We start from the raw sequence: 57,671 nt of genomic DNA on the forward strand, positions 1-57,671 counted from the left end.
GGTTCCCGACTGAACCGGCATCTGCTCGAGCATATACATGTATCCGTTCGCGCTCGTAGCATTAAATACCCGCCCGCCAGCTGTAGATGCCCCGTAGCAAATTCCCGCAGAACTATGCTCACCATCCGAAGGGATTAGCTTGATGTCATGCTGGCCGTTCGCCTTCATCAAATCGAGAAATTGAGCAACCTCCGTGGACGGAGATATCGGGAAATATCCCATAATATGATAATTGATTTGATGGGCAGCATATGCCGCCATTTCATTACCTGACTCATATACTACGCGTTGCTCCACTTTAGCTGTGCCTTGCTCTTTTGCAATATCCATCGCCATAACGCATCCGCCTTTCTCTTCTATATTTAGGGGGTGTTGAACTCGCATTATTATGACTTCAACTATAACTTTATTGCCGACATTCCCGCTTATTGCAGGGCTAAATCAAACAGATGCGGAACGCGATTGGCTTCCGCGTAACCGTCTTCCTCCCGCTCCCCAGACAGTGCGTCCGTTGGGCAAGCATGAATACACTTCAAACAGCCCTTGCAATATTGATAATCAATTCCCTGCAAGAACATCTGTAAGCGGCCTTTTTTGTCAGGGAGTTCCTTCCATACGAAGCAATTATCAGGACAGACATTATCACATTGGGCACAATGAATGCAGGTATCTATATTAAAATGCGGCATCATCCCCGAACGCGATATGCTCAAATCCTTCAAAATACTGTTCCCCGGATTCGTCACAATCCCGCCAATCGGCTGAGTTTCATATCCAAGAACTGGTGTATCTGCACGTGTGAACGCAGGCATACTCATTCCTGCGGGCAGCGAAAAAGACTCAATGGTCACCTCTTGGTAGCCCCGCTCGAACGTAGCCAACGCCGGAGCAACCGATTGAGGATATTTTTTTTCTAGTGATTTACGGATAACGTCCTTCATGATCTGGGGATCCAGGAAAGGACATAAACGGAACATTGCTCCGAGCATGGCCATATTGACTCTGTTCTTCTCCTCAAGAGCAATACCGGTAGCATCAATAACAGCGATCGTTCCGCCAAGCAGCTTTAATTGCTCTTTCAGCTCCGCTGGTGTTTTACGAGAGTTAACAAGCACGGTGCTGTCTTCATAGATACCACTGATGACATTTACGGTCTTAGCAAGCGCTTCCTGAAATATCCCTACGATATGCGGCCGTTCCACGGGCGATGTATCCCGAATCGGCGTCTTGAGATCGCAAAAGCGAATATGCGCCTTCACGGGCGACCCCTTCTTCTCCGAACCGTACGAAGAAAAACTAACACCGTTCAGTCCGGCACCTTCGACTCCTGCTTCAGCCAGCATCTTTCCAGCTAGGTTCGCGCCGAGACCGCCAATCGATTCCAGCCGAATTTCAAAAAATCCTAACTCGTTCAACTTTGGTAATTGGACCATGCGTCTGGACTCCCTTCTTTCGCTTATGCGAGTTCATTAAAATGATTTTATAAACGGTTAAAACCTATAAAAAATGCCCTTCAACTCCGTCACATTAAACCGAGTCAAAAAACCCTCGATTAATTTTTCAATTTACCATATGTGAGGTGTGACGGATGTAACAAATGTCATATGGACAATTTTGGAGCTGATGTCGAATGAAGCAAGCAGTGACGCTAAATATAGCATTTTTTGCGCTTTCCCGAGAAATAAAAAAGACCGTTCCTACAGCTTTGGCTGAGAAACAGTCTTAAAATATACATATTGCATTAATCTTCTTGGTGACCTAAATAATCCTCGATCAGCTTTTGCTTCAATTCCCACGCTTCCTGACTCAGATTAACGCGATATTTTTCCGGGTTCAGCTTCCGTAAATATTCCGGCCAGAACATTTGCAGCTGTTCCTTATGATATTTCCGAATAGCATGAAGTGAAGGTAATTTGTAGACTAACTCCCCATTCACGTATATGGGCTGCAGCATCTCTATAGCCCTATAATTTTTCACAGACTTTTTAAGGTAAGGATGAACCGGATCAAATAAACGCAATTTACCTCCAGCTCTTGCCTGCTGCTCATGTGGGAAGCAAATGTAATCGGCAATCGCTTTGCCGCTCTCTATATCAACGATTCGCAATATATCTTTCTTGCCCGGAGTCGTTACTTTCTCTGGGTTGCCGGATATTTTGATCGTCGGCTCCATTTTTCCGTTGTATTCCCGTTCAACCAACTTGTACACGCCGCCTAAGGCCGGCTGATCAGCAGCCGTAATTAACTGAGTCCCGACTCCCCAAATATCGATCTTGGCCCCTTGAGCCTTGAGGTTAAATATCGTATTCTCATCAAGATCATTCGACGCCACGATTTTGACATAAGGAAGGCCGGCTTCATCCAGCATCTTGCGTGCTTGAATCGATAAATAAGCCAGATCACCGCTATCTAGGCGGATACTGCTTAACCTTTTTCCTTTACTCTCCAGCAGCCTCGCTGTTTTAATCGCATTCGGTACACCACTGTTGAGCGTATCAAACGTATCTACGAGCAAAGAAACTTGATCGGGCAATGCCTTGGCGAAGCGTTCAAAAGCCTCCATCTCCGAGTTAAAGCTCTGAACCCAAGAATGCGAATGTGTACCCTTCGTTGGTATGCCGAAGATTTCCCCCGCAAGCAAATTCGATGTCGCGTCAAACCCTGATAAATAGGCGGCACGCGCTCCCCATATGGCTGCATCCGCCTCTTGCGCACGGCGCGAGCCGAATTCAAGCAATACTTCATTCTCGGCTACTCTTTTCACACGGGAGGCTTTAGTCGCGATCAAGGTCTGAAAATTCATAAAATTAAGCAGCGCTGTCTCAATGAGTTGAGCTTCCATAATCGTTCCGTCTACCCGAACCAGCGGCTCATTCGGAAACACCAATGTCCCTTCCGGGACGGCTAGAAGATTGCCCTTAAAACGGAAGTTACGCAGCAACTCCAAAAAAGCAGGATCATACTTCTCTTCCTGTCTGCCTAAAAATTCGATTTCGCTATCCGTAAACCGCAAATGGGATATGTATTGCACGATTCGCTCCAAACCTGCAAACACAGCATAGCCATTGCCAAAGGGCAGCTTGCGAAAATAAGCCTCGAACACAGCCTTGCGCTCATGTGTACCGTTTACCCAATGGGCATAGATCATATTGATCTGATATTTATCCGTATGTAGCGCCAAACTCTCGCTTTGCATTTATCTTTCATCCTCTCTGGTGTCACAACAACTGTACAAATGCACAGCTTCGCTGAAGTTTATCGGCTATTTGTAACATTTGCCCCCAAAGTAGCCCGGAAATGTCCGAGTGCCCATGCATGGCCTTCCGGATTGAAGCTGGCAACGCCATCCTCGTAAATGGTAATGCTATAACCTTTATTATAGGCATCCACGGCCGTATGCAATACACAAATATCCGTACAAACGCCGACAATCGCTATTTCTTGAATTCCACGCTCACGTAATTTCTGCTCAAGATTCGTTCCGCAAAAAGCACTGTATCTCGTCTTGTCCATCCAATAAATCTCTTTATGATGCTGTTCATATACTTCCGCTAATTTACCGTATAATTCCCGGCCTTCCGTGTCGCGAATATTATGTGGTGGAAACAGCTTTGACTCCGGGTGCAGTGTATCTCCCTCTTCATGCAAATCCACCGCCATCACGACAAAGTCGCCGTTCTGCACATATTGCTTCGTAATTTTACAAATGGCCGATTCAAGTAAGATCGCCGGCTCCCCTACAGGCAACTTTCCATCTACAAAATCCTTCGTATAATCAACAACAAGCAATGCCTTCATCTAGCTTCACCCAGCCCTTCCTCTGTAATAATGCGACTATGAACATGGTATGAACAATGAAACAACAGCCTGACTGACAATTAACAACATGAATAACCACTCGAGAAAAACGGGTATTCAATAAAGCTGGATTAAGTATAAATAGATAGTCTCGGGGTGTAATCCGTAAATCGATACAGCTGAGCCGGACGCTGCGAATACTGATTAGACAGCATAGGGTTGCCATTCTCATCATGCACTTCTTCCAATATCCCTTGTCTACTGCGGGTAGACGTTATTTTACGGATAAAATTCAGCTCAGCGAAGTCGGGAACTACGGTTTGGATGACCTGATACAGCTCGCCAAGTGTAAAATGAGGCGGCAAAAACTGCTTTGCGATCGTAGTATGGAGCATTTGCTGCTGAATTCTTTTGTAGGCGTCCTCTAAAATTTCCCGATGATCAAACGCCAGTTGTAAGTCCTCCAGCGCCTCCTTCACCGTAAACAATCCAACTTCCTGAGCATCATCTGCGGACTGGCGCTTCTCTAGCACACATTCCTCTACAAGTGCAAAGAAGGCATGCGAGATAATCCATCCGCGCGGGTCGCGTCCCGGTTTACTATATACACCGAGATATTCCAAATGATGTCCATCTACTCCAGTCTCTTCCTTCAGCTCTCTGCGTGCTGTCTCATATAGGGACTCATCCTCTTGGGAGAATCCCCCCGGGAGTGCCCAAGCGCCGGCAAACGGCCAGCTTCTTCTGCGAATTAGCATCACTTTCAGATCAAACCTGGGAAGTGACTTAGTGGCCGCTTTTCTCTCCTGCTTGGCTAGTGTAAACATGACTATATCTGCAGGAATTCCGTCCGGTGTTCGGTATTTCTTAACATCGTTTTGATGCTGCCCCTGATCCTGTTCTTGTCCCATACTCATCATGAATCACCACATTAATTATATGATAACGTTGCACGATGGATCACTGTACAACATTCCCTTGTAATTCCAAATAACGTACTAGCTTTTCTGCGCAGCAGCATCCGTCTTAGCTTTCGGCAAACGGAATGTTGCTGTCGAGATACATCCCAGTATGCCTTCACTATTGTGAACCTCAGCACGTAAAGTCATCGTACGGAATGTTTCATGCAGCGGATAAGCAGTTACGATCAATTCGCCTTTGGTCATCGGACTGAGAAAATTCACATTCAAATGGGTTGTTACGCCCTCCCGTCCGCCCTTCGTGGCCGTTACGAGCGTTCCCATAGCCTGATCCATCATCGAAGACAATACGCCCCCATGGACAATACCCATGGAATTAAGATGTGATTCCGTAGCGGTGAGGCCGATTTCCACACGTTGACTGTCTGCCGATAACAGGCGGAGGCCAAGCATTCCCCAAAAAGTTTTCTCGCTGCGGGAAATAATATCCGTCCAATCCATTATCGTCCCCCCTATTCTGAACGGGCTCATTTACAGTAACCCTTCTAGATGTAGTATTTCTAAGATGTCATCATTCAAACAATCATACGCGTAATATTCATATTATGAACTAGCTTGAATCTTTGCCTGTTCTATTATATATCGTCAAAAAAAGTGCGAAGGGGAAGCCTCCGCACAGATTAATGATAACTTACTCACCATACCCTGAGGTCGGAGCGGGGTCGCTTCCGGACTCGACGTTTACCTTCTCCGATACCGTATCCCGAATTACCGAGATGACCAGCTGCAGCAAATAGTTAATATCGCTCTGGCTTTGTTGAAACTCGGTAACTACCGGTATCTCATCTAGTTCATCCTGAAGTTCATCAATCTCCCGCTCAATCTTGTCCACCATCGCTTGATTTTTAAAGCTTTCGAAGGCAACGATCTCCTTCTGCTTCTTCTTAATGGCGCTAATTAGCGTCTGTACTCTTTCATGCTTTTGTATCAGACGTTCTGCTTTTTGGAAATGCTGAACCTCATCGCTCGTACCAATCAACTCAGCGAGCTCTTTTGCTTTTTCCATAATATCTTCTCGAATAACGAGATCACGAGAATTGAATTTCGGTATTCCGCAATCCGTCATCTGGTTACGCTCTTGTCCCAAGGCTCTATCCTCCCCACCATAATCAAACCATGTATTATCGGCTGCTAGTGCTAATACCGTTAAATTTAATAATTAAGCTTATGAATTAAGCGGAGCTTACCGCCGTTGCTACAATATTCCCCTTGATATACCACGTCATTGGATCCGTAATTTCCACTTGAACGAAGCTGCCGATCAAATCCTTGCTCCCTTCGAAGTGGACCAGTTTGTTGCTTCGCGTCCGTCCGGACAAAACGTCCGAATTGTTCTTGCTCTCACCTTCCACGAGAACTTCAACAATCTTGCCTTCCATCAGGTCATTGCTCATTCGGCAGTGTTCATTAACGACCTCGTTCAAACGCTGCAAGCGCTCCTTCTTGACCTCCATCGGTACATCGTCTTCCATGACCGCAGCGGGTGTTCCTTCACGTGGTGAATAAATGAATGTGTAGGCGAAATCATAGCCTACTTCACGAACCAGTGACAGCGTATCCTGGAACTGCTCCTCGGTCTCCCCCGGGAACCCAACGATAATGTCTGTAGTCAAAACTACGTGAGGTATGGCTTTCTTAATTTTGCCAACCAGTTCCAAATAATGCTCTCTGGAATATTTACGGCTCATCCGCTTCAATATTTCCGTATTGCCGGATTGTACAGGTAGATGAATATGTTCTACCAAATTACCGCCCTTAGCTAACACTTCAATCAAAGCATCATCAAAATCACGTGGATGCGAAGTCGTAAATCGAACACGCGGAATGTCGATTTGCCGAATATCGTCCATTAAATTGGCAAATGTATAGTCGATGTCCGTAAAGTCTTTGCCATACGCGTTTACATTCTGTCCAAGAAGCGTAATTTCCTTGAATCCCTTGCGCGCTAATTCACGAACCTCTGCAATGACGTCTTCAGGACGGCGGCTCCGCTCCTTCCCTCGAGTAAACGGAACGATACAATAGGTGCAGAATTTATCACAGCCGTACATAATGTTGACCCAGGCCCGCATGCCTTCCCGCTTCTTCGGCAGGTTCTCGATGATGTCGCCTTCCTTGGACCACACCTCGACGACCATCTCTTTGCTGAATAAGGCTTCCTGGATTAAATATGGTAGACGGTGAATATTATGGGTGCCAAAAATCATGTCGACAAACCCGTGCTTCTGTAGAATCCGGTTTACGACACCTTCCTCTTGAGACATACAGCCGCAAACGCCGAGCAGTAAATCGGGATTTTCCGTCTTTAGCCCCTTCAAGTGGCCAAGCTCTCCAAATACTTTATCCTCGGCATTCTCCCGAATAGCGCAAGTGTTCAACAGAATGATGTTTGCTTCCTTACGTTCCTCCGTCGAAGTGTAGCCCATTTCCTCCAGCAGGCCCTTCATCGTCTCGGTATCGTGTTCATTCATCTGACATCCGTACGTATAAATAATGTATTTCTTACCGTTACCAATGCCCTTCAACTCCTCAGGCACAGCGGTATCATACAGCACTTGAATATCCTCTTTCCCGCGCTGCTTCTCTTTGCGGTGATCCGGTTCCGAAAGAATTTGAATATCCCGACCACGAATTCTGATCTTCTTACCACGCTCGTCCTCGGAAATGACTTTAGCGTCCGAGAAGTCAAAATACTTGGCGTAATCCTTCGTTTCCTTAGCCATAATGTTTGGCCCACTCCTTTAATCAATCTATCGCTAAAAACTCAACGTCCTCATTCTCATGAGATTTTAAAAAATGCATTACACTAAATTATAACATGGTTCTAAATTGATATCTAGACGAGATCGGCTACTTCACGAGATTCAGAAAACGGCATTGAAGTATATAAAAAAGCCCGTTCTCAGGAACGGGCTTAACTGATGCTTGTTAGCGAAATACAGCAAAATTAGAATCCTTTGTATTGCGGCTCTTCATTCTCCAATTGTTGGACTCTCGTTTGTACTTGATCAACAATTTGCTGCGTTTGCTGCGCTGCGGTTGTAAATAAGTTTTTTGCATCCTGGTTCTGCGTGCCCAAGGCGAATTGCTCCAGATTGGCTTGAGCGCTTTTTAACGAAGCCAGTGTTGTTTTCACTTGAGCTGCTACGGTCATTTTTAATTCACCACCTTAGCTAATAACTTGCTTTGCGCCATCATAATTTCACCCATCCTGCATAAATCATACCTCTTTCATTCGTTCCAAATTTTGCGGTATTAAAAAAACCTGTTTCTGCGCATAATTGGGTTACCAGAGTTTGTCTAAGAGGTAGTGAAAGGAGCATCGATCATGCCACTATGGTTAGAGATTGTCGTCCGTACCCTAGTATCTGTTGTCGTACTTTTTTTTCTGACTCGGATGCTTGGCAAAAGGCAGGTTTCCCAGTTGTCCTTGTTTGAGTATATTACCGGGATTACGATCGGGAGTATTGCCGCCTATATTTCTCTAGATGTCGATACCGACTGGTACTTAGGTATTATCGCATTAGTCGTATGGGTGCTTGTTTCCTACGGAATTGAAGTACTGCAGTTAAAAAGCAAACGCGCGAGAGCCTGGATTGATAGCAAATCGACCGTGCTCATCAAGGATGGAAAAATCCTAGAGGATAACCTGAAAAAGGAAAAACTAACAAACGAAGAGCTGCTAGAGCAGCTGCGCAAAAAAAATGTGTTTAAGGCGGCTGAAGTGGAATTTGCCGTCATCGAGCCCAGCGGTGAGGTTAATGTGTTGCTCAAGAGTGAATATCAGCCGATAACCCCTTCCCACCTGGGCATCAAAGTAGCTCCTGAGCCGGAGTCCCAAGCCGTGATCCTCGATGGGCGAGTAATGGATGAGCCGCTTTCAACGCTCGGATTAAACCGGGCCTGGCTGGATACTGAGCTGGAAAAATTAGGAGTATCGATCGACAACGTGTTTTTGGGGCAAGTCGATGGCTATGGCCAGTTATACGTCGACCTATATGATGACCAACTGCAGGTGCCTGAGCCTCAGGAAAAGGCATCATTACTCGCTCAACTGAAGAAATGTGAAGCCGACCTGGAAATGTTCGCACTCTCTACAGAAAATACGGAGGCTAAACAGATGTATACTGACTGCTCAAATCAGTTAATCCAGGTTATTCATGATGTAAGGCCGATACTGTCTCAATAGGAGGAACAGAATGAGCAGTCAAAATAAAAAAATGACACCGGTGCAGCAAAAATATCAGAAACTCGCACAAACGAAAGAACCGAAACGCCCTGTATGGAGCAATTGTCTGCGGGCCTTTATCGTAGGCGGGGGAATATGTCTGCTCGGCGAGTGTATACGTCAAGCTTTTATGAAATATGGCGGCTTCGATGAAAAGTCTGCCTCCAACCCGACAGTAGCCATCCTCATCCTGATCGCTGTCATTCTCACCTCATTAGGGGTATATGACAAAATTGCCCAATGGGCTGGCGCAGGCTCCGCCGTTCCCGTTACCGGGTTCGCAAACTCGATGGCATCCTCGGCTATAGAGCATCGAAGTGAAGGTCTCGTGCTAGGGGTAGGTGCAGGAATGTTCCAACTGGCCGGCTCCGTAGTCGTATTTGGAACCGTCGCCGCTTTTGTCATCGGCGTCATCTATGCCTTGTTTGTACCAGGCTATATAGGAGGAGGAGGTTCGTGAAATGCTCAAAGGCCACCAGAGCTGGATATTTGAGAACAAACCGAAAATCATTAGCAAAGCAACCATCGTTGGCCCGTTTGAAGGTCAAGGGCCATTGGCCAAAGACTTTGATATCATTCATGCAGACCTCTATTTGGGACAAGAAAGCTGGGAGAAAGCCGAGAAAACGCTCATTGAAGAGTCATCCAGTTTAGCGATTGAAAAAGCCGGATTAACCAAAGATCAGGTACAATTTTATTTCGGCGGCGACCTAATGAATCAAATCATTAGCAGCAGCTTTGCTGCCAGAACCCTCAGCATTCCTTATCTGGGCTTGTTCGGCGCCTGCTCCACATCCATGGAGAGCCTCGCCCTGGCTGCCTTTATTGTCAATCATGGAGGCGCTAAATACGCGCTTGCTGGAACCTGCAGCCACAATGCCAGTGCAGAGAAGCAGTTCAGGTACCCGACCGAATACGGATCTCAGAAGCCTCCAACCGCCCAATATACGGTAACCGGGTCAGGAGCGGTCATCGTGTCCCCTGAAGGAGACGGCCCTGCTGTCACTTCAGCCACGATTGGGCGAGTCATCGATATGGGCATAAGCGATCCGTTCAACATGGGCGCTGCCATGGCCCCAGCGGCTGTAGACACGATGCAAGCCCACTTTCGCGACATGGGCATTGAACCGTCGTATTATGATCTGATCGTTACCGGCGATCTCTCCAGAGTGGGCTATGAAATTGCCAAGGAATTACTGAGGCAGCACCGCATCCCAATGGAAGGTACGATTTATAAGGATTGCGGGATGATGATCTATGATTACACCAAGCAGCAGGTACAAGCCGGAGCAAGCGGCTGCGGCTGCTCGGCCGTCGTCACCTATGGACATTTACTGAACCAAATGCAGCGTGGCGAGCTCAATAAAATTCTAGTCGTCGCAACAGGAGCCCTTCTTTCCCCTCTGTCCTACCAGCAGGGCGAGACGATTCCTTGCATCGCTCATGCGGTAGCGATCGAGAATGCTTCCGCACCGTAAATAAAGAATCATCTCCACAAACTTACAAATGAAAACGGGCTGCCCCCCGGAATTTGATCGGGGGATAACCCGTTATTTGGTCATATTATGGAACTAGTCAATGATCTCAGCCGTATCGCCATTACTGGCTCCCGCTGCGTTTGCTTCATCCGTATCGATATGCATGTCCAGTGCAAAGGAATCAGAGACTCGTGCGATGACGTTCTCCAGTACTAGACCGCGCTCGCCACTCAGGCGAACCTTCAGCATTTGCTTGTCTTTAATGCCCCATTTCTCAGCATCGGAGGTATGGAAGTGAATATGACGAGCCGCAACGATAACCCCTTCATTCAATTCCACTTCGCCAGCTGGGCCCTTAATCTTAACGCCCGGCGTACCTTCAGTATTTCCAGATTCTCGAACTGGCGCTTTTACACCGATCGCAAAAGAATCCGTACGGGAAATTTCAAGTTGTGAAGCAGGACGTGCAGGTCCTAAAATACGCACTTTGTCAAATTGACCTTTCGGACCGATAACAGCCACAGTTTCATTTGCTGCGAATTGTCCAGGTTGGGACAACGGCTTAAATTCGGTAAGCTGATAGCCTTGTCCAAACAAAGCCTCAATATGTTCTTGGGTCAAATGAATATGACGCGCTGATACGCCGACTGGCACTGTTTTGCTCATTTTGCAAACACTCCTCAGTTTTTTCTCTATGTCGATGAGATTTTTCACATCGTTACCCAATTATACACCTAATTCAAACAAAATGAAAAAGATGTCCTCCCAAAAAGGACATCCTTCACTGTTTTATCTAAATTCTGCTACAAGATTGTCAAACTCAGCCTGGGATAATGCCAACGATTGATGCGCCAGCGGCTCCTGAGAAAAACCGTAAACCAAATTCTCGTAGCTCTTCTTCTCTTTATTCTGGTAGATTAAGCCGGTAATCATACTGCCCGTTTCCATCAGCTTGGTCATTGCAGCCAAACGATTCGTAGAGTCGTAGCCTTCTAGCGTATCCAGATTGATGATGTTTTCTTTGAACCAATCATAGGTGTTCACTTTGTTGAACGTCACGCATGGACTGAATACGTTGATCAATGAGAAGCCTTCATGCTGAATACCTTGTTCGATCAAGGAGGTCAGCTGCTTCAGATCACTGGAGAAGGATTGCGCTACGAAAGTAGCTCCCGCAGCAATGGCCACCTCAAGCGGGGACAATGTCGATTCAATCGATCCTTCAGGCGTACTCTTGGTTTTGAAGCCCTCCCCGCTTCGCGGGGAGGTTTGACCTTTCGTAAGTCCATAGATCTGATTATCCATGACGATGTAGGTAATGTTAATGTTCCGGCGAATCGCATGAACGGTATGCCCCATGCCAATCGCGAATCCATCGCCATCTCCGCCGGAAGCGATGACAGTCAAATCGCGGTTCGCCAGCTTTACACCTTGTGCGATAGGAAGAGCCCGCCCATGAATACCATGCAGTCCATAAGCGTTAATATATCCAGAAATCCGGCCGGAACAACCAATGCCGGATATAACAGCCAAATTCTCCGGCTCCAGTCCTACATTGGCCGCAGCGCGTTGAATGGCAGCTTGCACGGAGAAGTCTCCACATCCAGGGCACCAATTGGGTTTTACTTTATTACGAAAATCCTTGAAAGTTGCCATTTATACCAACTCCTCCTGCGGTTTATTCCCAGCTACATTTTTGCATTCGTTATAAACTTCCGAAGGAAGGAACGGATTACCGTCATATTTAAGCGCATTAACAATTTTATCATGATAACCAATGTTTTGTTTGATTAAGTTGGCCAGTTGGCCCGTTGCGTTGTTTTCCAGAACGAGTACTTTCTTCGCCTTCTTAATTTGCGGAAGCACCTCTTCAACCGGGAACGGATGCAGTAAACGAACGGTCATATGGTTCGTCTTGATCCCTTCACCATCCAGACGACTACGTGCCTGATCAATGGTACCACCAGTTGAACCCATACCAATGAGAAGAATGTCAGGCTCAGCATGCGGAGCTTGCAGATGGATCGGATTCGTCACCTGAAGTTTATTTAGCTTGCGCAGACGCTTATCCATCATTTTCTTCCGGTTGATCGGGCTCTCCGATGGACGTCCAGCCTCGTCATGCTCGACCCCGGTAACGTGGTGGATTCCGTTCTTCTCTCCTGGCAGAACCCGAGGAGAGATGCCATTCTCTGTAAATGCATAGCGATTGAACATACTGCCATCTTCACGATCAGGAATATCCTTGACCACATATCCGCGGTCGATAACAATTTTGTTGTAATCAAGCATTTCACAGGACTGCTTGCCCAATGAAAGCTGAAGATCCGTCGCCAAAATAACAGGCACTTGATATTTGTCAGCTAGATTGAAGGCTTCAATCGTATCGTAGAAGCATTCTTCAATCGAGCTTGGCGCAATCACGATCTTCGGTATCTCGCCGTGGGTACCATAGATCAAAGCGTTAATATCACTTTGCTCCTGCTTCGTTGGAAGACCTGTACTCGGCCCGCCGCGCTGCGTATCTACGATAACCACAGGCGTTTCCGTCATCCCGGCTAGTCCAATTGCTTCCATCATCAGGGATAAACCAGGGCCTGCTGATGCAGTCATCGTCCGAACGCCTGCATAATTCGAGCCAATCGCCATCGTAATCGCCGCAATTTCATCCTCGGTTTGAATAACAGTTCCACCGAATTTCGGTAGCTTCTGAATCAGATATTCCATAATTTCGGAAGCCGGTGTAATTGGGTATGCACTCATGATTCGGCAGCCGGCAGCAACCGCTCCAAGACCGATCGCATCGTTACCAATCATGAACAATTTCTCCTTGCCGTCTGCCGGCCCCAGCTTGAAGCTATCAATCGGCCCACCCGCAAGCTGTAATACGAAATCAGCACCGCGTCTCACCGCTTCTATATTCTTCTCAACAATCGTCGGCCCTTTACGGCCAAACTCTTCTTCCACGGCTTTATTAAACACTTCTAACGGTAGACCCAGCAACGCCCAGGATGCTCCAGAGGCTACCATATTCTTCATCAGCGAAGTACCTAGCTCTTCCGCAATTGCCGTAATCGGTACTGCAAAGAGAGTTGCACCCACTCCTTCAGGAACCGTAGGATCGAATTTAGCATCCGCTATGATGACGCCACCGCTGCGAAGCTCATGTGCATTCAAATCGATACTTTCTTGGTCAAAAGCGACTAAAATGTCCAAATCGTCGGAAATCGCACGAATCGGCATTGTACTGATCCGAATTTTGTTATTCGTATGGCCGCCTTTAATACGGGAGGAAAAGTGTCGATACCCGTATAAATAATACCCAAGTCTGTTTAAGGCCGTCGAAAAAATTCGATCTGTACTTTCAACGCCTTCACCCTGCTGTCCACCGATCTTCCAAGACAATTGACTAATCAAGATCGCCCACCCCTTTAATCGTATCGCTATAACACTATTAAGATATCTATAGTGCAGCCAGAATGTTAACTTGGAAACAGAATTCACCGCCTCCAAATTTGTGAACATTCTGTTTCAGAGTCATGTCAATTTTATGTCGCAAACAAATAAAAAGCAAGCGTTTTCGTGCCTTTTCTTATATAGTTGTTTTCGATCATATCAATCTCACGATTGGATTAATTAAAGCGCTTACTTGTTTTTTGGCAACCACATGCGTAAAAATGCGACCGCGTTATCGTACAGCCACCCTCGCACAAGCTGCTCCGGGTAATGCTTCAGTAGCGTTTCAACCCAATCGGAATAGCGTCCGCAATGATTTAAATCACTAACGTGACTCTCGATTCCATCGAAGTCTGAGCCGAACATAATGATGTTCTCTCCACCCAAAGCACAAATATGCTCGATATGCTTGAGTAGATGGCTGCTTGACACTGCATCGCCCTGATGCACAAACCAGGGGACAAATGTCACACCAATCCGTCCATTCAACCGTATAATAGCTTGAATCTGATCGTCGTGCAAATTTCTAACATGATTACAAATTGCGTACGCATTGGAATGTGAAGCAATAAAAGGACGCCGCGCCTTCTCTGAGAGCTCTACAAGCTCCCAGAAGCCTTTATGCGACAGATGGGACACATCCAGTATCATTTCTAATTGATGGCATAGATCAACGAGCTGGAGGCCTTTAAGTGTAAATCCTCCGTTGCGCGGCTCTAATATACCGTCGGCTGCCCAGTTGGCATGATTCCAGGTGAGCCCGAGACAACGCACGCCCAAATCAAAGCAAATTTGCAAATAATGCAAATTGCCTTCTAAGCCATCCGCCCCCTCCAGCGACAGTAAGCCCCCCATAGCACCGCTTAGCTCCCATTGCTCCAGCTCTTCGACATAGCGAATGGGAGTAAGACCATTCGGAATGACCTTCGTATTGTAAATATCTATTTGATTCAGAATATGCTCAATAGTCGGTGAACCAAGCTGCCCGGATAAAAAAATGGCAAAGCATTGCAGCATTACACTGCCTTGTCTCATTCTCTCTGCGGTTACATCAAGTCTTTTGTCTGTATTGAAATCCATATGAGGATGAAGACGCATTTTGCTCAATGCATCACAATGGAAATCGACAACTTTGTAGTTCAACCTCATCACCCCGTTTTTTATAATCTGATTACATTACATCTTTTATCGTGAAATGAAACGATAAGCCAACAATCTATCCTTCCTTAAACGCAAAAAACCTGTCTACGTTAACATGCTCGTAAACAGGCACTTAATCTTCGAACGATGTTATATTTTATCTAGGCTCAACGATCAGTTTAATGGCTGTACGGTCTTCCCCATCGATGACAATGTCAGTAAACGCCGGAATACAAATCAAGTCGACACCACTGGGTGCGACGAATCCCCGGGCAATCGCTACCGCTTTAATGGCTTGGTTCAGAGCACCGGCTCCAATGGCTTGAAGTTCAGCAGCGCCTCGTTCTCTAAGAACACCTGCAAGCGCACCGGCAACGGAGTTGGGATTGGATTTTGCTGAAACTTTTAATACTTCCATGGTAAGTACCTCCCTGGGAATAATGGTTGATTCCACTACTTAGAAGATATTCGGTAGAAGCGAAAAAATTCCTGCTTTTTCCCCTGTACTCGTCCCCTGTAACCACCATTTCAGCTATTGTCTTCGACTTACTCCATGATCCATTCATCTTCCAGCAGACGAATTTTTTGAATCTGCTTGGCTCGACCTGAAGCCTCATCTATCTCTACAACTACTGCATGAAAATGCCATTTCCCTTCACATACCTGAAAACGTACTGGCAGCTGTGTCGTGAACTTCCGCAGCACCGCTTCCCTTTCCATGCCAAGCACGCCTTCCCGCGAGCCTACCATGCCCACGTCGGTCAAATAGGCCGTTCCTTGAGGCAATATAATATCATCGTTGCTTTGCACATGCGTATGCGTTCCTACAACGAGGGAAGCCCGGCCATCCAGATGCCAGCCCATCGCAATTTTCTCTGAAGTAGCCTCTGCATGAAAATCCACGAGGATGCATTTGTGTTTCTTTGCTAATTTTCCTATGATCTCGTCTGCCGCCCGGAATGGATCGTCAATCGCAGGAAGAAATGTTCTCCCCATTAAATTAACGATCGCCAGTTCCTTCCCGTTCGCTTTAATTACGGTATGACCGAGCCCAGGGGTACCTGGGGGGAAATTAGCTGGCCGAATCATCCGTGGCTCATCATCGATAAATTCAAATATTTCCTTATTGTCCCATGTGTGATTTCCCATTGTAAGACCATGTACGCCAAGCTCGAAAAACTCTTTAGCAATCGCCGCAGTGATCCCTCTTCCCCCCGCAGCATTTTCACCATTGGCAATGATGACCTGCGGGCCAAATTTGGACTTCAATTGCGGCAGCGTTTGCTTCAATGCTTTGCGTCCCGTACTTCCCACAATATCTCCGATAAATAAGACCTTAATAATGGGTTCCTCCCTAAAATCAAAATTATTCTCTCATAAGCATGAGAAAAAGCGGCCCCATAAGGGCCACTTCTCATCATTAACTTTACTTCGCATATTCAACCGCCCGCGTCTCACGAATGACGGTAACTTTGATATGACCCGGATAGTCCAGTTCATTCTCAATCGTCTTCGTAATATCTCTAGCCAGACGGAATGCTTCCGCATCGTCGATTTTATCAGGCTGTACCATGACACGAACTTCACGTCCAGCTTGAATGGCATAGGATTTCTCCACGCCTTCAAACGATTCCGAAATTTCCTCCAACTTCTCAAGGCGTCGGATATACGTCTCCAACGTCTCGCGACGAGCGCCTGGTCTTGCCGCTGATAAAGCATCAGCCGCACCAACCAGCATGGCGATCACCGATGTAGCCTCGCAGTCCCCGTGATGGGATGCAATACTATTAATAACCACCGGATGCTCCTTGTACTTCTTAGCCAGTTCCACGCCGATCTCGACATGAGACCCTTCCACTTCATGATCAAGCGCTTTACCGATATCATGCAGCAGTCCCGCTCGCTTAGCCAGAACGATATCTTCGCCTAATTCGCCAGCCATCAGACCTGCCAAATAAGCAACTTCCATCGAATGCTTCAGCACGTTTTGACCGTAGCTTGTCCGGAATTTAAGACGTCCCAAAATTTTGATCAGATCCGGATGGAGCGCATGAACGCCAACTTCGAAAGTCGCTTGTTCACCGTATTCACGAATCCGTTCATCGACCTCGCGACGTGATTTCTCAACCATTTCTTCAATCCGCGCCGGATGAATCCGTCCATCTGCTACCAGCTTCTCCAGCGCAGTACGGGCAATTTCGCGACGAATCGGATCAAAGCCCGACAAGATGACCGCTTCAGGCGTATCATCAATAATAAGATCAATCCCGGTCAGCGTCTCAAGCGCACGGATATTCCGGCCTTCACGACCGATGATCCGCCCCTTCATCTCTTCGTTCGGCAACGCTACAACAGAAACGGTGGTCTCCGCAACATGATCGGCCGCACATCGTTGAATAGCTAGCGTAATGATTTCGCGCGATTTCTTATCGGCGTCTTCTTTCGCCTGCTGTTCAATATCTTTAATCAGCTGCGCCGTCTCATGGCGTACTTCCTGCTCCACATTATTCAGGATAATAACTCTAGCATCCTCCATCGTTAGGTTAGAGATCCGTTCCAATTCCTGAACTTGGCTTTTGTAGATCTGGTCAATTTGCTGCTGTGTCTCTTCAATTCGCTTCTCTTTGCCTGCCACCTGCTCTTCTTTTCGTTCGAGCGATTCTAATTTTTTATCCAGCGACTCTTCCTTTTGCAACAATCGTCTTTCTTGCCGTTGAACTTCATTCCGACGTTCACGAATGTCTTTATCAGCTTCAGTCCGGATTTTATGGACTTCGTCCTTAGCCTCCAGAACTGTTTCTTTCTTCAGTGCTTCTGCGTCTTTCTTTGCGCTTTCCAAGATTTGACTAGCAGCGTGTTCCGCACTGGAAATTTTAGCTTCTGCAAGAGATTTGCGAATAAAATATCCGATCACGAACCCAAAGAATAAAGCGGCTGCAACGAGAGCGACCCAGACTCCATCGTGCATCTGTTCACCTCCTCGTTGATTCCTCCAAGGCATTCCTTGGGATACTTGCAGTTGTAGTTAACTTCCTCAATTCATCATCATTACTAAGAATCGAATACAGGCCGATTCAGGTAGGCCGCTCATGGTAAAACATGAGCCAATTCGTTATAAGCCTTCATGATTGGCGAATAGAATGTGTACAGAGTCATGATTTTGGAAGGAAAAAAGGACTCTGCGCATATAGACATTTTATTATTTGACGAAAGATATTGTCAAGCAATTGACGGTATCTCTACCACCAGGCCTATCCCTCTTCCCATTCCTCCGTACTTTCCTGGCCTTCCTGGTCGACCAATTCGCGAAGAACTTTGGAAACAAGTCCTCCAGAGTATCCTCTGCGCATTAAAAACGCTCCCGTTTTCCGCCTTTTGTCCATACTTTCGCCTTTTGTAGAATTCCATTTCTTGAGCCCCAACTGGAATGCACTGGCATATTCATCCTCTTCACTAACCTCGCCAAGCGCCTCCTCGATTAAAGGCTTCGCAATGCCCTTCTGGCGTAGTTCATGGCGAATCCATAGTTTTCCCTTTCCACGATTACCAACACGCTGCTTGGCCCATTCCTGAGCGTATGCGGCATCATCCACAAGTCTCTCTTGCGTAAGCCTGCGAATCACGTCACTTACCACAGATTCGCTCCAGCCCTTTTCTCCAAGCCGCTGAGTGATTTCATAAACCGTACGCGGCTTCCGGCTTAAATACACAAGAGCATCGCTGTAGCTTCTCTGGCGCTCATCCGCAGCTATAATTTCCTCTAAGTCAGCCTTAGCAAATGTCGCACCCTTGATCATCCGATATTTAATCATAACATCTTCATGAACTTCCATGGAATAGGAATCGAAATGAATTCGATAACGAAATTTGGGGCGCTTTAGAGCTTCCACCCTTGTAATTTCTAATTCCTGGTCCTCCGGGAAATCCGCAACCCCTGGTCCCTCGTTAAAGAATTCTTCTTTAGTATTTCCCCAAAAACGCTCTTCAGATATATCAACTATTCCCTCGACTTCCTCCAAGTGGCTCTCCCCCTTCTCTGAGGGTTTCAGTTTCCTCCGGTTGCCGTACCGCTCGTGCATCGGACAATCCTCCTTGCTGCGATTCTTCTTGTTTATTCCGTCAGAAGACATGGCTTGGTTTGTACCCATTATCTAAAATAAAAGCGCTCTGTTCTGGACACACCAGATTACAGAGCGCATATCATTATAAATTATTATTCCTCGAAAAGCGCCTGCTCTTCTTTGGCTTCTTTTTCTAATTCGTCCGCCGATGCCACAGGAACCACCGCAGTCAAATTACTGACTTCGCGAATTTTCTGTTCAATCGCGTCAGCGATCTGCGGATTATCCTTTAAGTATTGCTTCGCATTCTCGCGGCCTTGACCAAGCCGCTCGCCAGAATACGAATACCAGGCTCCACTCTTGTCGACGATGTCATGCTCTACGCCGATATCAATAATACTGCCTTCTCTAGAAATACCTTCACCATACATAATATCAATCTCAGCCTGCTTAAAAGGAGGGGCCACTTTATTCTTGACAACCTTGACGCGCGTACGGTTACCAACCATATCATTCCCCATCTTGATCGTCTCTACACGACGCACATCCAAACGGATTGTAGAGTAAAATTTCAGAGCCCGTCCACCGGGCGTTGTCTCTGGATTACCGAACATAATGCCGACTTTCTCACGCAATTGGTTAATGAAGATCGCAATCGTCTTTGATTTACTGATCGCTCCCGACAACTTACGAAGCGCCTGAGACATCAATCTTGCCTGTAAGCCGACGTGCGAATCCCCCATTTCGCCTTCAATTTCCGCTTTCGGAACCAGCGCTGCAACGGAGTCGATAACGATAATGTCGACGGCGCCGCTTCTTACGAGTGCTTCCGCAATTTCAAGCGCCTGCTCCCCAGTATCTGGCTGAGAAAGCAGCAACTCGTCAATATTAACGCCAAGCTTGCTGGCGTAAGAAGGATCCAACGCATGCTCCGCATCGATGAACGCAGCTTGTCCGCCAATTTTCTGAACTTCTGCAATGGCATGCAGGGCTACGGTCGTCTTACCTGAGGATTCCGGCCCGTAAACTTCAATAATTCGGCCACGCGGCAACCCGCCTGTGCCAAGAGCTATATCTAACGCCAACGAGCCACTGGGAACAATTTCCACCTGCATATGAGTGGACTCACCTAGCTTCATAATCGAACCTTTACCGAATTGCTTTTCTATTTGACGAAGCGCCATATCGAGCGCTGCACGACGATCTGACAATTAGCTCACATCCTTATCAAATTGATTAATCATAGGACTTCATATTTGTAATTGTACCTTGTTTTGGAACGTTTGCCAAGCACTTTTTCGAACATACATTCGGGGGGGGGGGGGGGGGGGGGGGGGGGCTCAACCCACCCAAACCCTCCCTTACCGTAAGGGAGGGCCCCCGCAGGGCTTGCAGCCCTCGGGATTCCCGCAAATTGGAGGAACGTGGGAGGAGCAGAGGTGCTCCTGCCGCTGTCCCCTTTGGGGATGCGCTCTAAGTTTGTGCATAGAACGCTTTTCCCCCTTCGGGTACGTCTTACATTAGGTTCACCTGGGTTACCTGAAAACACGCTGCTCAAAGAGACAAGTTAGCGCTACCGAGTTAGTTCGCTGCTACTAGCCGCTTGTCGCCCTTTGGGCACGCTTTAGGTTTGCGCTCCTGCAAGGTGACCCTGGAGTTATGATCGTGCGATTTCCTTCTACTTCCTGCAAGGAGGGCGCTATCCCTGCGGGACTGGCTTGGGTCTGTTCATGAGCTAAACACATGTTAGATAAATAAGGGCTATTTTTGCAAATCTATGACACCAAATGGGTCGTCCCGGGACAACAGAAAAAGAACCGCAGCACAACAAATCAGTTAGGCTACGGTTCTTCCGTGATCTCATTATACATCGAAGCATAGACGCTTGCAAATATGATTACGCCTCGTCAGCTATCTCTTTCAATTGCTTCCACAGGTGGTATAGAATCGTCTTAGCAGAGCGAGTGCGGATTGTTTCTCGGTTCCCCTTCAAGTTCAGTTCCAGAACAAGGGTATCGTGCTCGCGTCGGGAAATACCGATATATACAAGGCCGACTGGCTTACGCTCCGAATACCCGGGGCCGGCAACGCCGGTAATCGACAAGCCGAAATCTGTATCCACGATCATTCGCACCTGCTCAGCAAGTACCTTTGCAGTCTCAGCGCTGACGGCACCAGGAGCATTTTCGCCCTCTAGCAAGTCATGTGGAACGTGAAGGAGCTTCTCTTTCATTTCATTGGAGTAGCAGACGATTCCGCCTTGGAATACCGCACCACTGCCTGGAATAGAAGTCAAGGTCTCCATCAATAAGCCACCGGTGCAGCTTTCGGCGCAGCTCACCGTGAGGTTCAGCTCAGTAAGCATATCTATAATCGTCTTCTCGATTGGAATATCCCCGGTAGCATACAAATGATCTCCGAGCCGAGAGGCTATTTCCTTCTCTAGCGTGTCCAGCTTGGCCATCGCTTCGCTTTCGCTGTCCGCCTTCGTTGTAATGCGCAAGGTAACCTCACTCTCTTTAGCATACGGAGCTACGGTTGGATCGCTTTGTTTCTCGATCAGATCGATAACCCGAGTTTCCAAAGCAGATTCTCCGATTCCCGCGAATTTCAGCATTTTCGAATAAATCGGCTTTTCATGAGTTAGAACTTGCTGCAGTATCCAGGTTTTCGCCTGATTTTGAAACATAGGAATCAACTCTTTCGGCGGCCCGGGCAATACAATATAGAACTTGCCATTATGAGCGATAGCATTCCCTACAGCGAGCCCCGTCTCATTCGGCAACGGCGTACATCCATCTATAGCATGCGCCTGGCGCCGATTATTCTCGGTCATCGGAATATTTCGCCCCCGGAAGAACCGGTCAATGTTATCCATCGCCATGCGATCATAATGGAGGTTTCTTCCTAATACTGACGCTAATGCCTCTTTCGTTAAATCATCTTGCGTTGGACCGATGCCACCTGAGAAAATGAGCACATCCGCTCTGGATTCAGCGGTATGAATCGCTTGGCGCAAGCGATCCATATTGTCACCAACAACAGTTTGGAAATATACGTCAATTCCGAGAGAAGCCAATTCCTGAGACAAAAACTGGGCATTCGTATTCACAATTTGTCCGAGCAAAAGCTCGGTGCCTACCGCGATAATTTCAGCTTTCATATCTCTCCATCGTCTCCTTCTGCCACCAAAATAAAAACAGTCAGTTCTCCAATTTAACTTTTAGAGAATGAAAGCAGCTTTTTGTTCTTCACAAAATAATCGATGCCGGAGTATATCGTAATTAATGTAGCAATCCATATCGCGATTTCATCGAATGGAATATTGAGCCATTCAAAAGGAAAATTGTTCAGAAGCAGCGCTGAAATCGCAATGATTTGAGCAATCGTCTTCGCCTTTCCCCAGTTGCTGGCCGCAATTACCGCCCCTTCCAGCAAGGCGATTTCCCGCAAACCCGTCACCGCAAACTCACGGCTAATGATAATGATTGCAATAATCGCTTCGATTTCGCCCATCGCAACGAGCGCAACCAACACTGCGGCAACCAGCAATTTATCCGCAAGCGGATCCAGCAGCTTGCCAAGATTCGTAACCAAATTATGCTTGCGGGCAATATATCCATCAATGCCATCCGTACTAGCAGCTATTATAAACAGTAAAGCCCCAATCAACTGATTTACCGGCAGTGTAAACGAACCCAATGACAGTTCATAAGACCACCACGGGAAATCCACCAGCAAAAAGACGAGCATAACCGGGATCATAAAAATTCGGGCAATTGTAATGCGATTAGGTAAATTCAAAGGACACCCTCCCCGGACAAATCATATTCATAAGCATGCGTAATCCGCACTTTAGCCATCTCGCCGATGCCGACGGGACAGTTTGTTACATACACTTCACCATCAATTTCGGGCGCATCAAATTGCGAACGCCCAATATAGACGTCGCTACGTCCATCATAACGCTCCACAAGCACGTCCAGGACTTGTCCCACGAATTTACTGGCATTCTCATTAGAGACCTCTCGCTGAATTTCCATCAGCGTCGTGGCACGCCATTCCTTCACCTCATCTGGAATTTGATCCGGCAGCCTTGACGCCGGCGTATCTTCTTCCTTTGAATAGGTAAATACGCCTAAACGGTCAAACTTGATCTCTCTTACGAAATCGCATAGACGAGCAAAATCATCTTCTGTCTCACCCGGAAATCCGACGATAAGGGAAGTTCGGAGCGAAACATTCGGAATACGGGAACGTATTTTGGCAATCAGCTCGCGGATGTCACGATTCCGCCCCGGTCTGCGCATCCGTTTGAGCAGAGCATCCTCACTATGCTGCAGCGGCATGTCAACATATTTACATATCTTTGGATTCGTTGCAATCATCTCAATTAATTCATCCGTGAAGAAGCCCGGGTATGCATAGTGCAGTCGTACCCATTCGATACCGTTAACCTTTGTAACCTGATCCATCAATTCAGCGAGCTTATATTCACCATAAAGATCCGTTCCGTAATTCGTCGAGTCCTGTGCGATCAGACTGATCTCCTTTACCCCTTGCGACGCCATAAGCTTGCCCTCAGCCACAATCGATTCCATCGAACGACTGCGAAACTTCCCGCGCATTATCGGAATGCTGCAAAAAGTACAGTTATTATCGCAGCCCTCCGCGATTTTTACATATGTAGTATACTTAGCTGTCGATACTTTACGAGGGAGAACCTCCTCATAATTAAACACAGGATTCCCGACTTGAATCGGTTTCTTACCTTTCAGGGCTTCGTCCACGATCTGAGCAATATTATAAAAATCCCCGGTTCCGACAATACCGTCGATCTCCGGCATTTCTTCCATTAGGGCCTGCTTGTAGCGCTGAGTCAGACAACCGGATACAATGAGCGCCTTCAGGTTCGCTGTCTCTTTTAAATCAGCTAAATCGAGAATCGTATTCACTGATTCTTCTTTGGCAGCATCAATAAATCCACAGGTGTTAACGATAATAACCGTCGCCTCTCCACGATCCTCCACAAGACGATAGCCTCTCTGATCGATTAGTCCTGACATAATTTCCGAGTCAACCAGGTTTTTCTCACAACCAAGTGTAACGATTTTCACTTTTTCTGTCATATATCAGTATCCCCCAATGAAATTAGCCGATTACCCGTTTTTCCCTACAAGTATAAGCTTTAGGAACATACCGTGTCAAAAACGTGTAAAGGTCTCTCACCACGCGATTAACGCAGCGAAAGACCAACATTTTTAAACGCCTATTTGAAGTTGGTAAATTGTAAATCGAGCGACAGATCCCCTTTGCGGAGCATCTGCATCACCTGCTGCAGATCATCCTTGCTCTTGCCGGTAACCCGGATTTGATCGCCTTGAATTTGGCTTTTGACCTTCAGCTTTGAATCGCGGATCATCACATTAATTTTCTTAGCATTCTCCGCATCAATGCCTTGTTTCAGCTTAATACGCTGACGCACCGTTCCTAGCGACGCCGGCTCTACTTTACCGTAATCCAAGTTCTTGATCGGCAACCCTCTCTTAATCATTTTCGATTGCAGAATATCAATGACAGCGCCGAGCTTGTAATCATCGTCTGAGACGACAACCAATTCATCCTTCTCGACTTTAAGCTCGGTCTTGCTCCCTTTGAAGTCAAATCGGTTAGCTATTTCCCGCTCCGTCTGGTCGATCGCATTCGTAAGTTCCTGCATGTCCATTTTGGAGACGATATCAAATGAGCTTTCAGAAGCCATATTTCTCCGTCCTTTCCTGTTTACTTATCTCTAATTAATTATATGTAATCCTATGGGCAAAGTCCAACCTCACAGTGTCATTGAACCTGAGCAGTTGGATCATCAAATTTAGAAATATGCAAAAAAGGTATTCCTCGGATAACGCCCGAAGAATACCCTTTTCTTGCACATTACAGCAATCAATCTTTTAATTAGGTTGTTTCTCTCCGGGGGTTAAAGCGGTTATTCTGTACTCAGATCGGAGTCAGCATCACTTTCCCTTCCAGCTTCGGCTTCTGTGCCAGATGCACCTGTATCCATGTTAAGCTGGATTTTGGAAGTATTCTTGCCATCCTCAACGACCTGTCCCGCCACAGTAATTTGCGTGTACGAGGAAGCCCCCGATTTAATATACATTCCTTCAGGACCAAGTTCATAAGTCAGCACTTCGCCCTCAGATGTATTATCGAAGTACAGCTTCTCACCGTCCTTGCCTCCCTTATACACTTCGACCCAGCTCCTACCGGTCGCGTTGATCACAACTTGCACCGGCTGCCCGCTAGGATTGGATACTTTAAAATTGGTTGTGCTACCGCTCTTTCCGTCCGGCAGGACAACAACATCTCCATCAGCCCCCGCATCAGTACCGTTATTCGATCCGTCATCCGTACTGTCAGGCGTGTTAGAGTTTTCTTGGTTCCCATCGGCAGCGGACGACGTATTCTCCTTCTCCGACTGCTGCTCGGCAGCTTTACCATCATTAGACCCATTAGAAGCTCCGTTCTGGCTCTTATCGCCTTGCTTCGCAGGTGTTTCCGATTGGGTTAATTTAGTTGGATCCGTCTCATTTTTCTTATCCGCAGTCGGATCTTTACCCCAAACTACAAAATACGTATAAATGACGATCAGGATTACTATTGTAAAAGACCACATCAGCGCCGTAGACATCCATTTAGAATTACGCCCCGATGTTTGTCTGCTGCGGCGTTTCTGTAACACAGGCTCCATCGTCTGCTCCACCTGAGGAGCTGGTACATCTTGACGATGCTCATTGAGCAGCTCATCTGCATCCACTCCAACCGCTTCGGCGTATGTCTTTATAAAGGCCCGCACATAAAAACTTCCCGGCAACACTTTATAATCTCCCGCTTCGATGGCTTCTAAATATCTTTTGCGAATTTTTGTCATATCTTGTACATCATCCAGTGACAAGCCTCTGGCAAGGCGGGCTTCCTTCAATTGCTGGCCCAAATTCGACACGTCCATCACCTCCTGCAAATAGTTGAAATATAATTTATGATTTCAAAATTGAAATATAATTTTCATAATAGATCAGAACACTTCGATACATTAAACGTATGCACCCTATAAATTGTTACGCTTCGCTTTAATATTCCAGAGCCTGATTTATCCTGTGTCTATTTCACCAAAAAAAGACGACAATAACGCCCTCTCTCATCAATGTACTTCAAAAGACCTACGAATTTATGTATCGGAATGTTCAAACCCTTAAAAACTCTCATTCGACAATATGGGTCATTATTCCTGCATCGTGTTGCCGGCACTGAAAAGTATGCAGAATTAAAGCGAACAATTACAATACGTGTTTTATGATATATAAAATAATTTCGAAAGGCAAGCGGCTGTATTAAATGGTAGAAAAAGCTCCCCATTACAGGGAGCTTTTCTACGTAAACTATGCGTTTTCCTTAGCTAACTTTACCATCAGCCGAGCGATCGTCTTGCGCTCTTCTTCATTACCGACATCCCAAAGCTCTTTGAGGGTGCGGTTAGAAGCATTTTGTGGATCTACCTTCTCGTCCAGAAATCCGCCGATCTCATAAGCAAGACGAGCTATAGCCTCTTCGCTCAGACCTGATCTTTCCGCATGTTTGACGCGTTCACCCAAGAATTTCTTCCAGGTATCAAAATTTTTGAGTACTGTTGACATGTTTAAATCCTCCTTCACTTGGACGTGAGATTTAAAATCAACAGTCGTAATATGCGAATTAAACAGCCTATTTATTCGTCATGACACTTGAATCGCTTAACCATTCCTTCCCTGTACGGCTAAGTTCGTTTTGTCTTGCCATTTACGTAAGCCAGCCGCCGTTAGGACTAATGATTTGCCCCGTAATATATCCTGATTCCGGAAGTGCGAGGAAATAAACCAACGACGCGATTTCTTCTGGCGAGGCTAATCTCCCTGCAGGAATTTCTTCCTCCAGCATACGAATTTCCTCAGCGTCAAAGCGTTCCATCATATCCGTTTTTACAGCCCCCGGAGCGACCGCGTTGACCGTTACACATGAAGGGGCTAGTTCTTTAGCCAGCGCCTTCGTAAAGGCGTTCACGCCCCCCTTGGCGGCGGAATAGACGGCCTCACAAGCTCCACCAGAAATCCCCCATACTGAAGAGACATTAATAATCCGTCCAAAACGCTGGTGAATCATATAGGGCATAAATGCCTGACTGCACAAAAACACGCTTTTTAAATTTATATCCATCACTTCATCCCACTGCTCTTCTTGGACATCCGACAACAGGCTATAATGAGATACCCCCGCATTATTCACCAGAATATCCGGTTTAAGACCGCGACTCTCCAGCTTTTCCTTCATCCGATAAATCTCTTCCCGGCTTCTCAAATCAGCATTGACCGTAAATACCTTGGCACCAAGCTCAAGACATTTCCTCGCCACTTCATTGGCTGCTTCGTGCGATTTCATGTAATGAATGATGATATTCATGCCGACCGCTGCAAAACGGAGCGCGATCTGAGCCCCAATGCCTCTGCTCGCCCCCGTAATGAGCACGGTCACTTCCCCAATGCTTTTATCTATCCCATGATTGATGTTCATATATTACGGACTGACGACGAGCGATACCGCTAACTGTTCCCAATTAATATGCTCGCGCAACCGGTTGTTCACCTCTTCCAGAGTCAAAGATTCGTAAATCTGCAATACGGAGAAGAGATCTTGGCCCCGGAACCGATAACGGGTAAATTCATGAGCGATATTTTCCGGTGAATTTAACATGCGCAAATAACTTCCAATTTTTTTCTTGCGCGCCCGCTCGAAGTCATCGTTCACAAACCCCTTAGCAACAACCGCTTTAATCTCTTCCGTTACAATTTCCAGAAGACGCTCCGGATCCTTTGTGTCGCCACCGATCGCCGAGAAGGCATAGTTCGGATTACTGTTATATTCATGGCCGAAGCCGTCGGAAATAAGATCCATGTCATACAGATTTTGATACAGCTTCGTACTGGTACCGATCAGCAAATCCAAAGCCAGCTTGATCGCTAAATCCCGACGCAGCAAAGCCTCACCCGTATTCCCGAGATTCGTCTCTTTAAACCCAAACAAGCATTTAGGCAGAGAAACAGGAAGCTTGACAACTTTACGCTTCTCATGCACCTCGACTGGCTCCGCATCGAATAGCCGCTTAATTTCTCCCTGGGGCTCATATTTCTTCTTGGCCTGATTGCTCCGCACCACAGAGAATACCTCTTCTGGATCAACGCCGCCTACGACAAACAACAGCATATTGCTCGGATGGTAAAAAGCGTCATAACACGTATATAACGTCTCTTTTGTGATCGTTCCAATGGATTCCACCGTACCTGCAATATCGATATGAACTGGATGAACGGAATACATTGCCTCGATCAAGCCGAAATACACGCGCCAATCTGGATTATCCTGATACATGCCGATTTCTTGACCAATGATGCCCTTCTCCTTTTCCACGTTCTGATCTGTAAAATAAGGATTTTGCACGAAGTTCACCAACGTCTCCAAATTTTCCATCACGTTCTCCGTAGCGGAGAATAAATAGACAGTTTGATCAAAACTTGTAAAAGCATTAGCGGAAGCACCTAAAGAAGCAAATTTGGCAAAAATATCGCCCTCCGGCTCCTCGAACATTTTATGCTCCAGGAAGTGGGCAATGCCATCCGGCACCTTCGTATCGGCTTCACCTTCTACTCGGAAATGATTATCGATCGAGCCGTACTTGGTCGAGAAAGTAGCATACGTCTTCTGGAAGCCCGGCTTAGGAAGCACATACACCTGCAAACCATTATCCATCGTCTCCCGATATACCGTCTCTTTCAATCTTTCATGCGTAATGACTTCCATGAGCTACACCTCCTTCTTTCCTGTCAAAAAGTAAATCGTATCCAATTCAACCGTGTTGGCCACTTCCACGACATCCTCCGTCGTGATAGCTTCAACCTGCCGAAGAAGCTCTTCTGCCGGCCGTTCCCGATCAGACAATACACGATTAAAGTCATACGCCACCATATCAAAAGCAGAATCCTGCATTTCCAGCAAACTGTTGCGAATCATCGCCTTGGTCTGAGACATTTCTAGTTCGCTAATTTGACCTTCGCGCAAGCTGCCTAGCTGTGCCTTAATAATTTCAAGCGCTTTTTGATAATTTGCAATTTCAATCCCGGACTGGATCGAAATAATTCCCTTATGGCCATCAAATCTTGATGCAGCATAATAAGCCAAGCTTTCCTTCTCCCTAACGTTAATAAATAACTTGGAGTGAGGGTAGCTGCCTAGAATACCGTTATAGAGAAGCGCTGCTGCATAGCGCTCATCTCCATAGGTCACCGGAATGCGCAGACCCATATTCAGTTTGCCTTGTTTGACATCGAGTACCTCTTCTACAGTGCGAACATCATCTCCAGACAGATGGCTCTGAGCAGGCACATATTGCGGCGAAGCAGATCGTCCTATGTTAAAATGCTGCTCCACAAGTTTCTGTACTTCTGCAAGCGTAGTGTCTCCAACGACGTACAAATCAAGGTTTGCCTGTTGCAGCCACTGCTGAAACGCCTTGTACAGCGACTGGGAGGTGATTCCCTCCAAATCCTTGCGCTGACCTAACGGGTGAAGGCGATATGGGTCATTCCGGAACATTTCCTCCATGCACCGTTCCGCGGCATAACGAATTTTATCATTGATGATCGCTTCAAGCTTCTTGCGTACCGTCTCCCGCTCCGAGCTCACATATGCGTTACGGAATACACCGTTTTCCATGACAGGTTTCGTTACGACTTCACCGAGAAAAGAGAATGTTTTTCGCAGCAAAGAATCGTCACTGGACACAAAATCGTCGTTAATCGTATCCATGCGGAACTGGACAATTTGGTAATTTCCACGTTTATATACATCAAAGCCGAAGCCCGCGCCATATAAGTGTTCAAGCTGCTCGCGAAATTGAATCGTCTCTGGATACGAGACCGTACCCCGCCGCAGTACGAAAGGCGTTAGTGCTGTAGTTGTAACCGTCTGCTCATTTAGCGGAATTCCCGCATAGAGCGATACTGCGAAGGTTTTGAATCTCGTCGTCGGCAGAACATGAATTCGAATATGACCGGCGCTGCCCCGTTCAAATACAGTTTTATTCAATATGAAAACTCCTTTACAAGAGACTATCTAGACTTTAAATACAGGCAATTTCAGTTCCATTCTATACCATCGCAAAGTAAAGAAGCAACCCGATGAAATGAGCGGCTGCTTCCCTTTCAAACGTTATTTACATGCAAAAAATATGTTTTCCGATCGTTTTAACCTGCGGACGAGTCCAAATCCATTTTGAAGTCGCTGTCTCTGGATTAAAATAATATAGACATCCGCCTGACGGATCCCAACCATTCAATGCTTGTTGAACGGCTTTTCTTGCACTCTCATTCGGTTCAAGCCAAATTTGGCCGTCATCCACCGCTGTAAAAGCCCGCGGTTGAAAAATAACACCGGATACTGTATTTGGAAAGCTCGGTGATTTTACACGGTTAAGAATTACGGCAGCCACCGCTACTTGTCCCTCAAATGGTTCACCGCGCGCCTCCCCATACACCGCATTAGCCATAATTTTGAGATCATTAGCCGATAATCCCATCGCGTTAGAGGAGGATAAATCCGCCGATGTATTCGCCTGTTCTTGCCCGGTTTTAGCAGCCTCTTGATGGGTGCCCGTTTGTCCTGCAGCCATCTCAGTGCCGGGTCTCCAGTCTTTTGTGGCATTGTACAGCTTCAGCTTCGTTTTCGGCCCGGCAAGCCCATCAACGACCATACCGAATTCCGATTGAAACCATTTTAGAGAGTCTTGCGTTTTCGGTCCAAAGTAACTATCGATCTCGCCATGATAAAATCCTAGGAAGGCCAATCGGCCTTGCAGCTCGTAGACGTCTGTGCCGAATGCGCCATACTGTATTACCTGTTCACTGAATACGGGAAGAGAAGATTTCGGCTCCTCGCTTCTTTCCGTCATAGCGGGCGTACTATTCCATAGTCGATAAGCTCCGAACAATGCCCCGCACAAAAGCAGCACTAAACCGGCGGAAAACCATATTTTAGCTTTTTTCATACGTTTAGCTCTACCTTTCTCTTGTGGATTAACATAGATGGATGACATTATTATGACTACTGCCCCACTTTCCTATGCACCCAAAAAAGAATCTCTTGCGCAAGCAAAAATAAACGGCAGATCTTTTGTCCATCAAAAGATCTGCCGCAACACAAATATTTTAAACCATTCAAGAAGATATTTTGCCTAACTTGAACTGCTCCATAGAAATCAAAACTTCCCGTGGCTTGCTGCCCTCGTAAGGACCAACGATGCCCCGTGCCTCCATAGAATCAATCAATCGGGCTGCACGCGTGTAGCCGATCCGCATCCGTCTTTGCAACAACGACACCGATGCCTGCTTAGCTTCCAAGATAATCTGAACCGCTTGATCGAACAGTTCGTCCACAACCTCTTCCGTTTCCTGCACCTCTTCATCCACTTCTGGAACGAGGCTTTCATCATACTCCGCTTGAGCTTGTCCGCGAACATAACCTACGATTGCTTCAACTTCTTGATCACTCATAAAAGCACCTTGCACACGAATCGGCTTTGAAGCTCCCATCGGCATAAAGAGCATATCCCCGCGTCCAAGAAGCTTCTCCGCGCCCGCCATATCCAGAATCGTTCGGGAGTCTACTTGAGAAGATACGCCAAAAGCGATGCGCGACGGAATGTTCGCTTTAATGACGCCGGTAATGACATCTACAGAAGGACGCTGCGTGGCAATGATGAGATGGATACCCGCAGCACGCGCCATCTGCGCCAACCGAGCAATCGCATCCTCAACATCATTTGCTGCAACCATCATTAAGTCAGCGAGCTCATCAACGATAACGACAATATATGGAAGTACGGCTTCCGGATTGTCCTTCATCATCAGATTATAGCCTTCCACATTTCGGGCTCCGGATTTGGAGAACAACTCGTAGCGCTTCTCCATTTCAACGACAATCTTTTTGAGCGCCAGCGAAGCTCGTTTCGGATCGGTGACTACTGGAGCAAGAAGATGGGGAATCCCATTATATACGTTTAGCTCAACCATTTTGGGGTCGACCATCAGAAATTTCACTTCATCCGGCTTCGCTTTATATAAAATACTTGTAATGATTCCGTTGATACATACCGACTTTCCGGAGCCGGTTGCCCCGGCTACAAGTAAATGGGGCATCTTCGCGAGATTTCCGACAATCGTCTGCCCGGAAATATCCCGCCCAAAGGCGATGGACAGCTTCGAATCGGCATCCTGAAACACTGGCGTTTCCATCACTTCCCGCATCGTCACCAACGAAACTTCATTATTCGGAACCTCGATGCCAATTGCGGATTTTCCAGGAATCGGCGCTTCCATACGAATATCCCTAGCGGCGAGCGCCAGAGCGATATCATCCGTCAGGTTAACAATCCGGCTTACCTTTACCCCGATATCCGGCTGAATTTCATACCTCGTTACAGCAGGACCTCGAACGACCTCCAACACACGAGCCCTTACTCCAAAACTCTCGAGAGTTGCCTCGAGTTTCCGGGCTGTTTGTTTATAATCCGCCTGATCCCCAGCCTTGCCGCTACCAGCAGGCTTGGATAGCAAGCGGAACGGCGGCAGCTTATACGGTTTAGGAGCTGGCTTCGGCGGTGGATCCGCTCCTTCCAGCTTATCCTCCGCTCCGGTAATACCTTCAACACTTTCTCCAGAAGGATCTTCAATCGAAGAATCATCAATCAAAGCACCCTCAACCATGGTTTCCGCCTCTGGCAAGTCCAAATCCTCCGAAAGCAAAATAACCTCTGGCGCCGACTCTGTCTCGGCCTCCTTCGGCCACAGCGGCTGTTCTTCAGCTTGCTCCTCCCCTTCGCGCTCAGCATCAGTCGGGCGGCCTTCAAGATGAATGTTGTCAAAGAAATCACGGATAATAGGCCCTACCTCGCCTTGCTCTTCTTGCTGAACGAGCGGTTCGCCAGTTAAAGGATCAAATCTTGCTGCCGTGGATCTCGAATGACTATCGCCGTACTTCAGTGCATTCCAGTCCACATCGGAACTATATGGGTCACGGTAATCGTTAATCTGTTCGCCTAAATCTTCATGCACATCCCCAGCAGGTTCCACAGGCTTCGGACGAGGCTTGAAGTTAAACAATTGAAAGAAAACCGGCCTGTTTCTCGGCTGAGCAGGCAACGACAATTCCTCTTCCTCCTGCTCCTGTTCCTCATATCCTGCATCTTGTACTGGCTCTGCAGCAGGCCGTTTTGATTTGCTATGAACAGGAACAGGTCTCAGCAATTTCAGCTTTCGGCTGAATTTTGTTCCTACCCCGCCTAAATGCTTCCGAATAAGACGGAATAATTCGACATAAGACAACCCTGTAATTAACATAAAGCTAATCGCCATCATGACGATCATAATCAGCTTTGCACCAGCAATGCCAAATAGAGAATACAACAGAGCGAACTCCAGGCCACCCACATATCCGCCGCTTATGTCCAAGCCAAGAAGACTGAACCCGGTTTCTCCCAGCGTTGGCTCAAACAGAGCGGTTTGAAGATCATGATGAATCTGCGACATAATGCTGCCTGCAGACAAAGACACCGATGGTGCCAACTTCTTCTCCATTGCTAATGTCGTGCTCATAAGAACAAGTGACAATACGGCAAGCAGCGCTCCACTGCGTCGCGTATTCCAGCGAGCCGGCCATTTACGGTTAATCATCACACTGAGTCCAATAAAAATTCCGATCAATGGAATGACAAAATAAAACTTGCCCAGAACAAGTGCGGACATTTTCGATAACGTCCTGCCTACCGCGGCTTCCCCAGACAAGGCTATGATCGATAAAGTAATCAGGATGATCCCATATATCTCATACTTGAGCATGGTGCCCAATGCTGCCTTTTTTTTCTTCTTTTTTCGCGCCAACAAAGATCACCCCCTAGATGAATATTATACCATAATCACCGGGGGCAACCTATAGGACTCTTATTGTTTATTTAGTGTAGGAGCAAACGAAATTTGTTGACCAGGCGCATATGCAGGGTTTAAATAGTCATCTAGAGAGCAGCGCAGCAATCGAACAATGGTCGCCTGATTGTTATTCTCCTCTATTCTTACCTGCATCAAAATACCGCCAAGCTCAATTTCAGTATAGCTGCTATCGGATGCTTCCTTATCGTCCCAATAAGCCTCTTCCGGCATGATCGTATAATAAGTCATTGGGTAATCCCCCCTGCTGACACGCGCCGGGCTTCGATCAATACATTTAATTTCGTCAAACCTTGACCGATCCCGCCGATTCCGTCAATTAATCCAAATTTAACTGCATCTGCCCCGCCTACGGCTGTACCAATGTCGCGGTTTAACTCCCCTGTCTTGAACATCAGCTCCTTGAAATTGTTCTCAGAAATTTTTGAATGAGTCGTCACAAATCGTACGACCCTCTCCTGCATCTTCTCAATATACTCAAAAGTCTGCGGAACGCCGATCACCAAACCTGTCATTCGGATTGGGTGGATGGTCATCGTTGCGCTCTCCGCTATAAACGAATAATCGGAAGCTACTGCAATCGGAACCCCGATACTGTGCCCTCCGCCAATGACGACAGTTACGGTCGGCTTAGTGAGAGATGAAATCATTTCTGCGATCGCCAACCCGGCCTCAACGTCCCCGCCAACGGTATTCAGAATAATTAATATTCCTTCAATACGCGGGTTTTGTTCAGCCGCTACCAGTTGGGGAATCAAATGCTCGTACTTGGTCGTTTTGTTCTGAGGGGGCAGTATAAGGTGACCCTCAACTTGCCCGATTATCGTCAAACAATATACATTAGATTCCCCCGGTCCAGGCACCGTAGTTTGCCCAAGCTGTTCAATCGCTGCCACCGCTGCTGCTGTTTTTTCCCCCTCAGGGACAACCGGTGCAGGCCCTGTTCCTTCGTTAGTAGCTTCTTTCGATTGCTGTCGTTGTCGTTGCTCCTTCATTCTTGACACTTCCTTTCGGCTGCTGGCCAGTATTTGTCCATTGTGATGTTAGTATGCCTAGGCCGACACCCTTCATACAGTTAAAAATAAAAAAGAAAGCCCCCTCTCCTACAAGAAACCGTCCAATATTACCGGCAGGAGAAGGGGCGACTGCGTGCCCAACCTGAAAAGGTTAGTATATTAAATTATTCTTCTTTAAATGTAGTTCTCACACTTCCATAATGATGGGAAGAATCATCGGTCTGCGCCGTGTTTGTTCGTAAAGGAAACGTCCTAACGAATCCTTCACGTTCGTCTTCAGCGAAGCCCATTCATTCACATTTTCGCTCATTAACTTCTCCAATGTGCTGGATACAATTCGATTTGCTTCTTCAAGAAGGCCTTCCGACTCTCTAACGTATACGAAGCCTCTGGATATAATGTCTGGTCCAGAAACGATTGTTCCATCTTGTTTGCTCAGCGTGACAACGACAACAAGAATGCCATCTTGAGACAACAGCTTACGGTCACGAAGCACGATATTCCCAACGTCACCGACTCCAAGCCCGTCAATTAGCACATTGCCAGCTGGTACTTTACCCGCTTTGCGAGCTGCGCCATTCTGAATTTCTACCATTTCGCCGATGTCAAGCAAGAAGATGTTATCCGGATCAATTCCGACGGATTCACCGAGTAGAGCATGCTTCCGCAGCATTCGATACTCCCCGTGAACAGGGATGAAATATTTAGGACGCATCAAATTCAACATCAATTTCAATTCTTCCTGGCTGCCATGCCCGGAGACGTGAACTCCTGAATTAGAACCGCTATAAATTACCTCGGCGCCGAGACGGAATAATTCATCAATCGTGCGTCCTACGTATTTTTCGTTACCAGGCACTGGCGTCGCCGCGATGATGACTGTATCTCCAGGCAGAATATCCACCTTACGGTGAGTTGACCGAGCCATACGAGTTAAGGCTGACATCGGCTCGCCTTGACTGCCTGTGCAGAGTATGACAACACGATCCGCCGCCATTTTGTTCACTTCGTCCGGATCGATTAAGATACCATCCGGAACGTTCAAGTAGCCAAGTTCTGCAGCAATCGTCACGACGTTAACCATACTGCGACCAATAATCGTGAGTTTGCGATCTGTCGAGTAGGTTGCATCGATCACTTGTTGAATTCGGTGTACATTGGAGGCGAATGTAGCAACAACAACGCGCTGCTGAGCCTTCCGGAAAATATCATCCAATACGATTCCAACATTTTTCTCTGATGGTGTGAACCCAGGCTTCTCGGCATTCGTACTATCCGATAATAGCGCCAGTACCCCTTTCTTCCCGATTTCCCCCATCCGGTGCAAATCAGCAAACTGATCATTAACTGGAGTATGGTCAAATTTGAAGTCACCCGTATGAACTACGTTTCCTTCCGGCGTTTCGATGCACACCCCAACCGAATCAGGAATACTGTGGTTTGTTTTAAAGAATGTCGCTTTTAGCGTCGAGCCTAACTGAATCTCCGAATCCGCATGAATGAGTACACGCTTCGTATCCCCAAGCAAACCGGCTTCCTTTAATTTGTTCTCAACCAGCCCCAGCGTCAATTTCGTTCCGTAGACAGGAACATTTAAGTTTTTGAGTACATATGGCAATCCACCGATATGGTCTTCGTGGCCGTGCGTAAGCACGATGCCCCTTACTTTGTCACGATTCTCTGTCAAGTAAGTGATATCGGGAATGACGATATCAATGCCAAGCATGTCCTCTTCTGGAAATTTAAGGCCAGCATCAATTACAACGATGTCATTGGCATATTGAACGACGTACATGTTCTTTCCGATTTCCGCTACGCCGCCCAATGCAAAGATCGTCAATTTATCATTATTCATTTTTTTGGACAAGTGAATCTAACCCTCCTAATTATTTGGACGTTGTATATTCAATCACATTAAATTTTTAAATCACCGCACCCAGTCACTTGAAATCATTATACATGATTAAAATGGCAAAAAACAAGTCAAAGGCTTTACACCTAGTTAACGTTACCATATGCAATAATGAAAAAACCGATGCCCCAAAGCGGGCATCGGTTCTTGGAAGAAGAGCACATTTTTAACTTTTTCCTTTAGGAAAGCAGATTTCGGATAAATCTTGCCTCTTCCTCCGTAGGCGGGATAAGCGGCAAACGCACAGAGCCTACGGCAATACCTGATGCGTTTAATGCGTATTTTACAGCTACAGGATTTGGCACCGGATGCGGGCATTCAAATAATCCTTTAAATACAGGAAGCAACTCCCGATGCAATTTCGCGGAATCTGCAACGCGGCCATTCAAGAACGATTCAATCATTTCCTTCATCTGCTTGCCGATAATATGGCTCGCTACGCTAACGATTCCATATGCGCCAACTGACAAAGCAGGCAAAGTCGCCGAATCATCTCCGGAGTATACCTTAAAGCGCTCTGGAGCCCCAGTTACAATCTGAGCCACCTGTTCGAGCGATGCGCATTCTTTCGTGGCAACCACATTCGGGAGCTCGGCCAAACGCAGCGTTGTCTCTGCACTAAGGCTTATTACCGTACGACTTGGCACATTGTACAGCATGATCGGAAGTTCCGTCGAACGGGCGATTGCTTCAAAATGACGGTAGAGTCCTTCTTGGTTCGGCTTGTTATAATAAGGAGCTACAAGAAGTACTCCGTCCACACCGCATTTCTCGGCTTTTTCCGTTAACTGGATGGATTCTTCCGTACTGTTGCTCCCTGTACCTGCGATAATTTGGCACCGTCCCTTGACCTGCTTGACGGCAAATTCAAAAAGTGAAACTTTCTCCTCCTCACTTAATGTGGGAGACTCCCCCGTCGTACCGCAAATGACAAGTGAGTCAGACTTTTGCTCTTCAATCAAATACTCAATCAGTCTAGCTGTCTGCTCCCAATCGATAACCCCTTTGTCATCGAATGGAGTTACCATGGCTGTAATCAATCTTCCGAAATCCACTTCGTGTCCTCCTCCAAATAATTCGCTAATGGGCGAGTTCAAATTTAGTGTGAAGCGCTCTGAGCGCCTGTACCATATCTTCTTTATTGACGAGTACCCAGATCGTTGTGTTTGAATCCGCAGACTGCAATATTTGTATCCCTTGCTCGGCCAGTGCTTCCACGATTTTAGCCATAATTCCAGGAACCCCGTTAATCCCGCCACCGATTACAGAAACTTTAGCACAACCGCTTAATATTTGAGGCAGGAAACCCATCGACTCTAAAATTGAGGATGCTTTTCTAGCATCACTGTCGAAAACAGTATAAACGACACCCGTCGGGGTAACATTAATAAAATCGACGCTGATGGCATTTTCAGCCATCGCCTGAAACACTTTCAGTTGCAAATTGCCTTTGGACGGTTCAGATGATTGCACAGTTATCTGAGTTACATTCCCGACGTATGCAATTCCTGTGACATATCTGTCAACAACGCCAGTCTGCACATCTTTAAAACCTTCCGGGTTAGCAACCAGCGTCCCTTCGCTATTCGAAAATGTAGAACGTACTCGAATCGGGATGCCGGACTGCATAGCGATTTCTACTGCCCGGGGGTGAATCACTTTAGCTCCCTGATATGCCATATTACAAATCTCAGCGTAACTAACATGAGGGAGCGCCCTGGCATCCTCAACAATTCGCGGATCGGCTGTCAATATGCCATTCACATCCGTATATATATCGACCATTTCAGCACGTAGCGCCGCACCCAGCGCAGTTGCTGAAGTATCGCTGCCACCTCGTCCTAATGTCGTAAATTCGCCGTTCAAATTCTGCCCTTGGAATCCAGTTACGATGACGACGTCCTTTTTTTCCAATTCTTCAAGTACTCGAGACGGGACAACATCAAGGATTCGTGCATTTCCGAATTGGCTGTCCGTCCTGAATCCAGCTTGCGCTCCTGTAAGAACAGTAGATGATATACCTTGGTGTTGAAGCAAACCGCTTAGCACGCTTGCAGATATGATCTCACCGCAGCACAGCAGTAAATCCTGTTCACGCGAGGAAAGAGATCCCCCAGTCTGCTCGATCAAGTCAAGCAGCGTGTCTGTTGCATAGGGATCTCCTTTCCGCCCCATTGCGGATACTACAATTACAAGCTGGTAGCCATTGTCCAACTCCCGGCGAATATGTGATATGACGTGCTCCCTCGCTTCAGATGTAGAGAGAGATGTACCGCCGAACTTCTGCACCAAAATGTGCATGCGTATTCCTCCAGTATAATGGCGGAGTAAAGCATTACTTCATTCCGTCTTAAAATTGCTGACCCTCTTACCTAAAACGCTCAATAATGAGCGGTTGATACTGCTTGCCCTCCAGCGCTGCATAAGCTGTCTCGGGAACGAGTTCCATTCTGGCTACAAGCGAATTTGGCTTTAACGTCGGATTATCCTGACCAAACGGAACGAAATAAATGTTCTTAGCCACAATTAATTTAGCGATATTTGCCAAGTTAAATCCCAATCCGTCATTTGTCGAAACAGCCAACACAACTGGCCGGCTATTACGAAGTTGTGCCTTTGCTGCCATTAAAACCGGACTGTCTGTCATTGCGTTTGCCAGTTTACTTGTCGTTGTTCCAGTGCAAGGAGCAATGACAAGTACGTCCAGCAGCTTGCTAGGCCCAAGCGGCTCAGCTTCGACAATTGAAGAAATGATATCATTCCCCGTTATATCTTTCAACTGTTTGCGCCAATCATCCGACTTACCAAACCTGGTATCCGTCGTTAAGACAGATTGGGAAATAATCGGTATGACATTAGCGCCTCGTTCGACAAATCGCTGGATTTGCGGCATGACTTCAGCAAACGTACAATGCGAACCCGTTACCGCGTAACCTACCATTTTTCCTTGCCAATTCACATTTCATCCCCCCGTAAATGGAACTCTTTCGATATCGACTGACAGATCGTGTTCGCCATGATGATTCCAGCCGTCTTAGGAGCTACGATTCCTGGTAAACCAGGGGCAAGAAGCGCCTTGATTCCCCGCTTCTCAGCGAAGCGAAAATCCGTCCCACCCGGAGCCGAAGCCAGATCGATAATAACCACACTACGGGGCAATTTAGAGATGATTTGTGCTGTGACTATCATAGTCGGAATTGTGTTAAAAATCAAGTCGATTTCCCCTGTGTAAGCGGCTGAATCCGTTGCTACAAAAGGCTTCCATCCCATTTGGATCGCTCTGGCGGCTTGATCCTCCCGACGGACTCCCGCCTTCACTTTTGCCCCGAGGCCCTGCAAGGTTTGCGCCAGAGTGAAGCCTGTTCTCCCTAAACCAAGTACCATACAGGTAGAGCCATGAATCGTAATGTCTGTATGCTGAATAGCCATCATCAAGGCTCCTTCAGCCGTCGGAATCGAGTTGTAAATCGCGACATCATCTCGCTCTAACAGCTCGATTAATTTGAAACTAAATTCGGCGGCCATGCGTTTCAGTAAACTCTTGGCCATTCCTGTATAGACCGCCGTCCCTTCCCGGATCGCCGAAAACACTTCCCGGTTTATTACGATTTCTTCCTTGGCGAACGGTGCGCTGACTTTTCCTTGGTCATCGCAGCCAACCACCGGGAATACAATGACGTCAGCTTCCACTAATAGGCCGGGTGACAGCTTTTCATGCGAAACTCCGAATAGAGGAGGCTCCAGTTGATCGAAACCGACTACCTTCACTGTTGCGTCAAGCTCCGTGCACTTGTTAATGATTTCGATCTGCCGAGCGTCCCCGCCAATGAACACTATAGTTAGTCCGGTAAGTATCGTGGACGTCCTCCTTTCAAGCTAGCACAGTATAAACCATCTTATGCCGCCGCCTATCAAGTGGTGAAACCCACTTTTCCTGCCGAATAAAATAAAAAAAGCTTGCTGAGCCCCGTACAATCAGTACAGAACTTGCAAGCCTGCTCAATTTCATGCTCTTCATTATGTCGGATTAATTTCTTCCTGTATGGCCAAATCCGCCAGCACCACGAACGGTAGCGGACAATTCGTCCACCTGGATCAAATTCACCTCAGGAACGATTTGGAATACCATTTGGGCGATACGCTCACCCCGATGAAATGTAAATGGTTCTTCTCCATGGTTAATCAGCAGCACTTTAACTTCCCCACGGTAGTCAGCGTCGATCGTACCAGGTGTATTTAGACAAGTAATGCCATGCTTAAATGCCAGCCCGCTGCGCGGGCGAATCTGGGCTTCAAGCCCTGCCGGCATAGCGAGAGCAAAGCCCGTCGGAATCAATGTTCGCTGTCCCGGTTCGAGCACGATTTCATCTGTAATCGCTGCGTATAGATCAAATCCGGAAGCCAGCTCTGACATCTTACGGGGAAGCTCAAGGTCTTCATTTCCTGCTAAACGCTTAATTTGGACTTCATACGACAAGTTCATCTCTCCTTATTCCTGACAATACCCGATCAGAGGAACCGACCATAGCTAGAGCATAGGGTTGCTTAAACATCCCCTGCAGCACGGCATTGATATCCTCCATCGTCACTGCTTCTATTCGTGAAATAATTTCATCCAGCGTATAATGCCGCCCGAGCATAAGCTCATTTTTTCCAAGACGATTCATTCGACTGCTTGTACTTTCTAAACTAAGGATCAGGCTACCCTTCAACTGCTCCTTTCCTTTGCTCAGTTCGCTATCCGTAAGCCCGTTAAGGGATACATCGTGCAATATTTCCTTAGTTAGCTCAAGAACATCCTTTGTTTGCTTAGGAGCCGTACCCGCATATACGGTAAACAGTCCGCTGTCCGCATGCGAGCTATGATAAGAAAATACAGAGTAAGCTAGTCCCCGCTTCTCGCGAATTTCCTGGAACAACCGTGAGCTCATCCCTCCCCCTAAAGCGTTATTCAGCAATACCATGGCATACTGATGTTTGTGACCGATCGGTAGCCCAGGGAAAGACATACAGATGTGGTTTTGCTCTGTTTTTTTACGGTGAAATTTTATGTCACCGAGAAAATCGGGAGCTGTCAGCCCGCCTTCCGTTCCTCTTGTGCTGAAGCGACCAAAATGCTCCTCCAGCAGATCGAGAATGTTGTCGTCATAATTTCCTGCGATGCTGATAACAGTGTTATCGATTGTATATTTTTCGCGCATATACGCCTTAAGATGAGATGGCTCCATCGCCTGCAGTTGTTCTTCTGTCCCAAGGATAGGCAAGGCAAGAGGATGACTGCCATAAGCAGCTTCGGATATAAGATCATGCACCATATCATCTGGCGTATCTTCATACATCGCGATCTCTTCCAAAATAACATTCTTCTCTTTGCGCAGCTCTTCCTCATCAAACAACGATCTAAAGAACATATCGGACAATACATCTACAGCAATCGGCAAATGTTCGTCCAATACTTTGGCGTAGTAACAAGTATATTCCTTTGACGTAAAGGCATTAACATTTCCGCCTATGGCGTCAAACTGTTCAGCGATCTCTTTCGCATCATATCGTTCAGTTCCTTTGAAAAGCATGTGTTCAATGAAATGTGAAATGCCGCCTAAATCGGGACTTTCGTTCCGTGATCCAGTCTTAACCCATATGCCGAAGGACACCGAGCGGAAGGTAGGGATTTTCTCCATAACCACCCTCAGGCCGTTTTTAAGTTGCGTTTTGTGCACGAAAGGCCCTCCTAAAAAGTTTTACGAAGTAAAACTTACTCCGTAAGCATACACTTTGTTTTTGCGGAGCTTTACTGCTTTGAGATACTTCGCAGCAAAACTCACTTCGTAAGCATTCGCTTGGTTTTGCGGAGCTTCACTACGTTACAATACTTCGCAGCAAAAATCACTTCAAGAGCATACGCTTATTTTACGTGAAATCATCATAATCCTATCAAAAAAAGCAAGATTGCTCAACTCCCCGGCACGATTACCCGATCACTCGACAGTGTTTCCTCCACCGTTCCAAGCACTAGTCCCTTCTTGCGAATAACTTCGATCATTTCCTTCAATGCTCGGCTGGATGAATCTGTCGGATGCATCAAAATTAGAGTGCCCGGAGTTACATTATTCGATATCTTTTGAACGATACTGGACGGCAAGGGTTTCCTCCAATCCACGGTATCCAACGTCCAAAGCACCGTCTTCAATCCGTAATCAGCAGCCTGGCGCACCGTACGGGCATCAAAATCACCGGAAGGCGGGGCAAACCAGCGATTGTCCACACCCAGTTCGCTTTTCAACAAATCCTTCGTTTTGGAAATTTCCATTCTGGCCCGATCATCATCTAACTCACTCATATTCGGATGAGAATACGCATGATTCTCCAGTTGATGCCCTCGCTTCTGAATTTCCTTTGCCAGCTCTACGTTTTTCTTCAACCAACTGCCATCGAGAAAAAAGGTAGCCTTGACCTTCGCCTCATCTAACGTGTCCAGCATCGGTTTAATGTACTCATTTCCCCATGCGACGTTGATCATGAGCGCAACCATCGGCTTATTCGGATTCCCGCGGTAAATCGGCTCGGCCGCCAAATCCTCTAAATCGACGCGAGGCTTCGTTTCCCGGTATTGATAAGGAATATCCGAACCCCGTGGAAGTTCTTTCGCATGTTGATATGTTTTATCAACATCTACTTCCAATCCGTTATAACCCGGGATCGCCTTCCAAACCCGGTCTATCACCGCATCTATCGGCTCCTCGCGGCGCTTGGCCGCCTCTTCACGAATAATCTTCATTAATTCATCATCCCTGTCGACTTCGGAAAATAACCGAAATGCATAATCAACGCTCGGTTTGATCAAGCTTCCTTCTAAAAATGTCCGAATTTCACCCCATTGCGAGAATGCAAATACAATGACAAACCCAAGCGCTATCGCGATGAATTTATTTCGATTCATGACAGGCCCATCCCTTCAACCCGGTTTTGTCCTCATCATATGAAGACAAGTTCTATATTATGCAAAAACCAGGTTGCGCAAGCTCACAAATAAACCTATAATTGCCCATTAAAAAAGAGCCAGAATATTAATTCTGTCTCTTTTCCCGCACATTTTATTTGAAATATGGGGATGGCTTAGGATGAAGGTTTAGCGGCCTCTGCAGTTAATACTGCTTTGCGGGAAAGATTCACGCGACCTTGCTGGTCGATTTCCGTAACCTTGACAGTTACCGTATCACCGATTGCGACAACATCTTCCACCTTAGCAACACGTTCCGTAGAGAGCTGAGAAATATGAACCAGACCATCTTTGCCCGGCAAAATTTCTACAAAAGCGCCGAACTTCTCGATCCGTTTAACCGTACCTACATATATTTCTCCGACGACAACTTCCTTCACGATGCCTTCAATGATCGAACGTGCCTTATTATTCATCTCTTCGTTCGTAGAAGCAATGAACACACGGCCATCCTGCTCAATATCGATTTTTACGCCGGTCTCTTCAATAATTTTATTGATGATCTTACCACCAGCACCAATCACATCGCGAATTTTATCGGGATTGATGTTCATAATGAGAATTTTAGGCGCATAAGGCGACAAGCTTTCCTTTGGCTTCTGAATGCGTTCCATCATTTTGGAAAGGATGTGCATGCGTCCCTCTCTCGCTTGAGATAATGCTTCTGTTAAAATTTGGCGGTCGATGCCGTCAATTTTGATATCCATTTGAATAGCCGTAACTCCATCCGGTGTACCTGCTACCTTGAAGTCCATATCACCCAAATGATCTTCCATGCCTTGAATATCACTCAGAATCGATACTTGATCGCCATCTTTAATGAGACCCATCGCGACCCCAGCTACCGGAGCTTTGATCGGAACACCGGCATCCATCATCGCGAGCGTGCTCGCACATATACTTGCCTGGGAAGTGGAGCCGTTCGATTCCAGTACCTCAGATACCAGGCGAATGGTGTAAGGGAACTCCGTCTCTGGCGGAATGACTTTGGACAACGCTCTTTCGCCGAGAGCCCCATGTCCTACTTCGCGGCGCCCAGGAGCACGCAACGGACGAGCTTCACCGACACTGAACGGCGGGAAGTTATAATGATGCATGAATCGCTTGGATTCTTCCAAATCAATCCCATCGAGAATTTGAACATCGCCTAAAGCACCAAGCGTACATACGCTGAGCGCCTGAGTTTGACCTCGAGTGAATAAGCCCGAGCCATGCGTACGCGGCAGCAAGTTGATGTCGCATTCGATCGGACGAATCTCATCCAATTTACGACCATCCGGGCGTACTTTATCGTGAGTGATCAGTCGGCGCACTTCTTCCTTGACGATATCATGGAGCACCTCCATAACATCCTTCAGGAGTTCTGGAGACTCTATGTACTTCTCCTCAAAATGAGCCATTGTCTCATCATTAATCGCGTCGATTGCATCTTGACGAGCATGCTTCTCAGCGATTTTAACCGCTTCAACAAGACGAGCAGCGGCGAATTCGCGAACCTCGCGATTAACTTCAGGATCTACGGCATGAAGCTTCACTTCCATCTTCTCTTTGCCGGCCACCTTAACGAGTTCCTCAATGACAGCTACAATATTCTTAATTTCGTCATGACCGAACATGATCGCTTCTAGCATAACTTCTTCTGATACTTCGTTCGCTTCCGCTTCCACCATCATGATGGCATCTTTCGTACCAGCAACCACCACATAGATATCGCTCGCTTCCTGCTGGGCAACATCCGGGTTAATGATAAATTTCCCATCAACACGTCCGACTGCTACACCGCCAATCGGTCCGTTAAACGGTACATCAGAAATACTGAGTGCTGCTGAAGTACCAATCATCGCTGCGATTTCCGGCTCGCAATTCTGATCGACACTCATTACCAGGTTCACGATTTGCACATCGTTGCGGAATCCTTCGGGGAACAACGGACGAATCGGGCGGTCGGTTAGACGGCTCGCCAAGATCGCCTTCTCACTTGGGCGACCCTCCCGTTTAATGAAGCCACCTGGAATTTTACCCACAGCGTACAATTTCTCTTCATAGTTCACGGTAAGCGGAAAGAAGTCAAGATCTTTCGGCTCAGATGAAGCTGTCACCGTACACAAAACGGCAGTATCACCGTAACGCACCATAACAGCGGCATTTGCCTGCTTAGCCAAGCGCCCGGTTTCCAGTATAAGAGGTCTTCCTCCCAACTGCATTTTCACATGTTTCTCCATGAAATCCCTCCTTATCACAAATAGAAATTCGTTATAGACTTCATTATTTCCTCCTTTTGCCCAAATCATAAACGAAGTTGAATATGACTAGAGAGAAAAGAAAGAAGTCTGCCCTTATTCACAACAAAAGCTCCTGAAGGAGCCCTATATACGTGAATTGCAAAGCGTATACATTCTATAACTGTTAAAAAGCAACCCGATCGCCACCGTTCGCTGAAAATAGCGCATCCGGTGGCAACCAGGCTGCTTTAGTTAACTACGAGAAATTAACGACGCAATCCGAGCTTCTCGATCAAAGCGGAGTAACGTCTTACGTCTTTGTTCTTCAAGTATGCCAACAGCTTACGACGTTGGCCGACCATTTTCAGAAGACCGCGACGGGAATGATGATCCTTCTTATGCGAGCGCAAGTGTTCGGTCAGATTTACAATGTTCTCCGTAAGGATAGCAATTTGCACCTCTGGTGATCCTGTATCGGATTCATGAGTTTTGTGCTCTTCAATAAGTTGTTGTTTGCGTTCTTGAGTCAATGCCATCCTGTTCACCTCCTTTATCTAAATCGCCATTAGCCTCGTCGTCGGGCGGTGAGGTCCGGTCAACCAAGCTAAGGTTATAGCTGTTATGATGAATATTCCAATCTCCACCATGAACAACGTAGATCAGTATACCATAAATAATAGGCAAATGTAAATGCTGTTTATGCTTGTCTAAATAAAATCAGCTTATCATCCTATTCGACAGTAAGCAGCAGGTTTTTAGCCGTATCCGCATCTTTACTGATCTGGGCTACAAGCTCTTCGATCGAACCGAATTTCCGCTCCTCACGAATAAACTCTACCAATTCTACAGAAAGGGAATGGCCATAAAGATCCCCATTAAAATCGAATAAATGAATTTCTAAGGAAGATGTAAGCTTATCGTTATGAAAGGTTGGTTTGACTCCAACATTCATTACGCCTGGCAGCCATTGTCCGTCATAGTTTACCCGTACAGCGTATACTCCCTTGGTCGGGAGCACAAAGTGTTCGTACGGTTTAAGGTTGGCAGTAGGAAACCCGATTTTTCGGCCCCGCTTCTCGCCATGCATCACGATTCCTTGAATCGTATATCTTCGTCCAAGCCAGCGCGCAGCAAGTTGTACATTTCCCTCCATAAGTGCTTTGCGGATTCCCGAACTGCTCACTTTCTCTCTGTCGATGAGAAACGGAGGAACCGTGTTGACTTCCAAGGTGTTGTCACTAAGCTCGCGCAGCATCCCAGCATCGCCTTCTCCCCGGTAACCGTAGCGAAAATCAAAGCCGACGACAGCTGTATGAACCTGAAGCGGAACAAGCACACCGGATACAAAATTCTGCGGGCTTACTCGCGAGAATGCATCATTAAATTCCACAATGTATACGTAGTCTACACCTAAACTTTTCAGAATTCGCTCTTTTTCGCGAGGTGGCGTTAGATATCCATCATAATCGCCTTTTTTCATGACTTCTTTCGGATGAGGATGAAAGGTCATTACCGCTGTTGGTAATTTCAAAGATGTCGCAAGCCGTACAGCCGATTCAATGACACTCACATGTCCTAAATGCAAGCCATCAAATTGGCCAATGGCCAGCACCTGCGGTTTGGCGCTATAGTCTATGAACTCTTTTGTAAGAGGATAAGTTAGATTCATCGTTTCCACTATCATTCACCTGCAATTTCACTCGGATTAGCACGCTATTTCATTCCGGCGGGAATACTTTAACAGGCGTAATCGCTCCCGTCGTCTCCTCGCCGCGAAATATACCTAAAAATTGACCAGCCGCACCGTACAATCGGATATTCTCTCCCCAGCGTACCGGGGGCTCAAGCAGCCTGGAGGAAAGCCTTTGTCCTTGTAAAGCCTGCTTTACCTTATCTTCAGGGATATGATGTGCAGCCAAGTGGCTTACCGCGACATCAACAGGGATAAGCTGGCCATCCAAGGTTCCCTCTGCCACATGAGCGGAAATCTCCTCAAGGGTTAGGCACTCCGCCTCCTTAATGCCTGCAGAGACCGTTCTTTTCAACTCCGCCATAGCGGCTGGTACACCTAGTGCACGACCGATATCGACGCAAAGCGTGCGGATATATGTTCCTTTGGAGCACAGTACCCGAAACGAAATTGACGGATATGTACCTTCCGATTGATAAGAAATGAGCTCCAGCTCCTCGATCGTTACTTCCCTTGCCTTGCGTTCCACTGTTTTACCTTCTCTAGCTAATTCATACAGCCTTTTCCCGTCCTGCTTTAATGCGGAATACATCGGCGGCACCTGAGAAATTGTTCCGATGAATTGTCCCAAAGCTGCTCTTACCTGTTCCTCGGTAACGCGTAGCCCTTCTTTACGCTCAATAACAGTTCCTGACATATCCTCTGTGTCAGTAGCGACTCCCAACAGCAGTGTCGCCTCGTACTCTTTAGGAAGCTCCTGTAAATACTCGACCATCCTTGTCGCTCGCCCAAGACAGAGCGGAAGTACACCTGTCACGGCAGGGTCCAGCGTACCCGTATGACCGATCCGTTTCATTTTTAGTATGCCACGGGTTTTGGCCACAACGTCATGCGAGGTAAATCCAGCCGGTTTATGGACGGCTAGTATTCCTTCATAAGATTTTGGCTTCATAATCGTGACTTCACCTGCTCTACAATCTGCGAGACTACCTCAGCTAGGCTGCCTTGCATCCGTACTCCCGCTGCCCGTACATGTCCCCCGCCTCCAAAGCTATGAGCTACAGCAGCAACATCGACCTTTCCAGCGGATCTCATGCTTACCTTCACGGTATTTTCGTCAATAACCTTGAACAATAAACCAACCTCAACCCCCTGAATGTTGCGGGGATAATTCACGATGCCTTCCAAATCCTCATGGATGGCTCCAGATTGCTTCATATCTTCGTCGTCGATCGTAACCCAACTGATTTTTCCGTCCTCACTCATTTGCAGCCCATTCAACGCTATTGTCAATAGTCGAATTTGCGGCAGTGTCATCTCTTCTAACAATAATTGAGACAATCCCGGACCATCCACCCCATATTTCAATAAATCGGAGGCAATAGCCATGACGCTCGGAGATGTGCTGGAATAACGAAAGCCACCTGTATCAGTAAGTAGCCCCGTATAAATCGCAGTCGCGATATCATGATCCAGCCTTAGATTCAACCATTTCACAAAATCATATAATACCTGAACCGTAGCAGCAGCCCCGGGTACAATTAAGTTAATGCTTCCAAATCCATCGTTTGTAGGATGATGATCAATGTTCAAAATTTCCGCGTCAGATGCAAAATAATCGCTTGTCTTCCCCACACGGCGGAAATCAGCACAATCTATGCAAATAATATGCTTATAGGGCTTGCTTAGAGGGGTTACTGACAGATCCATGATGCGATCCGAATGCAGCAAGTAAGACATACGCTGAGGAATTGGTCCTTCATTAACCATAACGTAATTCTTACCCAGACATGAGAGAAGCCAGCCCACCACAAGGGTAGAACTGACTGCATCTCCATCCGGCTGTACATGCGACACTACCAGGAAATCATCATGATCCTTCAGAAACTGCTCTACCTGTCGGAACTCCTGTTCATTGGCCTGCATTGCCGTCTCCTTTTAAATTCATTTATCCTCGTCTTGCGTAATCTCGCCAAGCAACTTCTCAATGCGGCTGCCGTATTCAATCGACTCATCGACTTTAAAAATCAACTCCGGTGTGTGACGTAGACGCATCCGCTTGCCGAGTTCAGTTCGTAGGAAACCGATCGCTTTCTCGAGCCCCTTTAGCGAATCGGCCTTCTTCTCCTCATCGCCAAATACGCTAATATATACTCTAGCTTGCGATAAATCGTTTGTAACGTCCACGCCGGTCACCGTTACAAATCCGATGCGAGGATCTTTGACTTCATTCTGGATGAGCAGGCTAAGTTCTTTCTTAATCTGTTCGCCTACCCGTCCGACACGATTTCTAGCCATTGTTGTCACCTCACCTTACTTACGCTCAACGGCCTCCATGATAAATGCTTCGATAATGTCGCCCTCTTTAATATCATTAAAGTTATCGAGTGTAATACCGCACTCGTAACCTTGAGCGACTTCTTTCGCATCGTCCTTGAAACGCTTGAGCGAATCAATTTTGCCCTCATATACAACGATACCGTCACGAACGAGGCGTGTTTCGGCATTACGCGTAATTTTACCGGAGGTCACCATACAGCCAGCAATCGTACCGACTCTGCTGAGCTTGAATGTATCGCGCACTTCGGCATGACCGATAACAACCTCTTTATATTCGGGATCCAGCATCCCTTTCATCGCTTGTTCAATCTCTTCAATCGCTTTATAAATAACGCGGTGAAGACGAATATCTACCTTCTCCTGCTCGGCTGTAGCTTTCGTCTGATTATCCGGACGAACGTTAAAGCCAATGACGATCGCATTAGAAGCGGCTGCGAGAATAATGTCCGATTCTGTGATGGCACCCGCGCCGCTGTGAATAATTTTCACGCGTACGCCTTCCACTTCGATTTTCTCCAGGGAGCCCTTGAGTGCCTCGACCGAACCCTGCACGTCTGCTTTAATGATGACATTCAGATCTTTAATTTCGCCATCCTTAATGTGGCGGAACAGGTCGTCAAGCGTAACCCGGGTATTGCCGCCAAGCTCAGATTGACGTTGAGTAATCGCACGCTTATCAGCGATGGAACGGGCTTTGCGCTCGTCCTCAAAGACCATGAACGGGTCGCCAGCCAACGGGACTTCAGTCAGACCGGTAATTTCCACCGGCGTGGAAGGCCCAGCTTCTTTCAAACGACGGCCTTTATCATTGACCATCGCACGAATCCGTCCAAAGCAGTTCCCGGCAACAAATGCATCGCCGACCTTCAGCGTACCATGCTGCACAAGCACGCGAGCAACTGGACCGCGGCTCTTATCCAACTCGGCCTCAATTACTGCACCGCGAGCACGTTTATCCGGATTTGCTTTATATTCATTGACCTCAGCTACAAGCAGGATCATTTCGAGTAAATCTTCCAATCCCATTCTTTGCTTCGCAGACACGTTTACAAAGATGGTATCTCCGCCCCACTCTTCCGGTACGAGACCATGTTCAGTCAGTTCTTGCTTCACCTTATCCGGATTAGCCGTCGGTTTATCAATTTTGTTGACAGCCACAATAATCGGAAGACCGGCGGCTTTCGCATGGCTAACCGCTTCTACGGTTTGCGGCATGACGCCGTCATCTGCAGCTACTACGATAATTGTAATATCAGTCAATTGCGCACCGCGGGCACGCATCGCTGTAAACGCTTCGTGACCCGGAGTATCCAAGAATGTAATTTTCTTATTATTAATCTCTACCTGATAAGCACCGATATGCTGGGTAATGCCTCCAGCTTCACCACTGCTGACATTCGTGGAGCGAATGGCATCAAGAAGCGTTGTTTTACCATGGTCAACGTGCCCCATAATCGTCACTACTGGAGGCCGCTCCAACAAATCCGCTTCATCATCGTTCTCTTCCAATGTCTCGAAGCGATCTTCCTCTACCGGAATCTTCACTTCAACCTCTACCCCGAACTCGCCGGCCAGCAGTAAGATCGTGTCGATGTCCAATTCCTGGTTAATCGTCGCCATGACGCCGAGCATAATCAGCTTCTTGATGACTTCTGAAGCGTCTTTATGCAGCAGCTTGGCTGCTTCGCCAACCGTCATATTGCCGCGAACGATAATTTTCTTCGGTGTGTTATCGATTTTCTCGCGCGGCGGCTGCTGTGGAGCGTTCTTGCCACGGCCACCTTTTCCGCCACGATTGTTCTTATAATTACCAGGTCTATTATCGTCAAAACGTCTTTGGCCTGGTCTGTTGTTATTCCCCTTGCGTTGGCCTTGTCCTTGGCTTCTACCGTCATTCGACTGTCCCGGACGTGCCGGAGCTCCTTGGCTACGATTGGAGGCGGCTGCATTCCCCGATCCTTGACCAGGACGGGAAGCCCCCGAGTTTGCATTCGTTCGTTGTCCGCCTTGGCTCGAACCTCGAGTCGCTTGAGAATTATTTCGATTTCCCTGCTGATTTCCGCCGCTTGGACGGTTATTTCTTTCCTGCGTTGCTTGTGTTCCTCCCGCTTGGGAGGATGTATTTGCGTTTTGCGTTCTATTATTCATACTTACCTGCTTTTCTTGTTGATTTTTGGTATTGCTTGGCGTGTTGCTGCTTGTTCTAAGGCTCTGACCTTGATCTTCACGCTGGCCGGCACCCGCACCGGCCCCAGTTTTCGGCGTTTGGCTTCCTCCTGCGGAAGCTGGTGCCGACGATTTAGCTGTAGATTTAGTAGGTTCGGAACCTTCTCTTTTAGCAGCGGCACTACTTTTAATATCTTTGAAAAACTGCTCTACCCGCGATACGGCATCATTCTCCATTACGCTCATGTGATTGTTAACGGGGATATTAAGCCGTTTAAGAATCGTAATAATTTCCTTACTGCTCATATTGAGCGATTTCGCGTATTCATACACCCTGAGCTTATCTTTGTTCTCTTGTTTACTCAATATACTCCACCTCCGACGTTTTCACGATCGTTTTCCGAATCATATCGGCAAATCCCTGATCGATCAGAGCCAGAACGACCCGTTCCGGCTTACCGACACTTGAACCAAGCTGTTCTCGGTCGTACCCGATGATCAATGGAACTTTATAGGTTGCGCACTTGTCGCGAAATTTCTTACGAGCATTCGCAGACGCATCCTCCGCAACGATGACGAGCTTAGCTTCTCCAGAGCGCACCGCCTTAAGGACACTTTCATCTCCGGTGACTACTTTACCTGCTCGCATCGCAAGACCAAGCCCGGACAGCACTTTACTCATCGGCATCCTCTTCCCGATCGCGTTCAGCGATAAAGTCCACCTCTACCGCAAGGAAGTCTCGTGCCAACTGTTCATAAACTTCTGCGCCAACCGGCGACTTAAGCGCCCTGTCTAAAGCCCGGTTCCTATGAGCCAGCTTAAAACAGGACTCTTGGCCGCATAAGTAAGCACCGCGGCCTGACTTCTTGCCCGTCAGATCAATCGAGACGTCTCCTTCTGGAGAACGCACGATCCGGATCAATGATTTCTTAGGCTTCATTTCATTGCAAGCCACACACTTGCGCAGTGGTATTTTTCTAGGTTTCATTTCCTTCGCCCCCCGTCCATACTTGCATTAGAGGTTATTTTTAGTCGACGGAAACGGAATCCTGCGGCAATTCGCCTGAGTCTGTTTTTTCTCTTCCAAATTCCTCTTCCGCTTGACTCTCGCTCTTAATATCGATTTTCCATCCTGTCAGCTTGGCCGCAAGACGGGCATTCTGCCCTTTAATACCGATAGCAAGTGAGAGCTGATAGTCAGGAACGATCACGCGGGCCATCTTCTCCGCTTCGAACACCTGAACTTCAAGCACCTTCGAAGGGCTAAGCGCATTGGCTACGTATTCCTCAACACTTTCGGAATAACGCACAATGTCGATCTTCTCACCGCGCAGCTCACCCACGATTGTTTGAACACGAGTACCCTTGGGACCGACACAAGAACCGACCGGATCTACTTCACTATTACGAGAGTATACCGCGATCTTGGAACGGAAACCTGCTTCCCGGGCCACAGAGCGAATTTCTACGACGCCGTCAAAAATTTCCGGCACCTCAAGCTCGAACAGTCGCTTAAGCAGTCCCGGATGCGTACGAGAAAGTAATATTTGCGGTCCCTTGGTCGTATTCTCTACCTTAGTAATGTAAGCCTTTATCCGGTCCCCATGTTTAAACTTTTCATTAGGCATAAGTTCATTAAGCGGAAGATGGGCCTCGATTTTGCCAAGATCCACATATACGTTGCGCTGATCCTGACGCTGGACGATCCCGGTAACGATATCCTCTTCCTTCTCGACAAAAGCATTGTAAATCAATCCCCGCTCAGCTTCACGGATGCGCTGGGTCACGACCTGCTTGGCCGTCTGTGCAGCGATACGACCGAAATCACGAGGCGTTACTTCAATCTCGGAGATATCATCCAGTTGAAAGTTGGGATTAATCTCACGAGCAGCGGGCAGAGAAATTTCGGTCCGCGGATCAAGCACCTCTTCCACGACAAGCTTGCGGGCATAAACTTTAATCGCCCCGGTATGGCGATTCATGTCGACACGAACGTTCTGCGCCGTGTTAAAATTGCGTTTGTAGCTGGAAATCAGAGCAGCTTCAATCGCTTCGAACAAAATATCTTTGCTGATTCCTTTTTCCCTTTCCAACTCATTTAAGGCTTCAATAAAATCCATACTCATTTGCCTCGAGCTCCCCCTTTCATATTCCCGAATAGGTCATTTAAAAAATGATGGCCAACCTTGCGCTGGCAACTTTGCTATATGGAATGGCATAATCCTTCTTCCCGACCGTGATGACAAGCTCATCATTATCAAAAGAAAGAAGCCGGCCTTCAAATTCCTTCAGACCATCTACCGGTTCATATGTAGTTACAAATACATCCTTGCCGACTGCATTACGAACATCCTCAGCCTTTTTGAGCGGCCGTTCCGCCCCGGGTGAAGAGACTTCAAGAAAATAAGCGGACGGAATCGGATCCTCCGCGTCCAGCTTCTCGCTCAAATATTCGCTGACACGGCCGCAATCATCGATATCGATGCCTCCATCCTTGTCAACAAAGACGCGCAAAAACCAATTTCTTCCTTCCTTCACGTATTCCACGTCTACCAGTTCAAAGCCGTTCTCCTGCAAAAAGGGCAGAACCATCTCTTCTACGGTCGCTTTGATCTTCGGTGTGCTCAAGCGTACATACCTCCATAAAATTCATCCTATATACCAAAGAGTAAAGAGTGGGTTTCCCCACTCTTTAAACAACGGCTCTATCTCCATGATTACCAAAAAAATTATAACATAGTCCGGCATGAGTGACAAGTAAAACACCTTTACTGGGCAGACATAAGACAATCACATAAGAGCGCACTTCCTGTCGCTCACGATATGGTGATCCCCGTCCATAAACATATTGCAACAGCTTAGAATAAGGAAAGCTGGTTGCTTTCAGGTAGTCCCCGGAAACACCCCATCGTATTCAGCAGCTCCACGACTGTCTTCGACGCCTTTGATTTCTGCTGAAAGTCTTCGATGGAAAGAAACTCGCCTTGCTCCTTCGCGGCTGCGATATTTCTAGCTGCATTATCGCCGATTCCGGCGAGGGCCGAAAACGGTGGAATCAAGGAATCGCCATCCACAATAAAACGAGTGGCATCCGAGCGGTAAAGGTCAATATTTTTGAATCGGAAGCCGCGGGCCGTCATTTCAAGCGCCATTTCTAGAATCGGCAGCATATTCCGCTCCTTCGGAAGCGCCTGAAACCCTTTTTGCTCAATCTCCTCGATCTTACGATAGATCGCCTCATAGCCTTGACAGAACAACTCGATATCAAAATCTTCCCCGCGCACCGAGAAATAGGTCGCATAATACTCAATTGGGTGGTAGAGCTTGAAATAAGCTGTACGCACTGCGGATATAACATAAGCCGCCGCATGCGCCTTCGGGAACATGTACTGGATCTTGAGGCATGAATCGATATACCACTGCGGAACCTTGCATCTCTTCATCTCATCGATCCACTCTTGGGTAAGCCCCTTTCCTTTACGCACGCTTTCGGTAATTTTAAACGCAAGGCCAGCATCCATCCCAGCTTTATAGATCAGATACAGCATGATATCATCCCGACAACCGATAACCGTCTTAATATTGCAAGTTCCGTTTTTGATCAGTTCCTGAGCGTTGCCGAGCCACACTCCCGTACCATGAGACAATCCTGATATTTGCAGAAGGTCTGCAAAGGAAGATGGCTGCGATTCTACCAACATCTGACGCACAAATTTTGTTCCCATCTCTGGTACTCCGTAGGTCGCTACCGGTGTGCGAATCTGCTCCGCCGTGACGCCCAGTGCTTCCGTTGAGTTGAACATGCTCATAACCTTCGGATCGTTCATCGGAATCGTCGTCGGATCGACTCCAGTCAAATCCTGTAGCATTCGCATCATCGTCGGATCATCGTGACCGAGAATATCAAGCTTTAGCAGGTTCGCATCGAAAGCATGGTAGTCAAAATGCGTTGTCTTCCATTCAGCGTTGACATCGTCCGCAGGATACTGAACCGGCGTGATGTCCTCCACCTCGATGTAATCGGGAACGACGACGATCCCGCCGGGGTGCTGACCCGTGCTCCGCTTCACGCCGGTACAGCCTGACGCTAAGCGATTCAGCTCAGCGCCACGCCACTGCTTATGATGCTCTTCCTCATATTTTTTTGCAAAGCCAAACGCCGTTTTCTCGGCCACCGTGCCGATTGTACCGGCGCGAAACACGCTTTTCTCGCCGAACATCTCTTTTGTAAAGTTATGGGCATGTGGCTGATATTCCCCCGAAAAGTTCAAGTCGATATCGGGAACCTTGTCGCCCTTAAATCCTAGAAATGTCTCAAAGGGGATATCCTGACCCTCGCCCTTCAATTTCTCACCGCACTTCGGACAAGGCTTATCCGGAAGGTCGAATCCACTTGGTACGCTTCCGTCAAGGAACCATTCGCTATGCTTGCACTCCGCATTCAGACAAATATAATGTGCTGGAAGCGGGTTAACCTCCGAAATTCCGAGGAATGTCGCAACGACCGAGGAACCAACCGAACCCCGGGAGCCCACCAGATAGCCGTCCCTATTCGATTTCTTAACAAGTCGTTCGGAAATCAGATAGTTGGCAGAGAAACCGTATTTTATAATCGGCTCAAGCTCCTTCTCCAGACGTTGGACGACAACTTCTGGCAAATCTTCGCCATAAATCGATTTGGCCGTATCATAACAGGTATTGCGAATTTCTTCATCGGCCCCTTCAAGAATCGGGGTAAAGAGCTTATCCGGGAACAATTCCAGTTCCTCGAAAGTGTCCGCTAGCTCGGACGTATTTTTAACAACCACTTCGTAGGCTTTCTCTTCCCCAAGAAATTGAAATTCCTCCAGCATCTCTTCAGTCGTTCTAAAATGAGCATCTGGCTTGCGTATATCTTTAAGCGGACTAAAGCCGGTAATTCCGTGAATCGTAATATCCCGGTAAATTTTGTCGCGAGGCTCCAAATAGTGCACGTTGCCGGTAGCTACTACCGGCTTACCGAGCTTAAAGCCGATTTCGCATACTTTACGGAGCGCCGTCTCCAGCTCTTGGACACTTCCGACGAGCCCTTTGTCCACAAGGTGCATGTACATCGTTAGCGGC

The 57,671-nt window shown here is 47.1% G+C and carries 54 protein-coding genes (2 of these 54 cut by a window edge); 3 read left to right on the forward strand and 51 right to left on the reverse strand.

Translation table 11 applies throughout. The annotated features are described in order from the left end of the window. The 9 genes from EIM92_RS17375 to EIM92_RS17415 all read right to left on the reverse strand — a co-directional run. A protein-coding gene (locus EIM92_RS17375; RefSeq protein WP_125083791.1) for a thiamine pyrophosphate-dependent enzyme crosses the window boundary here: on the reverse strand, window positions 1-336 show its 5' portion. It extends 1,971 nt beyond the left edge of the window; the window shows 336 of its 2,307 coding nt (coding positions 1-336); the start codon lies at window positions 334-336; its stop codon lies beyond the left edge, outside the window. Between the two features lie 89 nt (window positions 337-425). Continuing rightward, the gene (locus EIM92_RS17380) at window positions 426-1,433 is read right to left on the reverse strand and encodes a 2-oxoacid:acceptor oxidoreductase family protein (RefSeq protein WP_125083792.1); all 1,008 of its coding nucleotides are present in this window, start codon (window positions 1,431-1,433) and stop codon (window positions 426-428) included. Between the two features lie 308 nt (window positions 1,434-1,741). Continuing rightward, window positions 1,742-3,196, reverse strand: a complete 1,455-nt coding sequence (locus EIM92_RS17385) for a nicotinate phosphoribosyltransferase (RefSeq protein WP_125083794.1) — start codon at window positions 3,194-3,196, stop codon at window positions 1,742-1,744. 59 nt (window positions 3,197-3,255) lie between these two features. Continuing rightward, complete coding sequence (locus EIM92_RS17390; RefSeq protein WP_125083796.1) at window positions 3,256-3,798, reverse strand: cysteine hydrolase family protein; 543 nt, start codon at window positions 3,796-3,798, stop codon at window positions 3,256-3,258. Between the two features lie 131 nt (window positions 3,799-3,929). Further along, a complete protein-coding gene (locus EIM92_RS17395) occupies window positions 3,930-4,715 on the reverse strand; it encodes an NUDIX domain-containing protein (protein WP_125085258.1) in 786 nt (261 codons plus the stop codon). 81 nt (window positions 4,716-4,796) lie between these two features. Next, window positions 4,797-5,219: a PaaI family thioesterase gene (locus EIM92_RS17400; protein WP_125083798.1), complete on the reverse strand. Its 423-nt coding sequence runs from the start codon at window positions 5,217-5,219 to the stop codon at window positions 4,797-4,799. A gap of 190 nt (window positions 5,220-5,409) precedes the next feature. Further along, a complete protein-coding gene (locus EIM92_RS17405) occupies window positions 5,410-5,844 on the reverse strand; it encodes a YlbF/YmcA family competence regulator (RefSeq protein WP_125085259.1) in 435 nt (144 codons plus the stop codon). Window positions 5,845-5,950: 106 nt separating this feature from the next. Beyond that, on the reverse strand, window positions 5,951-7,501 hold the full coding sequence (gene miaB / locus EIM92_RS17410) for a tRNA (N6-isopentenyl adenosine(37)-C2)-methylthiotransferase MiaB (protein ID WP_125083800.1): 1,551 nt from the start codon (window positions 7,499-7,501) through the stop codon (window positions 5,951-5,953). 224 nt (window positions 7,502-7,725) lie between these two features. Then, window positions 7,726-7,932: a DUF1657 domain-containing protein gene (locus EIM92_RS17415; RefSeq protein ID WP_125083801.1), complete on the reverse strand. Its 207-nt coding sequence runs from the start codon at window positions 7,930-7,932 to the stop codon at window positions 7,726-7,728. Between the two features lie 174 nt (window positions 7,933-8,106). Between EIM92_RS17415 and EIM92_RS17420 the strand changes: the two genes are divergently transcribed. The 3 genes from EIM92_RS17420 to spoVAD are packed head-to-tail and all read left to right on the forward strand — an operon-like array spanning window position 8,107 to window position 10,484. After that, a complete protein-coding gene (locus EIM92_RS17420) occupies window positions 8,107-8,967 on the forward strand; it encodes a DUF421 domain-containing protein (RefSeq protein ID WP_125083803.1) in 861 nt (286 codons plus the stop codon). A gap of 10 nt (window positions 8,968-8,977) precedes the next feature. Then, the gene (gene spoVAC / locus EIM92_RS17425) at window positions 8,978-9,466 is read left to right on the forward strand and encodes a stage V sporulation protein AC (protein WP_125083805.1); all 489 of its coding nucleotides are present in this window, start codon (window positions 8,978-8,980) and stop codon (window positions 9,464-9,466) included. Between the two features lies 1 nt (window position 9,467). Beyond that, window positions 9,468-10,484 carry a stage V sporulation protein AD gene (spoVAD, locus tag EIM92_RS17430; RefSeq protein WP_125083806.1) on the forward strand — a complete coding sequence of 339 codons (1,017 nt, stop codon included), beginning with the start codon at window positions 9,468-9,470 and terminating at the stop codon, window positions 10,482-10,484. Between the two features lie 93 nt (window positions 10,485-10,577). Here spoVAD and pduL read toward each other — a convergent pair whose 3' ends face one another. From pduL to EIM92_RS17640, 42 genes are all read right to left on the reverse strand, one after another. Further along, window positions 10,578-11,150, reverse strand: a complete 573-nt coding sequence (pduL, locus tag EIM92_RS17435) for a phosphate propanoyltransferase (protein WP_125083808.1) — start codon at window positions 11,148-11,150, stop codon at window positions 10,578-10,580. A gap of 123 nt (window positions 11,151-11,273) precedes the next feature. Further along, a complete protein-coding gene (locus EIM92_RS17440; protein ID WP_125083810.1) occupies window positions 11,274-12,140 on the reverse strand; it encodes a 2-oxoacid:ferredoxin oxidoreductase subunit beta in 867 nt (288 codons plus the stop codon). Beyond that, window positions 12,141-13,901 carry a 2-oxoacid:acceptor oxidoreductase subunit alpha gene (locus tag EIM92_RS17445; RefSeq protein WP_125083812.1) on the reverse strand — a complete coding sequence of 587 codons (1,761 nt, stop codon included), beginning with the start codon at window positions 13,899-13,901 and terminating at the stop codon, window positions 12,141-12,143. A gap of 228 nt (window positions 13,902-14,129) precedes the next feature. Beyond that, window positions 14,130-15,083, reverse strand: coding sequence for a dipeptidase (locus EIM92_RS17450; RefSeq protein WP_425464163.1), 954 nt, complete (start codon window positions 15,081-15,083; stop codon window positions 14,130-14,132). A gap of 154 nt (window positions 15,084-15,237) precedes the next feature. Then, window positions 15,238-15,498: a stage V sporulation protein S gene (locus tag EIM92_RS17455; protein ID WP_006286829.1), complete on the reverse strand. Its 261-nt coding sequence runs from the start codon at window positions 15,496-15,498 to the stop codon at window positions 15,238-15,240. A 128-nt stretch (window positions 15,499-15,626) separates the two neighbouring features. Continuing rightward, window positions 15,627-16,421 (reverse strand): TIGR00282 family metallophosphoesterase, encoded by a 795-nt coding sequence (locus tag EIM92_RS17460; RefSeq protein ID WP_125083816.1) that lies wholly within the window; start codon window positions 16,419-16,421, stop codon window positions 15,627-15,629. A gap of 85 nt (window positions 16,422-16,506) precedes the next feature. Continuing rightward, a complete protein-coding gene (gene rny / locus EIM92_RS17465) occupies window positions 16,507-18,048 on the reverse strand; it encodes a ribonuclease Y (protein WP_125083818.1) in 1,542 nt (513 codons plus the stop codon). A 283-nt stretch (window positions 18,049-18,331) separates the two neighbouring features. After that, complete coding sequence (locus EIM92_RS17470; protein WP_125083819.1) at window positions 18,332-19,159, reverse strand: regulatory protein RecX; 828 nt, start codon at window positions 19,157-19,159, stop codon at window positions 18,332-18,334. A 134-nt stretch (window positions 19,160-19,293) separates the two neighbouring features. Next, a complete protein-coding gene (gene recA, locus EIM92_RS17475) occupies window positions 19,294-20,352 on the reverse strand; it encodes a recombinase RecA (protein ID WP_125083821.1) in 1,059 nt (352 codons plus the stop codon). A 686-nt stretch (window positions 20,353-21,038) separates the two neighbouring features. Then, window positions 21,039-22,304 carry a competence/damage-inducible protein A gene (locus EIM92_RS17480; protein ID WP_125083823.1) on the reverse strand — a complete coding sequence of 422 codons (1,266 nt, stop codon included), beginning with the start codon at window positions 22,302-22,304 and terminating at the stop codon, window positions 21,039-21,041. 53 nt (window positions 22,305-22,357) lie between these two features. Then, window positions 22,358-22,945: a CDP-diacylglycerol--glycerol-3-phosphate 3-phosphatidyltransferase gene (gene pgsA, locus EIM92_RS17485; protein WP_125083825.1), complete on the reverse strand. Its 588-nt coding sequence runs from the start codon at window positions 22,943-22,945 to the stop codon at window positions 22,358-22,360. Next, entirely contained in the window at window positions 22,942-24,270 is a 1,329-nt protein-coding gene (gene rimO, locus EIM92_RS17490; RefSeq protein ID WP_125083827.1) for a 30S ribosomal protein S12 methylthiotransferase RimO, read from the reverse strand. Before rimO ends, pgsA begins: the two co-directional genes overlap by 4 nt. Window positions 24,271-24,410: 140 nt before the next feature. Further along, window positions 24,411-24,902 (reverse strand): YajQ family cyclic di-GMP-binding protein, encoded by a 492-nt coding sequence (locus tag EIM92_RS17495; protein ID WP_125083829.1) that lies wholly within the window; start codon window positions 24,900-24,902, stop codon window positions 24,411-24,413. Between the two features lie 222 nt (window positions 24,903-25,124). Continuing rightward, entirely contained in the window at window positions 25,125-26,141 is a 1,017-nt protein-coding gene (locus EIM92_RS17500; protein WP_125083831.1) for a helix-turn-helix domain-containing protein, read from the reverse strand. A 436-nt stretch (window positions 26,142-26,577) separates the two neighbouring features. Further along, entirely contained in the window at window positions 26,578-26,832 is a 255-nt protein-coding gene (locus EIM92_RS17505; RefSeq protein ID WP_125083832.1) for a DUF3243 domain-containing protein, read from the reverse strand. A 142-nt stretch (window positions 26,833-26,974) separates the two neighbouring features. Then, complete coding sequence (ymfI, locus tag EIM92_RS17510; protein WP_125083834.1) at window positions 26,975-27,742, reverse strand: elongation factor P 5-aminopentanone reductase; 768 nt, start codon at window positions 27,740-27,742, stop codon at window positions 26,975-26,977. A 3-nt stretch (window positions 27,743-27,745) separates the two neighbouring features. Continuing rightward, window positions 27,746-29,026, reverse strand: coding sequence for an EF-P 5-aminopentanol modification-associated protein YfmH (yfmH, locus tag EIM92_RS17515; protein WP_125083836.1), 1,281 nt, complete (start codon window positions 29,024-29,026; stop codon window positions 27,746-27,748). A 3-nt stretch (window positions 29,027-29,029) separates the two neighbouring features. Beyond that, window positions 29,030-30,310 carry an EF-P 5-aminopentanol modification-associated protein YfmF gene (gene yfmF, locus EIM92_RS17520; protein ID WP_125083838.1) on the reverse strand — a complete coding sequence of 427 codons (1,281 nt, stop codon included), beginning with the start codon at window positions 30,308-30,310 and terminating at the stop codon, window positions 29,030-29,032. A 127-nt stretch (window positions 30,311-30,437) separates the two neighbouring features. After that, complete coding sequence (gene sleB, locus EIM92_RS17525) at window positions 30,438-31,268, reverse strand: spore cortex-lytic enzyme (protein WP_125083840.1); 831 nt, start codon at window positions 31,266-31,268, stop codon at window positions 30,438-30,440. Between the two features lie 169 nt (window positions 31,269-31,437). Next, window positions 31,438-34,158, reverse strand: a complete 2,721-nt coding sequence (locus EIM92_RS17530; RefSeq protein ID WP_125083842.1) for an FtsK/SpoIIIE family DNA translocase — start codon at window positions 34,156-34,158, stop codon at window positions 31,438-31,440. Window positions 34,159-34,218: 60 nt separating this feature from the next. Next, a complete protein-coding gene (locus EIM92_RS17535) occupies window positions 34,219-34,452 on the reverse strand; it encodes a YlzJ-like family protein (RefSeq protein WP_125083843.1) in 234 nt (77 codons plus the stop codon). Next, a complete protein-coding gene (locus EIM92_RS17540; RefSeq protein ID WP_125083844.1) occupies window positions 34,449-35,216 on the reverse strand; it encodes a ClpP family protease in 768 nt (255 codons plus the stop codon). Before EIM92_RS17540 ends, EIM92_RS17535 begins: the two co-directional genes overlap by 4 nt. A 208-nt stretch (window positions 35,217-35,424) precedes the next feature. Further along, window positions 35,425-37,104, reverse strand: coding sequence for a ribonuclease J (locus EIM92_RS17545; RefSeq protein ID WP_125083846.1), 1,680 nt, complete (start codon window positions 37,102-37,104; stop codon window positions 35,425-35,427). 224 nt (window positions 37,105-37,328) lie between these two features. Continuing rightward, on the reverse strand, window positions 37,329-38,204 hold the full coding sequence (gene dapA / locus EIM92_RS17550) for a 4-hydroxy-tetrahydrodipicolinate synthase (RefSeq protein WP_125083848.1): 876 nt from the start codon (window positions 38,202-38,204) through the stop codon (window positions 37,329-37,331). A gap of 25 nt (window positions 38,205-38,229) precedes the next feature. Next, window positions 38,230-39,450, reverse strand: coding sequence for an aspartate kinase (gene dapG / locus EIM92_RS17555; RefSeq protein ID WP_125083850.1), 1,221 nt, complete (start codon window positions 39,448-39,450; stop codon window positions 38,230-38,232). 67 nt (window positions 39,451-39,517) lie between these two features. Beyond that, window positions 39,518-40,108: a dipicolinate synthase subunit B gene (locus EIM92_RS17560; RefSeq protein ID WP_125083852.1), complete on the reverse strand. Its 591-nt coding sequence runs from the start codon at window positions 40,106-40,108 to the stop codon at window positions 39,518-39,520. Next, complete coding sequence (dpsA, locus tag EIM92_RS17565) at window positions 40,105-41,004, reverse strand: dipicolinate synthase subunit DpsA (RefSeq protein WP_125083853.1); 900 nt, start codon at window positions 41,002-41,004, stop codon at window positions 40,105-40,107. Before dpsA ends, EIM92_RS17560 begins: the two co-directional genes overlap by 4 nt. Before the next feature lie 172 nt (window positions 41,005-41,176). Then, complete coding sequence (dut, locus tag EIM92_RS17570) at window positions 41,177-41,626, reverse strand: dUTP diphosphatase (RefSeq protein ID WP_246021031.1); 450 nt, start codon at window positions 41,624-41,626, stop codon at window positions 41,177-41,179. Then, window positions 41,616-42,869, reverse strand: coding sequence for a M16 family metallopeptidase (locus EIM92_RS17575; RefSeq protein ID WP_125083855.1), 1,254 nt, complete (start codon window positions 42,867-42,869; stop codon window positions 41,616-41,618). Before EIM92_RS17575 ends, dut begins: the two co-directional genes overlap by 11 nt. Before the next feature lie 233 nt (window positions 42,870-43,102). Beyond that, window positions 43,103-44,089: a polysaccharide deacetylase family protein gene (locus EIM92_RS17580; protein WP_125083857.1), complete on the reverse strand. Its 987-nt coding sequence runs from the start codon at window positions 44,087-44,089 to the stop codon at window positions 43,103-43,105. 176 nt (window positions 44,090-44,265) lie between these two features. Further along, window positions 44,266-46,371, reverse strand: a complete 2,106-nt coding sequence (pnp, locus tag EIM92_RS17585; protein ID WP_125083859.1) for a polyribonucleotide nucleotidyltransferase — start codon at window positions 46,369-46,371, stop codon at window positions 44,266-44,268. A gap of 266 nt (window positions 46,372-46,637) precedes the next feature. Beyond that, window positions 46,638-46,907, reverse strand: coding sequence for a 30S ribosomal protein S15 (gene rpsO, locus EIM92_RS17590; RefSeq protein WP_110933072.1), 270 nt, complete (start codon window positions 46,905-46,907; stop codon window positions 46,638-46,640). A gap of 194 nt (window positions 46,908-47,101) precedes the next feature. After that, window positions 47,102-48,055, reverse strand: a complete 954-nt coding sequence (locus EIM92_RS17595) for a bifunctional riboflavin kinase/FAD synthetase (protein ID WP_425464164.1) — start codon at window positions 48,053-48,055, stop codon at window positions 47,102-47,104. A 34-nt stretch (window positions 48,056-48,089) separates the two neighbouring features. Continuing rightward, window positions 48,090-49,013, reverse strand: a complete 924-nt coding sequence (gene truB, locus EIM92_RS17600) for a tRNA pseudouridine(55) synthase TruB (RefSeq protein ID WP_125083864.1) — start codon at window positions 49,011-49,013, stop codon at window positions 48,090-48,092. After that, the gene (locus tag EIM92_RS17605) at window positions 49,010-49,987 is read right to left on the reverse strand and encodes a DHH family phosphoesterase (protein ID WP_125083866.1); all 978 of its coding nucleotides are present in this window, start codon (window positions 49,985-49,987) and stop codon (window positions 49,010-49,012) included. Before EIM92_RS17605 ends, truB begins: the two co-directional genes overlap by 4 nt. 18 nt (window positions 49,988-50,005) lie before the next feature. Continuing rightward, a complete protein-coding gene (gene rbfA, locus EIM92_RS17610) occupies window positions 50,006-50,359 on the reverse strand; it encodes a 30S ribosome-binding factor RbfA (RefSeq protein WP_125083868.1) in 354 nt (117 codons plus the stop codon). 15 nt (window positions 50,360-50,374) lie between these two features. Next, complete coding sequence (infB, locus tag EIM92_RS17615; protein WP_125083869.1) at window positions 50,375-52,933, reverse strand: translation initiation factor IF-2; 2,559 nt, start codon at window positions 52,931-52,933, stop codon at window positions 50,375-50,377. Further along, window positions 52,926-53,249, reverse strand: a complete 324-nt coding sequence (locus EIM92_RS17620; RefSeq protein ID WP_125083871.1) for a L7Ae/L30e/S12e/Gadd45 family ribosomal protein — start codon at window positions 53,247-53,249, stop codon at window positions 52,926-52,928. The genes infB and EIM92_RS17620 overlap by 8 nt, the downstream gene beginning before the upstream one ends. Then, window positions 53,242-53,556: an RNase P modulator RnpM gene (gene rnpM, locus EIM92_RS17625; RefSeq protein WP_125083873.1), complete on the reverse strand. Its 315-nt coding sequence runs from the start codon at window positions 53,554-53,556 to the stop codon at window positions 53,242-53,244. Before rnpM ends, EIM92_RS17620 begins: the two co-directional genes overlap by 8 nt. Window positions 53,557-53,596: 40 nt before the next feature. Then, on the reverse strand, window positions 53,597-54,694 hold the full coding sequence (gene nusA / locus EIM92_RS17630) for a transcription termination factor NusA (RefSeq protein WP_125083875.1): 1,098 nt from the start codon (window positions 54,692-54,694) through the stop codon (window positions 53,597-53,599). 40 nt (window positions 54,695-54,734) lie between these two features. Then, window positions 54,735-55,196 carry a ribosome maturation factor RimP gene (rimP, locus tag EIM92_RS17635; protein ID WP_125083876.1) on the reverse strand — a complete coding sequence of 154 codons (462 nt, stop codon included), beginning with the start codon at window positions 55,194-55,196 and terminating at the stop codon, window positions 54,735-54,737. Window positions 55,197-55,426: 230 nt separating this feature from the next. Further along, window positions 55,427-57,671: the 3' portion of a PolC-type DNA polymerase III gene (locus EIM92_RS17640; RefSeq protein ID WP_125083878.1), read on the reverse strand. The gene runs 2,072 nt beyond the window's last position; the window shows 2,245 of its 4,317 coding nt (coding positions 2,073-4,317); its start codon lies off the right edge, out of view — the gene reads right to left on this strand; the stop codon is at window positions 55,427-55,429.

The sequence above is a fragment of the Paenibacillus lentus genome, assembly GCF_003931855.1.
Taxonomy (GTDB): domain Bacteria; phylum Bacillota; class Bacilli; order Paenibacillales; family Paenibacillaceae; genus Fontibacillus; species Fontibacillus lentus.

Coding starts and splice junctions, on each gene's coding strand:
- EIM92_RS17380 (WP_125083792.1), bottom strand. CDS start 1,433: ATGGTCCAATTACCAAAGTTGAACGAGTTAGGATTTTTTGAAATTCGG.
- EIM92_RS17385 (WP_125083794.1), bottom strand. CDS start 3,196: ATGCAAAGCGAGAGTTTGGCGCTACATACGGATAAATATCAGATCAAT.
- EIM92_RS17390 (WP_125083796.1), bottom strand. CDS start 3,798: ATGAAGGCATTGCTTGTTGTTGATTATACGAAGGATTTTGTAGATGGA.
- EIM92_RS17395 (WP_125085258.1), bottom strand. CDS start 4,715: ATGAGTATGGGACAAGAACAGGATCAGGGGCAGCATCAAAACGATGTT.
- EIM92_RS17400 (WP_125083798.1), bottom strand. CDS start 5,219: ATGGATTGGACGGATATTATTTCCCGCAGCGAGAAAACTTTTTGGGGA.
- EIM92_RS17405 (WP_125085259.1), bottom strand. CDS start 5,844: ATGACGGATTGCGGAATACCGAAATTCAATTCTCGTGATCTCGTTATT.
- miaB (WP_125083800.1), bottom strand. CDS start 7,501: ATGGCTAAGGAAACGAAGGATTACGCCAAGTATTTTGACTTCTCGGAC.
- EIM92_RS17415 (WP_125083801.1), bottom strand. CDS start 7,932: ATGACCGTAGCAGCTCAAGTGAAAACAACACTGGCTTCGTTAAAAAGC.
- EIM92_RS17420 (WP_125083803.1), top strand. CDS start 8,107: ATGCCACTATGGTTAGAGATTGTCGTCCGTACCCTAGTATCTGTTGTC.
- spoVAC (WP_125083805.1), top strand. CDS start 8,978: ATGAGCAGTCAAAATAAAAAAATGACACCGGTGCAGCAAAAATATCAG.
- spoVAD (WP_125083806.1), top strand. CDS start 9,468: ATGCTCAAAGGCCACCAGAGCTGGATATTTGAGAACAAACCGAAAATC.
- pduL (WP_125083808.1), bottom strand. CDS start 11,150: ATGAGCAAAACAGTGCCAGTCGGCGTATCAGCGCGTCATATTCATTTG.
- EIM92_RS17440 (WP_125083810.1), bottom strand. CDS start 12,140: ATGGCAACTTTCAAGGATTTTCGTAATAAAGTAAAACCCAATTGGTGC.
- EIM92_RS17455 (WP_006286829.1), bottom strand. CDS start 15,498: ATGGAAGTATTAAAAGTTTCAGCAAAATCCAATCCCAACTCCGTTGCC.
- rny (WP_125083818.1), bottom strand. CDS start 18,048: ATGCACGATGGAGTCTGGGTCGCTCTCGTTGCAGCCGCTTTATTCTTT.
- EIM92_RS17470 (WP_125083819.1), bottom strand. CDS start 19,159: ATGCACGAGCGGTACGGCAACCGGAGGAAACTGAAACCCTCAGAGAAG.
- EIM92_RS17480 (WP_125083823.1), bottom strand. CDS start 22,304: ATGAAAGCTGAAATTATCGCGGTAGGCACCGAGCTTTTGCTCGGACAA.
- rimO (WP_125083827.1), bottom strand. CDS start 24,270: ATGACAGAAAAAGTGAAAATCGTTACACTTGGTTGTGAGAAAAACCTG.
- EIM92_RS17495 (WP_125083829.1), bottom strand. CDS start 24,902: ATGGCTTCTGAAAGCTCATTTGATATCGTCTCCAAAATGGACATGCAG.
- EIM92_RS17505 (WP_125083832.1), bottom strand. CDS start 26,832: ATGTCAACAGTACTCAAAAATTTTGATACCTGGAAGAAATTCTTGGGT.
- ymfI (WP_125083834.1), bottom strand. CDS start 27,742: ATGAACATCAATCATGGGATAGATAAAAGCATTGGGGAAGTGACCGTG.
- yfmH (WP_125083836.1), bottom strand. CDS start 29,026: ATGGAAGTCATTACGCATGAAAGATTGAAAGAGACGGTATATCGGGAG.
- sleB (WP_125083840.1), bottom strand. CDS start 31,268: ATGAAAAAAGCTAAAATATGGTTTTCCGCCGGTTTAGTGCTGCTTTTG.
- EIM92_RS17535 (WP_125083843.1), bottom strand. CDS start 34,452: ATGACTTATTATACGATCATGCCGGAAGAGGCTTATTGGGACGATAAG.
- EIM92_RS17540 (WP_125083844.1), bottom strand. CDS start 35,216: ATGAAGGAGCAACGACAACGACAGCAATCGAAAGAAGCTACTAACGAA.
- dapG (WP_125083850.1), bottom strand. CDS start 39,450: ATGCACATTTTGGTGCAGAAGTTCGGCGGTACATCTCTCTCTACATCT.
- EIM92_RS17580 (WP_125083857.1), bottom strand. CDS start 44,089: ATGAATCGAAATAAATTCATCGCGATAGCGCTTGGGTTTGTCATTGTA.
- pnp (WP_125083859.1), bottom strand. CDS start 46,371: ATGGAGAAACATGTGAAAATGCAGTTGGGAGGAAGACCTCTTATACTG.
- rpsO (WP_110933072.1), bottom strand. CDS start 46,907: ATGGCATTGACTCAAGAACGCAAACAACAACTTATTGAAGAGCACAAA.
- EIM92_RS17595 (WP_425464164.1), bottom strand. CDS start 48,055: ATGATAGTGGAAACGATGAATCTAACTTATCCTCTTACAAAAGAGTTC.
- truB (WP_125083864.1), bottom strand. CDS start 49,013: ATGAAGCCAAAATCTTATGAAGGAATACTAGCCGTCCATAAACCGGCT.
- EIM92_RS17605 (WP_125083866.1), bottom strand. CDS start 49,987: ATGCAGGCCAATGAACAGGAGTTCCGACAGGTAGAGCAGTTTCTGAAG.
- rbfA (WP_125083868.1), bottom strand. CDS start 50,359: ATGGCTAGAAATCGTGTCGGACGGGTAGGCGAACAGATTAAGAAAGAA.
- EIM92_RS17620 (WP_125083871.1), bottom strand. CDS start 53,249: ATGAGTAAAGTGCTGTCCGGGCTTGGTCTTGCGATGCGAGCAGGTAAA.
- rnpM (WP_125083873.1), bottom strand. CDS start 53,556: ATGAAACCTAGAAAAATACCACTGCGCAAGTGTGTGGCTTGCAATGAA.
- nusA (WP_125083875.1), bottom strand. CDS start 54,694: ATGAGTATGGATTTTATTGAAGCCTTAAATGAGTTGGAAAGGGAAAAA.